52 protein-coding genes and 1 tRNA gene (1 of these 53 running past the window's edge) are annotated in these 57,671 nt (G+C 56.9%); 20 read left to right on the top strand and 33 right to left on the bottom strand.

Annotated elements, in window-relative coordinates:
- Positions 1-229, top strand: partial view of a universal stress protein gene (locus JOD69_RS18340; protein WP_133717387.1) — the 3' portion only. 623 nt of this gene lie to the left of the window's left edge; only the last 229 of its 852 coding nucleotides appear in the window; its start codon lies beyond the left edge, outside the window; its stop codon occupies positions 227-229.
- Positions 230-443: 214 nt separating this feature from the next.
- Here the strand turns inward: JOD69_RS18340 and JOD69_RS18335 are convergent, their stop codons facing one another.
- The 5 genes from JOD69_RS18335 to JOD69_RS18315 all read right to left on the bottom strand — a co-directional run bounded on the left by JOD69_RS18335 (position 444) and on the right by JOD69_RS18315 (position 6,399).
- Complete coding sequence (locus JOD69_RS18335) at positions 444-1,805, bottom strand: sigma 54-interacting transcriptional regulator (RefSeq protein ID WP_077729322.1); 1,362 nt, start codon at positions 1,803-1,805, stop codon at positions 444-446.
- A gap of 4 nt (positions 1,806-1,809) precedes the next feature.
- On the bottom strand, positions 1,810-2,382 hold the full coding sequence (locus JOD69_RS18330) for a hypothetical protein (RefSeq protein WP_077729321.1): 573 nt from the start codon (positions 2,380-2,382) through the stop codon (positions 1,810-1,812).
- A gap of 7 nt (positions 2,383-2,389) precedes the next feature.
- Entirely contained in the window at positions 2,390-3,847 is a 1,458-nt protein-coding gene (locus JOD69_RS18325) for a HAMP domain-containing sensor histidine kinase (RefSeq protein ID WP_210024139.1), read from the bottom strand.
- 72 nt (positions 3,848-3,919) lie between these two features.
- The gene (locus JOD69_RS18320) at positions 3,920-4,813 is read right to left on the bottom strand and encodes a ribose-phosphate diphosphokinase (protein ID WP_210024138.1); all 894 of its coding nucleotides are present in this window, start codon (positions 4,811-4,813) and stop codon (positions 3,920-3,922) included.
- A gap of 2 nt (positions 4,814-4,815) precedes the next feature.
- Positions 4,816-6,399 carry a thymidine phosphorylase family protein gene (locus JOD69_RS18315; RefSeq protein ID WP_086133112.1) on the bottom strand — a complete coding sequence of 528 codons (1,584 nt, stop codon included), beginning with the start codon at positions 6,397-6,399 and terminating at the stop codon, positions 4,816-4,818.
- Positions 6,400-6,538: 139 nt separating this feature from the next.
- Here JOD69_RS18315 and JOD69_RS18310 point away from each other — a divergent pair, with 139 nt between their 5' ends.
- The 3 genes from JOD69_RS18310 to JOD69_RS18300 all read left to right on the top strand — a co-directional run bounded on the left by JOD69_RS18310 (position 6,539) and on the right by JOD69_RS18300 (position 9,559).
- Positions 6,539-7,282 (top strand): ABC transporter permease, encoded by a 744-nt coding sequence (locus JOD69_RS18310; RefSeq protein ID WP_077729313.1) that lies wholly within the window; start codon positions 6,539-6,541, stop codon positions 7,280-7,282.
- Positions 7,279-8,016 (top strand): ABC transporter ATP-binding protein, encoded by a 738-nt coding sequence (locus tag JOD69_RS18305; protein WP_086133111.1) that lies wholly within the window; start codon positions 7,279-7,281, stop codon positions 8,014-8,016. The genes JOD69_RS18310 and JOD69_RS18305 overlap by 4 nt, the downstream gene beginning before the upstream one ends.
- A 526-nt stretch (positions 8,017-8,542) precedes the next feature.
- The gene (locus tag JOD69_RS18300; RefSeq protein WP_210024137.1) at positions 8,543-9,559 is read left to right on the top strand and encodes a hypothetical protein; all 1,017 of its coding nucleotides are present in this window, start codon (positions 8,543-8,545) and stop codon (positions 9,557-9,559) included.
- Between the two features lie 128 nt (positions 9,560-9,687).
- On the opposite strand, the gene JOD69_RS18295 is transcribed toward JOD69_RS18300, so the two are convergent.
- Both JOD69_RS18295 and ppsA read right to left on the bottom strand, forming a co-directional pair.
- Positions 9,688-9,778 (bottom strand) — tRNA-Ser (locus JOD69_RS18295).
- Between the two features lie 52 nt (positions 9,779-9,830).
- The gene (gene ppsA / locus JOD69_RS18290; protein WP_086133109.1) at positions 9,831-12,191 is read right to left on the bottom strand and encodes a phosphoenolpyruvate synthase; all 2,361 of its coding nucleotides are present in this window, start codon (positions 12,189-12,191) and stop codon (positions 9,831-9,833) included.
- 113 nt (positions 12,192-12,304) lie between these two features.
- Between ppsA and JOD69_RS18285 the strand changes: the two genes are divergently transcribed.
- The gene (locus tag JOD69_RS18285; protein WP_077729308.1) at positions 12,305-13,123 is read left to right on the top strand and encodes a pyruvate, water dikinase regulatory protein; all 819 of its coding nucleotides are present in this window, start codon (positions 12,305-12,307) and stop codon (positions 13,121-13,123) included.
- A 253-nt stretch (positions 13,124-13,376) separates the two neighbouring features.
- Here the strand turns inward: JOD69_RS18285 and JOD69_RS18280 are convergent, their stop codons facing one another.
- The 3 genes from JOD69_RS18280 to JOD69_RS18270 all read right to left on the bottom strand — a co-directional run bounded on the left by JOD69_RS18280 (position 13,377) and on the right by JOD69_RS18270 (position 15,233).
- Positions 13,377-13,628 carry a hypothetical protein gene (locus tag JOD69_RS18280; RefSeq protein WP_077729306.1) on the bottom strand — a complete coding sequence of 84 codons (252 nt, stop codon included), beginning with the start codon at positions 13,626-13,628 and terminating at the stop codon, positions 13,377-13,379.
- Positions 13,629-14,171: 543 nt separating this feature from the next.
- Positions 14,172-14,546, bottom strand: coding sequence for a HopJ type III effector protein (locus JOD69_RS18275; protein ID WP_086133108.1), 375 nt, complete (start codon positions 14,544-14,546; stop codon positions 14,172-14,174).
- Positions 14,547-14,630: 84 nt separating this feature from the next.
- Positions 14,631-15,233: an arylesterase gene (locus JOD69_RS18270; RefSeq protein ID WP_086133107.1), complete on the bottom strand. Its 603-nt coding sequence runs from the start codon at positions 15,231-15,233 to the stop codon at positions 14,631-14,633.
- Here JOD69_RS18270 and JOD69_RS18265 point away from each other — a divergent pair.
- The gene (locus JOD69_RS18265; protein WP_077729303.1) at positions 15,232-15,957 is read left to right on the top strand and encodes an ABC transporter ATP-binding protein; all 726 of its coding nucleotides are present in this window, start codon (positions 15,232-15,234) and stop codon (positions 15,955-15,957) included. The two genes, JOD69_RS18270 and JOD69_RS18265, sit on opposite strands and share 2 nt — an antisense overlap.
- Before the next feature lie 471 nt (positions 15,958-16,428).
- Here JOD69_RS18265 and JOD69_RS18260 read toward each other — a convergent pair whose 3' ends face one another.
- On the bottom strand, positions 16,429-18,255 hold the full coding sequence (locus JOD69_RS18260) for an ATP-binding protein (protein ID WP_086133106.1): 1,827 nt from the start codon (positions 18,253-18,255) through the stop codon (positions 16,429-16,431).
- 218 nt (positions 18,256-18,473) lie between these two features.
- Here JOD69_RS18260 and JOD69_RS18255 point away from each other — a divergent pair, with 218 nt between their 5' ends.
- From JOD69_RS18255 to JOD69_RS18225, 7 genes are all read left to right on the top strand, one after another.
- Entirely contained in the window at positions 18,474-19,202 is a 729-nt protein-coding gene (locus JOD69_RS18255) for a DUF5752 family protein (protein WP_245245669.1), read from the top strand.
- A complete protein-coding gene (locus JOD69_RS18250) occupies positions 19,195-20,460 on the top strand; it encodes a glycosyltransferase (RefSeq protein ID WP_077729301.1) in 1,266 nt (421 codons plus the stop codon). The genes JOD69_RS18255 and JOD69_RS18250 overlap by 8 nt, the downstream gene beginning before the upstream one ends.
- A gap of 826 nt (positions 20,461-21,286) precedes the next feature.
- Positions 21,287-23,452 (top strand): malto-oligosyltrehalose trehalohydrolase, encoded by a 2,166-nt coding sequence (gene treZ, locus JOD69_RS18245; RefSeq protein WP_086133105.1) that lies wholly within the window; start codon positions 21,287-21,289, stop codon positions 23,450-23,452.
- A 5-nt stretch (positions 23,453-23,457) separates the two neighbouring features.
- Positions 23,458-28,617 (top strand): malto-oligosyltrehalose synthase, encoded by a 5,160-nt coding sequence (gene treY / locus JOD69_RS18240; protein ID WP_086133104.1) that lies wholly within the window; start codon positions 23,458-23,460, stop codon positions 28,615-28,617.
- 85 nt (positions 28,618-28,702) lie between these two features.
- Positions 28,703-29,608 carry a VOC family protein gene (locus JOD69_RS18235; protein WP_077729298.1) on the top strand — a complete coding sequence of 302 codons (906 nt, stop codon included), beginning with the start codon at positions 28,703-28,705 and terminating at the stop codon, positions 29,606-29,608.
- A 16-nt stretch (positions 29,609-29,624) separates the two neighbouring features.
- Positions 29,625-29,801, top strand: a complete 177-nt coding sequence (locus tag JOD69_RS18230) for a hypothetical protein (RefSeq protein ID WP_208110108.1) — start codon at positions 29,625-29,627, stop codon at positions 29,799-29,801.
- Positions 29,802-29,879: 78 nt separating this feature from the next.
- Positions 29,880-30,569 carry a phospholipase gene (locus JOD69_RS18225; RefSeq protein ID WP_086133103.1) on the top strand — a complete coding sequence of 230 codons (690 nt, stop codon included), beginning with the start codon at positions 29,880-29,882 and terminating at the stop codon, positions 30,567-30,569.
- 20 nt (positions 30,570-30,589) lie between these two features.
- Here JOD69_RS18225 and JOD69_RS18220 read toward each other — a convergent pair whose 3' ends face one another.
- Complete coding sequence (locus tag JOD69_RS18220; protein ID WP_168183711.1) at positions 30,590-31,690, bottom strand: DUF1207 domain-containing protein; 1,101 nt, start codon at positions 31,688-31,690, stop codon at positions 30,590-30,592.
- Between the two features lie 218 nt (positions 31,691-31,908).
- Between JOD69_RS18220 and JOD69_RS18215 the strand changes: the two genes are divergently transcribed.
- From JOD69_RS18215 to JOD69_RS18205, 3 genes are all read left to right on the top strand, one after another.
- Complete coding sequence (locus tag JOD69_RS18215) at positions 31,909-32,352, top strand: Hsp20/alpha crystallin family protein (RefSeq protein ID WP_086133101.1); 444 nt, start codon at positions 31,909-31,911, stop codon at positions 32,350-32,352.
- 16 nt (positions 32,353-32,368) lie between these two features.
- A complete protein-coding gene (locus JOD69_RS18210; protein ID WP_077729294.1) occupies positions 32,369-32,761 on the top strand; it encodes an Hsp20/alpha crystallin family protein in 393 nt (130 codons plus the stop codon).
- A 163-nt stretch (positions 32,762-32,924) separates the two neighbouring features.
- The gene (locus tag JOD69_RS18205) at positions 32,925-33,602 is read left to right on the top strand and encodes a DUF1294 domain-containing protein (protein ID WP_086133100.1); all 678 of its coding nucleotides are present in this window, start codon (positions 32,925-32,927) and stop codon (positions 33,600-33,602) included.
- 31 nt (positions 33,603-33,633) lie between these two features.
- Here the strand turns inward: JOD69_RS18205 and JOD69_RS18200 are convergent, their stop codons facing one another.
- The gene (locus JOD69_RS18200; protein ID WP_086133099.1) at positions 33,634-34,983 is read right to left on the bottom strand and encodes a HAMP domain-containing sensor histidine kinase; all 1,350 of its coding nucleotides are present in this window, start codon (positions 34,981-34,983) and stop codon (positions 33,634-33,636) included.
- Positions 34,984-36,263: 1,280 nt separating this feature from the next.
- On the opposite strand from JOD69_RS18200, the gene JOD69_RS18195 reads away from it, so the two are divergent.
- From JOD69_RS18195 to JOD69_RS18185, 3 genes are all read left to right on the top strand, one after another.
- Positions 36,264-36,530 carry a PGPGW domain-containing protein gene (locus JOD69_RS18195; RefSeq protein ID WP_077729291.1) on the top strand — a complete coding sequence of 89 codons (267 nt, stop codon included), beginning with the start codon at positions 36,264-36,266 and terminating at the stop codon, positions 36,528-36,530.
- Between the two features lie 102 nt (positions 36,531-36,632).
- Entirely contained in the window at positions 36,633-37,151 is a 519-nt protein-coding gene (locus tag JOD69_RS18190; protein ID WP_139840988.1) for a DUF4398 domain-containing protein, read from the top strand.
- 13 nt (positions 37,152-37,164) lie between these two features.
- The gene (locus JOD69_RS18185; protein WP_086133098.1) at positions 37,165-37,929 is read left to right on the top strand and encodes an OmpA family protein; all 765 of its coding nucleotides are present in this window, start codon (positions 37,165-37,167) and stop codon (positions 37,927-37,929) included.
- Between the two features lie 62 nt (positions 37,930-37,991).
- On the opposite strand, the gene JOD69_RS18180 is transcribed toward JOD69_RS18185, so the two are convergent.
- The 13 genes from JOD69_RS18180 to JOD69_RS18120 all read right to left on the bottom strand — a co-directional run bounded on the left by JOD69_RS18180 (position 37,992) and on the right by JOD69_RS18120 (position 48,173).
- Positions 37,992-38,348, bottom strand: coding sequence for a PilZ domain-containing protein (locus JOD69_RS18180; RefSeq protein WP_077729288.1), 357 nt, complete (start codon positions 38,346-38,348; stop codon positions 37,992-37,994).
- Entirely contained in the window at positions 38,345-39,358 is a 1,014-nt protein-coding gene (locus JOD69_RS18175) for a DNA polymerase III subunit delta' (protein WP_168183710.1), read from the bottom strand. The genes JOD69_RS18180 and JOD69_RS18175 overlap by 4 nt, the downstream gene beginning before the upstream one ends.
- The gene (tmk, locus tag JOD69_RS18170; protein ID WP_086133096.1) at positions 39,358-39,978 is read right to left on the bottom strand and encodes a dTMP kinase; all 621 of its coding nucleotides are present in this window, start codon (positions 39,976-39,978) and stop codon (positions 39,358-39,360) included. Before tmk ends, JOD69_RS18175 begins: the two co-directional genes overlap by 1 nt.
- The gene (gene mltG / locus JOD69_RS18165) at positions 39,971-41,008 is read right to left on the bottom strand and encodes an endolytic transglycosylase MltG (RefSeq protein ID WP_086133095.1); all 1,038 of its coding nucleotides are present in this window, start codon (positions 41,006-41,008) and stop codon (positions 39,971-39,973) included. Before mltG ends, tmk begins: the two co-directional genes overlap by 8 nt.
- Positions 40,924-41,799, bottom strand: coding sequence for an aminodeoxychorismate lyase (gene pabC, locus JOD69_RS18160; protein WP_077729284.1), 876 nt, complete (start codon positions 41,797-41,799; stop codon positions 40,924-40,926). The genes mltG and pabC overlap by 85 nt, the downstream gene beginning before the upstream one ends.
- A gap of 144 nt (positions 41,800-41,943) precedes the next feature.
- Positions 41,944-43,185, bottom strand: a complete 1,242-nt coding sequence (gene fabF / locus JOD69_RS18155) for a beta-ketoacyl-ACP synthase II (protein ID WP_086133094.1) — start codon at positions 43,183-43,185, stop codon at positions 41,944-41,946.
- Positions 43,186-43,268: 83 nt separating this feature from the next.
- Positions 43,269-43,499, bottom strand: coding sequence for an acyl carrier protein (gene acpP / locus JOD69_RS18150; protein ID WP_026609307.1), 231 nt, complete (start codon positions 43,497-43,499; stop codon positions 43,269-43,271).
- A gap of 147 nt (positions 43,500-43,646) precedes the next feature.
- Positions 43,647-44,384: a 3-oxoacyl-ACP reductase FabG gene (gene fabG, locus JOD69_RS18145; protein WP_086133093.1), complete on the bottom strand. Its 738-nt coding sequence runs from the start codon at positions 44,382-44,384 to the stop codon at positions 43,647-43,649.
- Complete coding sequence (gene fabD, locus JOD69_RS18140; protein WP_086133092.1) at positions 44,381-45,337, bottom strand: ACP S-malonyltransferase; 957 nt, start codon at positions 45,335-45,337, stop codon at positions 44,381-44,383. Before fabD ends, fabG begins: the two co-directional genes overlap by 4 nt.
- An 8-nt stretch (positions 45,338-45,345) precedes the next feature.
- Complete coding sequence (locus JOD69_RS18135; protein ID WP_077729280.1) at positions 45,346-46,311, bottom strand: beta-ketoacyl-ACP synthase III; 966 nt, start codon at positions 46,309-46,311, stop codon at positions 45,346-45,348.
- A complete protein-coding gene (gene plsX / locus JOD69_RS18130) occupies positions 46,308-47,336 on the bottom strand; it encodes a phosphate acyltransferase PlsX (protein ID WP_086133091.1) in 1,029 nt (342 codons plus the stop codon). Before plsX ends, JOD69_RS18135 begins: the two co-directional genes overlap by 4 nt.
- Before the next feature lie 95 nt (positions 47,337-47,431).
- Positions 47,432-47,623 carry a 50S ribosomal protein L32 gene (gene rpmF / locus JOD69_RS18125; RefSeq protein ID WP_077729278.1) on the bottom strand — a complete coding sequence of 64 codons (192 nt, stop codon included), beginning with the start codon at positions 47,621-47,623 and terminating at the stop codon, positions 47,432-47,434.
- A gap of 13 nt (positions 47,624-47,636) precedes the next feature.
- Positions 47,637-48,173 carry a YceD family protein gene (locus tag JOD69_RS18120; protein ID WP_240506772.1) on the bottom strand — a complete coding sequence of 179 codons (537 nt, stop codon included), beginning with the start codon at positions 48,171-48,173 and terminating at the stop codon, positions 47,637-47,639.
- A gap of 54 nt (positions 48,174-48,227) precedes the next feature.
- On the opposite strand from JOD69_RS18120, the gene JOD69_RS18115 reads away from it, so the two are divergent.
- A complete protein-coding gene (locus JOD69_RS18115; RefSeq protein WP_077729276.1) occupies positions 48,228-48,806 on the top strand; it encodes a Maf family protein in 579 nt (192 codons plus the stop codon).
- Position 48,807: 1 nt separating this feature from the next.
- Here JOD69_RS18115 and JOD69_RS18110 read toward each other — a convergent pair whose 3' ends face one another.
- The 7 genes from JOD69_RS18110 to JOD69_RS25125 all read right to left on the bottom strand — a co-directional run bounded on the left by JOD69_RS18110 (position 48,808) and on the right by JOD69_RS25125 (position 57,453).
- Positions 48,808-49,677: an HDOD domain-containing protein gene (locus JOD69_RS18110; RefSeq protein ID WP_086133089.1), complete on the bottom strand. Its 870-nt coding sequence runs from the start codon at positions 49,675-49,677 to the stop codon at positions 48,808-48,810.
- Positions 49,677-50,291, bottom strand: a complete 615-nt coding sequence (locus tag JOD69_RS18105; protein ID WP_077729274.1) for a lytic transglycosylase domain-containing protein — start codon at positions 50,289-50,291, stop codon at positions 49,677-49,679. The genes JOD69_RS18110 and JOD69_RS18105 overlap by 1 nt, the downstream gene beginning before the upstream one ends.
- A 145-nt stretch (positions 50,292-50,436) precedes the next feature.
- Positions 50,437-51,633, bottom strand: coding sequence for a formate-dependent phosphoribosylglycinamide formyltransferase (gene purT / locus JOD69_RS18100; protein ID WP_077729465.1), 1,197 nt, complete (start codon positions 51,631-51,633; stop codon positions 50,437-50,439).
- A gap of 173 nt (positions 51,634-51,806) precedes the next feature.
- Complete coding sequence (gene hrpA, locus JOD69_RS18095) at positions 51,807-55,709, bottom strand: ATP-dependent RNA helicase HrpA (RefSeq protein WP_086133088.1); 3,903 nt, start codon at positions 55,707-55,709, stop codon at positions 51,807-51,809.
- A gap of 472 nt (positions 55,710-56,181) precedes the next feature.
- On the bottom strand, positions 56,182-56,856 hold the full coding sequence (locus tag JOD69_RS24805; RefSeq protein ID WP_240506770.1) for a hypothetical protein: 675 nt from the start codon (positions 56,854-56,856) through the stop codon (positions 56,182-56,184).
- Positions 56,817-57,020, bottom strand: a complete 204-nt coding sequence (locus JOD69_RS25130; RefSeq protein WP_280859774.1) for an ATP-binding cassette domain-containing protein — start codon at positions 57,018-57,020, stop codon at positions 56,817-56,819. Before JOD69_RS25130 ends, JOD69_RS24805 begins: the two co-directional genes overlap by 40 nt.
- The gene (locus JOD69_RS25125; RefSeq protein ID WP_280859772.1) at positions 56,959-57,453 is read right to left on the bottom strand and encodes an ATP-binding cassette domain-containing protein; all 495 of its coding nucleotides are present in this window, start codon (positions 57,451-57,453) and stop codon (positions 56,959-56,961) included. Before JOD69_RS25125 ends, JOD69_RS25130 begins: the two co-directional genes overlap by 62 nt.
- Between the last annotated feature and the right edge of the window lie 218 nt (positions 57,454-57,671).

The raw sequence follows: 57,671 nt of genomic DNA, 5'->3' as shown, positions 1-57,671 counted from the left end.
GCACCTCGACTGGGCCAGAGCCACATTGGCGCGGGCCGGCTTGGACGTGACGGCCGAAATCCGCGAGGGCGACGTCATCAACGTTTCCGAGCGGTACCGGCAAGAGCATGGCATCGACCTGTTGATCATGGGCGCCTACGGCCACTCCAGGATACGCGAGTTCCTGGTGGGCAGCACGACGACGAGCATGCTCACCAATGCCTCGCTTCCCGTGCTGGTGCTGCGATAACGAAAAATCGAAAAGGTAAGCGATGGAACCGGCAGGAAGAAAAATAAGGCTATTTTTTCTTAGTTTTTTTCTCGTTCGCAAACTCCTGTTTGGGAACCCGCACGAAGAAGCTTCCGCTTCTCGGGCGACCCGGGGCAGACCTTTCCGGCCTGCCTGCTTGCCCTGCCGGTTCGCGATCGATGGGTTTCGCTATCGCTCTACCCATCCTACTGCCCTAAGGCGCTACGTCGGAACTCTTGAACAACGACGGATTCATGCCGTACCGGCTGAGCAAGCGGTAGAACTCGGTCCGGTTGCGCTTGGCCAGCTTGGCGGCTTGAGTTACGTTGCCGTTGGTCATCTGCAACAGCCGGATCAGATAGTTTCGCTCGAACTGTTCCCTGGCTTCCTGCAGGGACAGGAACGACGCCGGTTCGTCCCGCAACGCCCGTTGCACCAGCGTCACCGGGATGAGTGGCGTCGAGGACAGCGCGACGCACTGCTCCACGACGTTACGGAGTTGCCGCACGTTTCCGGGCCATTCGAAATTCACGAAACATTCCATGGCCTCCGGCGAAAATCCCTTGACCCGATTGCCGTAGGTTTCCGCGAGATCCCTCAGGAAATGCATCGCCAACAAAGGAATATCCTCGGGCCGCTTGGATAGGGGCGGAAGCATCAAGGTGACGACATTGAGCCGGTAATAAAGGTCTTCGCGGAAGTTCCCTTCCGCCATGGCCTTATCCAAATCCGCGTGAGTTGCGGAAATGATGCGCACGTCGACCGGCTCGTCATCGGTGGCGCCCACCGGGCGCACCTTCATCTCCTGGAGCGCGCGCAACAGCTTGGCCTGAAAAGACTTGGGCATGTCGCCGATTTCGTCCAGAAACAGAGTGCCGCCGTCCGCGGCACGGAAGAGCCCTTTGTGATCGCGGGTGGCGCCTGTGAACGCGCCCCTGCGATGCCCGAAAAGTTCGGATTCGAAGAGATTTTCCGGAATCGCGCTGCAATTGACCGCCACGAACGGCCCGTCCGCCCGCGTACTGGCCTCGTGAATCGCGCGCGCGAGCAACTCCTTGCCAGTGCCGCTCTCGCCGCCGATAAATATGCTCGCCTTGCTCTGTGCGACGCGATTGGCCTGGCTCAGCAACTCCTCCATGAGAGGGCTCTGTGTGACGATGTGTTGTCTCCAAGCGTCCTGATCCACCGTGACGCCGCTGGTCAGTCCGATCCGCATGGCCTGGTTGACCAGCTTGACCAGTTCGTTCTTGTCCACAGGTTTGGACACGAAGCCGAACACGCCCCGCTTGGTCGCGCTGACGGCATCGCTGATCGTGCCGTGGGCCGTCATGATGATGAAGGGCAGCGTCGGATATTGCTCATGGAGAAAGTCGAACAACGCCAGGCCGTCCATGCCCTCCATACGCAGATCCGTCACGACGACATGGGGGCGAAACACGGAGACCCTCGAAATGGCCGCCGGTCCGCTGTTCACGGTTTCCAGTTCAAATCCCGCTGAGGTGAGACGCAGGGCCACCAGGCGCAACAGATCCGGATCATCGTCCACCAATAGGACACGTTTACGTGCAGTGTTCATAGGATTATTGTCCGCTGTCTGGCTCGTCTAAACGCTGCTCGATAGCTTTGAGCGCATCCAGCTTCTCTTGAAGCTCTTTCAGCTCGCTCTCTTGCGTTTTCAGCCGCCGGTGCACTTTCTTTTCTTTCGATACGGTGTGAGAGACCTGACGCTCCGAGTGTTTTCGCCGCTCGATTTCGTTGTCGAGACGGCTCAAAATTTCTTTCTGATAAATCAACAAGGCTTTAAGCCGTTCGTCCTGAAGTTCGGCCAAAGAGGCGTCCACGATCACGGAGGCATTCCTGATGTCGCCACAGGCCTCGGTCGCCGCCTGGGCAAAGAAAAAATGCAGACGTACGCCTAAGCTGCGATCGGCCTGGTAACGCTGCAACAGTTGCTGACATTCGGATAGCCGCTCGGCCGGAGGCAGGCGGGCAATCTCGGCGGCAAAACTGAGGAGATCCTCGAACGCATAGCTGGCGTATTTCTGCTCGGACGCTTTGGGTGCAGTATCAGCACTCTCCTTGCTTCTGAATCCTGCGCAACCCGTGATAGCAAACAGCACGATCAGAGCTGTAGCGCGGGAGGGGAATTTCATGTATCGCTTAATCTAGCCGTAAAGGTATTTGCACCCGAATACGGGCGCCTTTTTTGTTCGGGCGGGGCTCCAAGGCTTCGACCTTGCCATGATGACCGGAAACGCATTCGCTGACAATAGCCAATCCCATGCCCGTCCCCGCGATGCCGTCCTCTCGGGCAGCTTTTCCCTGAAAGAACGGCTCGAAAACGTGTTTACGCTCGTCGGGCTCTATGCCCGGGCCGTCATCTTCTACTTCCAACTCCATATGGCCGCCGTTTTGGCGGAGCGTCACGCAGATCTCGCCGCCGACGGGCGAGTATTTAACTGCATTTGACAGCAGGTTATCAACAACGGTACGCAATTGATCCGGGTTGCCGTCGAGTTCGACCGGCCGCAACTGCTCGGTCAGCTCGATGGATTTGGTGCGCAAGCGAATCTGGTAATCGTCGATCAATTCTGAGACGAGCCTCGCCATATTGACCGTTTCCCGAAGCATGGCTCCGGGACGAGCGTTGACTTGGCTGTAATTGATCAACTCGGCGATCAAGGTATCCAGCTTTTGCGTATTGCTGACCACGATCTGCGCGATCTCTCTTTGCTCGGTATTGAGTTCCCCGACCACTTCGTCCGCCAACAGTTCGGTGCCTTCGTGGATAGTCGCCAACGGAGTCTTGATCTCGTGGGACACATGGCGGATGAATTGCTGTTTCGCCTCCTCGAGACCTCGCAGCCGGCTGCGCAGCCAATCCAGCCGTTCGCCCAGGTATTCCAAATCCTTGGGTCCGGTCACCTGGATCGGCCGAATGAAATCGCCGGCCCCGAGCTTGCGTATCGCATGGTCCATCTGGCGCACCGAGCGGATGATGAAAAACGTAACAAACGAAATTAAGACCACCGAAATAGGCAGCAGAACCGACGACTCCTGCAACATCCGGCGCTGAACCGCGGAGGACCTGCTCTCCAGATTGTCGACCTCGGAATCCACGATCCCCGAGAAACCGCGAGCGAGTTCCTTAGCCTTCAGATTGAGCGTCGAAAACATTTCATCTGTCTTTTCCATGCGCGCCTTTCTAGGCCGGTCACGCTGCTCGCGCGTCGCGCCGGAACGGCGGGTGTCGACTTTTTCGGGCTTTGCCGTCGGCTCGATCGCCATGTTCGAAACATGCTGAAAGATGCCTCCCTCTTCTACCGAAAACCGCTGGAGCTGGGCGACCAACGCCGGCTCTTCGGTCAAGCTCAACAAATTGCTGATTACCTCGCCGAGGTCACGGTGAACCGTTTCGAGAGCGACGCGGCTCTCCGCGTCTTCTAAAATCAAGTACCGCTTGGCCTTGCGCTCGAAATCGGTGAGCCTCTCGCGCAACAACTCCTTTTTTTGGCTGATTTGAGCCACCCGATAAGCCGTTTTTTGAGAGGAAACCGCCAATTCCTTGACCGCCGTGACAGCGAACACCAAGGCGAGCACCAAGGGCAGTATCGCCATCGTAAAACCGACAAGAATCAGCTTCCTGAGCGATATCCTTCGCAGAATATTAAAGAAGATCAGCATGGAGTCTTAGCTGGAATTCCGATTGTAGTCGAGTGCGTTTCTTAAGGTTTCCGCCAGGATCGGGGCCAAAAACACGACATTCGTGGAGTGAAGAATACTGTCGCTGCTGCCGATCTCGGAAACACCGCTACGTCGCAGCTTATCGACGGCATTCTCGACGAATAACGGGTGAGTCACCAGCACATCGACCTTCTCGGCCCCCAGTGCGCGCAGCTTGGCAACGGCTTCGGTCAAGGTCGTGCCGGTGCTGGCCACGTCGTCAACCAGGACTACGCTTCGCCCCCTCACCTGAAAATCAGTCGTCTCGACCGACACTGCCCTGTCACCGAAACGTTGCTTGAAAGCGACGACAAAAGGAAGCCCGCAGCCTTTCGCGATGGCGCTTACCCATTGTTCCGATTCGGCATCCGGCCCCACCAGCAACGGCTTGTCTGACCGGTTCGCGAGATAACGCGCGAACAGCGGAGCCGCCGGTACGACAATCGGATTTCTCGCCGGAACCGCCTCTTCGAGCCGGCTGATACGGTGCAAATGAGGATCGACGGTCACGACATCATCAAACAAGCCGGCAAGAAACTCCCCGATTATTTTTTGACTGACGATCTCACCCGGTTGAAAGGCACAATCCTGCCGCATATAACATAAATAGGGCGCTATCAAAGACAGTCTGTTGACGCCTTGGTTCCGCAGAGCGCGAGCGACCAGGAGCAGCTCGACCAATTTGTCGTTGGGATCCTGGAGACTGCGAAATACGACGACATGCTCGTCCTTTATCTCCGGCAAGGTCACCTTGCTTTCCCCGTCCGGAAAACGGTGGATGCCGACCTCGCCGTATCGGGCATCCAGAGCCTCCACCACTGCCATGGCCTGAACGCGAGAATCGGAGAATCCTAAAATCATGGTCAAAATTCCACGTAACCTTTAGGTATTTTATCGAACTCGCCCAACTCGTACCCCGTACGCTGACGGACGAAATCGCAAGCGAAATCGTAATTCGACGGAAACTCGGCATGAATCCGGTACAGCGCTTCGCCTTTTTCCACCTTGTCTCCCAGCTTCTTCAGCACGTCGACGCCAGCCCCTTTCGACATCGGCGCTCCGGCCAGTCGCGCGATACGAGCGAGAAAAAAGTTGTCGATATGAGTCACCGACCCCGCGCGTTCGGCGCAGACTTCATACGTTAGCTTGCCCAGCTCGAATTTTTGTTCTTGCACACCTTGTGCCACAACAATACGGTTCATCTTTTCCAAGGCTCGCCCCGACTCCAAAATTTCCCGAGCGATGGCATATCCCTGACCGCCGCGCACATCCGGGTCGAATTCGATAATACGCCCGGCCAATCGCAGGGACTTTTCCCTTAAATCGGTCGGAGCACGCGGGTCGTTCTCCAGCACCTGCATCACGTCGCGCACCTCCAGAACCGGCCCGATACCGTGGCCGACCGGTTGCCGGCCGTCGGTGATCATGACCTCCAAATAAAGTCCCAAGCGGTCGCCGACGTACTCGAAAAGTTTTCGCAATTGCATCGCATCGCGCATGTGCCGAACTTTGGCTGTCGGCCCGACCGGGATATCCAGCAACAGATGCGTCGCGCCGGCCGCGAGCTTCTTGGACAAAATCGAAGCCACCATCTGGCCTTGCGAATCGATGCCCAGCGGGCGCTCAACCGAAATCAGCATGTCGTCCACAGGCGCCAGGCGCGTCGTTCCACCCCAGACCAGGCAGCCTCGCTCGATTCGAACCAACTTGTCCAAGGTCTCCGGCAAGAGATCGACTCGCGCCAAGACCTCCATGGTATCCGCCGTACCGGCCGGCGACGTGATGGCACGGCTCGAGGTTTTCGGAATCAAGGTGCCGTGCGCCGCCACTATGGGCACGACCAGCATGGATGTCCGGTTGCCGGGAATGCCGCCGATGCAATGCTTATCGGCCACCAAAGGCTCGTTCCAGTCGATCCGGCTTCCGGTCGACAGCATGGCCTTGGTCAAAAGAAGCACTTCATCCCGATCCAGTCCGTTTTGTCCGGTCGCCACCAGAAAGGCCGCCATTTCCATTTTCGAATAACGGCGATTCGCGATGTCGCGGGTGATGGAAATGTAATCGTCGTAACTCAGCCGCTCTCCGCCGATCTTGCGCCGAACCGCATCCATGGATGCGGGCGGTTCCGCCTGCGCGACCCGAACGTCGTGCCCCTCCTCCGCGCACAGTTGACTGAAGGCTTGCTCGGAAAGGCCCAGTTCGTCGGGATTGACGATCTGGTCGTCGTCCACCACATTCAGTACGGCTTCGATTCGCTCGTTGTTGCAATAGACCACGATCTTGGCGAGCGCCTGGAAGCCTTCCGCACGGTAAACCGAACACTCCCGGTGGAGATAGGCGACATTTTCCCGATAGGTATCGATGGCGATGCGGCGCAGCTTGAGCCGATAGCTGATGTGATCGTTGCGGAGATCGGATACTTCGGAATCGGATGTTGTTTCGGTCATGGTTCCGCAATCGTTTTCGAAAAAACTCTAATTTTCCTCAAAGAAGGCGGATTGTTTACCACTGACACCGCCGAACCCTTAAAATAACACGTCAGTTGTAATCAGTCGTTTCTCACGTCCATTTGCCGCTATTTCCGACATGCGCGCCGCTTTTTTCTACCCGATAACCTCGATCGCGGCGCTGGTCGCCTTTTGGCAAGCCGCGGCAATCGCCTTTGGAACGCCGCTGTTGCCGTCTCCCTTGGAGGTATCCGAAGTGCTTCTGTCCGAAGTCCGCTCCGGAGCGCTGCCCTACCATCTCGGCGTGACGCTGGCGCGGCTGGCCGTCAGTTTCGTCTTGGCCATGAGTATGGGGACTGCCTTGGGTATCCTGCTGGGCCGGCACGAAAAACTGGATCGTTTTTTCGACAGTTGGCTCGTGTTTTTTCTGAACATTCCGGCTCTGGTGATCATCATCCTGTGTTACGTCTGGTTCGGGCTGGTCGAGAGCGCCGCCATCGCCGCCGTGGTCATCAATAAGCTGCCCAATGTCGTCGTGACCGTGCGGGAAGGCGCACGGACGCTGGACCGAGATCTCCTGGAGATGGCCGAAGCGTATCGGTTCGGCCGGTACAAAACGCTGCGCCACATCGTCTGGCCGCAGTTGTACCCGTTCTTCATCGCCGCCTCGCGGACCGGGCTCGCGCTGATTTGGAAGATCATTCTGGTCGTGGAATTGCTCGGACGCAGCAACGGCATGGGTTTTCAACTGCACCTGTTCTTCCAGATGTTCAACGTCTCCGCCATCCTCGCCTACACCATCGCCTTCGTCGTCGTAATTCAACTGATCGAGATCGGCCTCCTCAAGCCTCTCGATCGCCATGCCCAACGGTGGCGCCGATGACCGCGGTTCAAATCGAGATAGTCAGAAAAACCTATCGGCCCAAAGGAGAAACGGGAGCACCCGCTATACTCCAGGATCTGTCCATCATACTCGGATCCGGCGAATTCGCCTGTCTCGTCGGCCCATCGGGCTGCGGCAAAACTACGCTACTAAATATAGCAGCCGGACTGGACCGGGATTATGAAGGCACGGTCCGAATCGGAACCGAAACCGGAAAACCGCACATCGGTTATGTCTTTCAAAATCCGCGCCTCATTCCGTGGCGGACGGTGCGGGAAAACATCGAGCTGGCCCTTCCCAAAGAGGCCGATCCCGCCTATATCGATCATCTTTTCGACGTAGTCGGACTCGCCAACGCGCAGGATGTATACCCGGAACGGCTCTCGCTGGGCATGAGCCGCCGTGTGGCCCTGGTGCGGGCCTTCGCCGTCAATCCGGATCTCTTGCTCATGGACGAACCGTTCGTATCGCTCGATCCGCCCACGGCCCGCCGTGTCCGCGAACTGGTCGTGGCACTTTGGCAAGAGCGTCCGCACACGGTCCTGTTCGTCACCCACGACTTGCGCGAAGCGATCGAACTGGCGGATCGGCTGATATTCCTGTCGTCGCGTCCGGCTTCGGTGATTGGCGACATTCCGGTAAACATCCCGCGCACCGAGCGAAGCGAGGCCGCGATCGAAACCTTTCGCCAGCGGCTTTACTCGGATTATCCGGTCATTCGGGAGCTGCTTTAACCGTTCTTGTAGATACTGCCCATGGCGGCACACGCGCCACGCTAGTGCATTTTCCGATGTGGTATAGCGCCTTAGGCTATTGTAGGTCGGGAATCCTTTCCCGACGTTAACGGGTCGGCAAACGGATTAGCTAATGGAAACCGTGCAGCACCGAAATAGCGACTCTTCGAGTAATAGACCAAGAGCTCAAACACTCGGATCAGGTAGAGACCGCCCCCTGGACCGTTTGTCGAAAATCTCCCATCATCTGCGGAAATCAACCGGCTGAAATATATTGGAATGCTGGACGCGTAGGGCGGCAAGCTCCCTGAATTCGGCGTCGCTCTATCCGAGCTTCCCGAAATAGGCTACACGTCATGGTCGGCGGGTCGGGGCTATTTGCGGCGACCGACCGTGGGCGAAGGAATCGACCGCCTGACAGACTCGTACAATGTAAATTTCACATCTAAACGATCGTCGTTCTGCCACGACCGTCATTACCCGGTGCGTTCCTGGCGGAGAAGGACATCGGCTGGGGGCCAAAGCCATGAGAAAGCGTTTTTTTCTTCCCGATGCTGCGACGAAGCAGGAGTTCGGATGTCTTCTTTTCGCCTTTGCCCCGGTCGGGGTTTTGCTGACGGCTATCGTAGTATTCGAATTGGGCGGGTTCGGACTGTCGACGATCCCCGGCAAGTTGGCCCGTCAGATTTCAGCGTTCGACCGCGGCATCGTTATGGAATTGTCCGAGCTACGTGCGCGAACGGTGTGGCTGACGGCTGTAATTGTCTATTACGCCATTGCAGTTGCCGTGATGATCGTCAGCATTCATACGATTCGCCTCAACCTGAGTCGTCAATGCTTCAGGTATTTCGGTGCAATCATAGGTCTCCTCGGAATCCTGTCCGTCGCCTACTTCGTTTTTGGTACTCTCCGCGAAAATGGTGTAACCGCGATTTTTCGACTGACCTACGGGGTACTTGAGGCGTCAGGCTATTTTTCACCCTTGCAGCTCGGAGTTATTCTCGGACTAGTAAGCGTGGTCAATCTGATCGCGACCGTGGTGCCTTTCGCGATCATTCTGGCCGGAAGCAGTTCCATGGCTCCGTTCGAGGAACTGCCTCCGGATGAAGTCCTGCATTTTATCGAAGCGCGTTTTAGCCACCTAAAAAACGCGGTCAATTTGGGTTCTGCGATGCTGTTGATCGGCGTCTTGCATATGCTCGCCTGGCTGCGGTGGCCGGTGGTCTTCTTGGGGCAGGGAAAACTGACCGAGGAATTCGTCAATTGGTCGCTGACTTTGAGCATGTACTGGGGTGCGGTTTTTTCCCTGATGGTCATCGCCTTGTATATCCCCTGCACTTTGGCCTTGTACGCGCGCGCCAAGCGCGAGTTCAATCGAAACTTTCCCACATCCGAACATCAGGAACTGTGGAGTTATCTCCAGACTTTCGGTATATCGCGGGAACCCATGCGTCAATTACCCCAGGTAATCGCTATGTTGGCACCGTTTATCGGCGGCTCCTTAGGGGCTTCACTGGCCAATTTGGGGGGAGTGTCGGGGTGACGGCCTCGCATGACAAGCGATTTGGTTCAAGCGTTCCCTGCCGAACGTCTCCGGACAACAAAAAACCCGCCAAGCCTTGTGACTCGCGGGTTTTCCGGATTTCACCGAACGCCTTCGGTTTCTATGATTGGCGGAGAGAGAGGGATTCGAACCCTCGATACGGTTTTGCCGTATACACGATTTCCAGTCGTGCGCCTTCGACCACTCGGCCATCTCTCCGAAAACGCGGCATTTTAATTGAAAATCCGGCGGTTGTCAGCCTCCTCGATACTCAACCGACGTTATTCCCGGCCAAAAACATCCAGGTCTCGACCACGGTGTCCGGGTTGAGGGACAAGCTCTCGATGCCTTCGTCCAGCAGCCAGCGAGCGAGGTCGGGATGATCGGACGGCCCCTGTCCGCAGATTCCGATGTACTTGCCATGCTTGCGGCAGGCCTGAATGGCCTGGCGGATGAGCGCCTTGACCGCCGGGTTACGCTCGTCGAAGCCCCCCGCGACCAGCCCGGAGTCGCGGTCTATGCCCAGGGTGAGCTGGGTCAGATCGTTGGAACCGATGGAGAAGCCGTCGAAGATTTGCAGGAACTCGTCGGCCAGCAAGGGATTCGAGGGAATTTCGCACATCATGATCCATTTGAGCCCGTTCACCCCGCGCGGCAAGCCGAAGCGCTGGAGCAGCTCGGCGACTCCGCGCGCCTCGTCCAAAGTGCGCACGAAGGGAATCATGACCCAGACGTTCTCCAGCCCCATGTCCTCGCGCACCTTTTTCAAGGCGCGGCATTCCAGCTCGAAGCAGTCACGGAATGAGTCGTCCACATAACGCGAGGCGCCGCGGAAACCGATCATGGGATTTTCTTCGTTCGGCTCGTAGGCTTTACCGCCCAGAAGATTGGCGTACTCGTTGGTCTTGAAGTCCGAGGTCCTGACGATCACGGGCTTGGGCGCGAAGGCGGCGGCGATCATGGCGATGCCTTCGGCCAGCTTGTCGACATAAAAACTCACCGGATCGCGATAACCGGCGATGCGCTCGCGGATCGCCTGCTGCAACTCGGCCGGCTGGCGCTCGTATTCGAGCAAGGCTTTCGGATGAACACCGATGGTCCGCGCGATGACGAATTCGAGCCGGGCCAGGCCGACGCCGTCGTTCGGCAGCGCGGAAAAGGCGAAAGCGCGCTCCGGGTTGGCCACGTTCATCATGAGCTTGACCGGCAGCTTGGGCATCTCGTCCAAGTTGACCTTGCTGACTTCGTAGGGCAGTTCGCCCTGATAGATGTAACCGGTATCGCCTTCGGCGCAAGAGACGGTGACCATGGTATCGCGCTGGATCTTGCGGGTGGCGTCGCCGCAGCCGACGACCGCGGGAATGCCGAGCTCGCGGGCGATGATCGCCGCGTGGCAGGTCCGCCCGCCGCGATTGGTGACGATGGCGCTGGCTCTTTTCATGATCGGCTCCCAATCGGGATCGGTCATGTCGGTCACCAGCACGTCGCCCGGCTGCACCAGATCCATCTGCGACACGCTGGCGATGACTTTGGCGAGCCCATTGCCGATGCGGTGCCCAACGCTGCGGCCTTCGGCCAGCACCTTACCCTTCTGCTTGAGCCGATAGCGCTCCATCTCGCGCGTGACGCGGCTTTGCACCGTCTCCGGCCGGGCCTGGAGAATATAGAGGCGGCCGTCGAGTCCGTCCTTGGCCCATTCGATGTCCATGGGCCTCTTGTAATGCTGTTCGATGCGCACCGAGAGCCGCGCCAACTCTTCCGCTTCCTGATCGGTGACGGAAAACCGCTGCCGGTCCTCTTCGCGCGTGTCGACGGTGACCACGGATTTGGCGGGGTCGTAAATCATCTTGACGGCTTTCTTGCCGAGGCTGCGGCGCAGCACTGCCGATTTTCCGGCCGCGAGAGACGGCTTGTAGACGTAGAACTCGTCAGGATCGACCGCGCCCTGCACCACCATTTCGCCGAGGCCATAGCTCGAAGTCACGAAAACGGCATCGCGGAAACCCGATTCGGTATCCAGGGTGAAAATCACGCCGCTCGCGGCGAGATCGCTGCGCACCATCCGCTGCACGCCGGCGGACAATAATACCTTGCGGTGCTCGAAGCCTTGGTGCACGCGATAGGCGATGGCCCGGTCGTTGAAAAGCGAGGCAAAAACCTGCTTGACCGCCCGGAGCACGCCGTCCAGGCCTTGCACGTTGAGGTAGGTTTCCTGCTGCCCGGCGAACGACGCCGTCGGAAGATCTTCCGCCGTGGCAGAGGAGCGCACGGCCACGGAAAACTCCTTCGGGGACTCGCCGGCCAGTTGGCGGTAAGCTTCCGTGATGGCTTTTTCCAGTTCGGGGGTAAAAGGTGTGTTCATGATCCACTGGCGGATGGTGTCGCCCGCGCGCGCCAGCGCCGTGACGTTATCAACGTCGAGCCGGTCCAGTTCCGCCCAGATGCGTCGGTCGAGGCCGTTCTGAGCGAGAAAATCCCGATACGCTTCGGCCGTGGTGGCGAAACCGTCGGGTACCGTGACGCCCGCCTCGGAAAGCCGGCTGATCATTTCGCCGAGCGAGGCATTCTTGCCGCCTACGCGCCCCACATCGTCCATTCCCAAAGCATCGAACCAAACCACGTATTCGTTCATCGGACACCCCGTAATAGTTGCCGAGAGCTTGCGATGCGCCGCGGCCCTTTCACAAGCTTCCTGCGTTCGAATTCAGTATTCTATGGGAATCCACCCGGCATGGTAAGAAAAGCATGAAACGCACCGTCTTCTTCGTATCCGATCACACGGCCATCACCGCCGAGACCTTCGGACGGAGTCTCTTGAGCCAGTTCGAGACCGTCACGTTCGAACGCGTCACCCAGCCTTTCGTCGATTGCGAAGCCAAGGCGATAGACACGTGCCGGCGCATCGCCGACGCATTTGCCCGGGACGGACAAGCGCCGCTGGTGTTCAGTACGCTGACCGACGATCATCTTCGTCAAATATTGGAACGCAGCGAAGCCGTGGTATTCGATCTTTTCGAAGCCTTTCTCGATCGCATGGAAACGGCGCTCGGACAGCCGTCCGCCCAAGCGATCGGACGGGCCCACGGCTTGGGCAATGCGGCTCTGGGCCGGGGGCGCGTGGAAGCTCTGAGATTTGCCATCGATTGCGACGATGGCATCGGCGTCGACGCTTACGACAAAGCCGACATCATTCTCGTCGGGGTTTCACGCTCGGGAAAAACCCCGGCCAGCCTGTTTCTCGCCCTGCACTACGGCATCAAGGCCGCCAACTATCCCTTGACCGAGGAGGACCTGAATCTTTCCGGGCTGCCATCCAATCTACGGAAGCACCGCGAGCGGCTGTTCGGTCTGACCATGAATCCGGAACGCCTACATCAGCTCAGAGAAGAACGAAGACCCGGAAGCCGCTACGCCTCTCTCGAACAATGTCGAAATGAAATCCGCGCTGCGGACGGGCTGTTCCAAGCAGCGGGAATTCCTTACTTAGATACTTCGACCATGTCGGTGGAAGAAATCGCCGCCAACATACTTCACCGTGCTGGTCTGCAACGAATGCGGTGGTAAACGGGGCCAGGTCGCGGACTTACCTCCGGCACCATAGCCTCGGATCAGCGCGGCGACAAGCCGCGCGAGCCCAAGCCTAAGCGTGTACCGGCCTGGGCGGCGGCCCGTAAATACCGGGAGGGTATTTACGGGCCTGATTAATAAACTGATCAGACCGAGTAACCATTCCGTGGCGGAAGCCGCAGTAAGCTATTTGGCTGCAAAGGAGGGCGAGAAACGATAACGGCACGGCACGATAACAGCTGCCGAACCCTCAACGCCCCAACTGCAAAGTATTCTGCTCGTCGACAGACCGCTCCGAATGCTGTACCGCCTGAGGAGCCTTCGGCTTCAAGGTCAGCTTGGCGATCCCGGTCCACGACGCCATGAACAGCAGCAAGCCCACCGAGGTGGCTATCAGACGATCCGGTTGCTTCATCCAGAATAGAATCCATTTCGGTTTGATCAGCCCGACGATAAAAATCAATATCGAGAGGGCCACTAGGCTCTTGAAAAAAATCAGCATAAAACTCTCCAACGATGTTTCGGTATGGCACCGGAATTTCCGGAAAAAATCTAGGGAAAACGGGCTTTTGACAGCGTTTGCGGGCAAAGCGTTCGGATTAAACAACAATTTATTCGATGAAACTAGACGACCGGATACGGCCGCAGGACAACGACCGCCGCCGAGGCGCACGCCGATATCGGGCGGTCGCCTCCCTCCCAGATCCATCAATGGCATCGAGCACGATCGTCGGCAAACGATTGCTGACCTACGACTTATTCCGGCCTACACTTTTCTTGGCCGGGAACGGCTTTCCAGCCCGCTCCGCCGTACCGTGGCGGAAAGTTCATAGGATTTGCTGAGGAACGAGGCGCCCTTCGGCTCGGCTCAGGACAGGCCCTTCGACCGGGCTCAGGACAGGCATCGATCGCGAACGATGGACTTCGCACACTCAGCCCATCCTATAAGTTCTACATTTCGGGCGTACGAGGCGGCTTCCCGATCCATACCACTACGCCGTGGTGAAAAGCGCGCCGGTGGGGACCCCGCTTTCGTCCCCTCTCATCACGCACTGCGATCCGGCGATCTTCGAACCAAAGCTTCGCCGTCGAAGGTGATTCCAGACCATCCGCACTGCATGAAGGTTCTGATGTTCTTGTGGCTTTCGCCGTTCGGGTTCGACAGCACTTCGACGTAATGCTCGCCGAACAGCGCCAGAGTCTCTTTCTCGGATAACCCGTGCAGCCGGCCGAAATAGAAAATCTTGCAGGAACCTTCGTTGCTCCCCGGTTCGTTGACCACCCGGTTATCAGCCAGACCGTTGGTAAAGCGGGTTGGCCGATAATCGTAATATTGCCCGATGACGTCGATGCTTTCTTTGAAGGCGACCGGCTGGCATTGCTTGATTTTGGCGATGAATGCTTCTAACGATGTAATCATGTCGGTGATAAAGAAAACGAACCTTATTGGATCACGTATGGAGGACCGTCGCGTAGAGACCGCAGACGGTCGCAAATTCAGAGCTTAACGGGCGAGCATCGGCTCCAGCTTGTCCCAAACCTGGCGAAACAGGATCGCCTGAGCCTCGCGATTGGGATGCAGGCCGTCCGCCTGCATCAAATGGTCTTGACCGCCGACGCCTTCCAGAAGAAACGGCACGAACGCCGTATCGTGGGTCTCGGTGACCCGGTGGAAGACATTCCGAAAAAGGTCGGCGTAACGCTTGCCATAGTTCGGCGGTATCTTCATGCCGAGCAGCAATACCTCGGCACCGGCGGCCTTGGAGCGGACGGTCATTTCGCTCAGGTTGGCTTCCAGCTGCTTGGGCGAAAGCCCGCGCAAACCGTCGTTGGCGCCGAGTTCGAGTATCACCACGGTCGGCCGGTGCCGACGAAGAAGCTCGTCGATCCGGGCAAGGCCGCCGGCGCTCGTCTCGCCGGAAATACTGGCGTTCACGACCTCGGCGCCAAGCGGCCGCGCCGCCTCCTGCAACATAGCCACCCAGCCGTGGTCTATCTTTTCCAAACCATACCCGGCACTGATACTATCGCCGAGAACAAGAACGGTTTTTGCCTGACACAATCCCGGCAACACGAGGAAAATGAAGGATAACAACAGTTTTCGCATGACACAGGAGCAGATCGGTGCGTTGGAGGATATCGACGCGGAATTCGTCATTCGAACGGAGAATCTCGGCAAACACGTCACGACGGCGGACGGTCGGCTAGATATATTGACAGCAGTCGACCTCTCGATCAAACCGAGAGAAACCTTGGCCATCGTCGGCGCTTCGGGATCGGGCAAATCGACCTTGCTCGGCCTTCTGGCCGGCCTCGATCTACCTTCTTCGGGCCGCATCTGGCTCGCGGGATCCTGCCTCACCGATATGGACGAAGACGGCCGGGCGCGGCTCCGCAGCGAGTATGTCGGTTTCGTATTCCAGTCGTTCCAGCTTCTTCCCAATCTGACCGCACTGGAGAACGTCATGCTCCCCATGGAACTGGCCGGTGCCGGCGACGAGGCCCGGCTCCGCAGCCTTGCCATGCTCGAACGGGTCGGCCTGAGCCACCGGTTCAAGCATTATCCGCGGCAGCTCTCGGGGGGCGAACAGCAGCGCGTCGCGCTGGCGCGGGCTTTCGTCACCGAACCGAAAATTCTGTTCGCAGACGAGCCTACCGGCAATCTGGACAGCAATACCGGCCGGACCGTTATCGAATTGCTGTTCGAGCTGAACCGCGAGAAAGGCACCACGCTGGTTCTGGTCACCCACGACGAAACCCTGGCTTCCCGCTGCGAACGCTTGATCCGCCTGGATAGCGGCCGCATCGTGGGATATTCGGCGGAGAGTTGACCTACCGCAGCGTATTCCGGCGTATTTGTGCCGCCGACCATGCGGCGCGATACGGGAGTACTCTATCAGCCCATGGTAGGGTGGGTTAGGTGCGCCCCGACAACCTGTACTTACTGTTCGTAACGAAAGTCAAACCACATCGTCACCCCGGCATGGAAGGGGCCGACTAAAGGCCCGTTTGCGATTGGGACTGCCGGGGTCCAGGTTACAAGGACGTAGAGGGCAGGCCATCCTTGGCCTCTGGATTCCGGCACTCCCTGCCGGAATGACGGGTAATACTGGCATTGTTTTCTTTACTCACTGTAACTCACCGATTCAGGCGCGCACCGTAACCCACCGAAGCGAACGGCAAGGACACGGGGCGTTGTTTTGGCGGGTTACGGCGCACGCAGAACGCGGTGTTCAACATCCAGCCTATGCCGGAGTGCGCCTAATCCACCCTACGAAATCTGTCGACAAAGGATTGTCGACCTACGGCTGCCTGCTGCCGAGCAAATCCAGCAAGACATCGATGTCCACCGGCTTGACCAGATGGTGGTCGAAGCCGGCTTCGCGCGAGCGCTGCCGGTCCTCTTCCTGGCCATAGCCGGAGATCGCGATCAAGCGCGTTCCCGTGAGCCGTGGATCTTCCCGCATGCGCCGAGCCACTTCATACCCGTCCATCTGCGGCATACCGATATCCAGCAGCACGACATCGGGCGCTCGCTCCCTGCCCCGGTCGAGCGCCTCCTTGCCGTCGTAGGCGACCTGAACCTGATACCCATACGCCTCGAGCAGGGTCGACAAGGAATCGGCCGATGACACATTGTCGTCGACCACCAGGACATATTGATCGGCCGCGGACAAACCTGAATCTTGGACCTTCTCGCTGTGTTTCCGGCTGGACGAATGCGTTTTCATCCACGGCAAGCGGACCGTGAACTCGCTGCCCTGACCGGGGCCTTGGCTGGCCACCTCCACCCGGCCGTGATGGAGCTCCACCAGTTTCTTGACCAGCGACAGACCGATTCCCAAGCCGCCGCGTGAACGGGCCAGCGAGCGGTCTTCCTGGGTGAACGGCTCGAAAATCCGGGGCAAGAGTTCGGTGGAAATGCCGGTGCCGTTGTCGCGAACCCGCACCACGGCATCGTCGGCTTCGGTGTCGAGGACGACCTCGATCTCGCCTTCCACCTCGGTGAATTTGGCGGCGTTGTGAATCAGATTGCCGACGATCTGGACGCAACGCGTGCTATCGCCCTGCACCCAAACTGGCTCGGGCGGAACACGCACGTTCAGGCGATGCCGGCGATCCTCGAGCAGGGCCCGATTGGCTTCGACCGCTTGGGACACGACGGTCCTCAGATCGATTGTCGCCTGGTCCAATACGATCTTTCCCTGCGTGACCCGCGCCACGTCCAGCAGGTCGTCCAGAAGGTGGGCGAGATGCGCGGTCTGATCTTTGATCACCCGGCAGGCCCAGTCATACAGGTGCTGATGGCCCGAAGGCTTGCGTCGCATCAACTCGGTCGCATTGACGATGGCCGCCAGGGGATTGCGCAGTTCGTGCGCCAGCATGGCCATGAACTCGTCCTTGTGCCGGTCCGCATCGGCCAGTTCTTGCATGCGTTGCCGCAACTCGGCTTCCAGCCGCTTCCGTTCGGCGACCTCGGCCTCCAGTTGCCGATTCTCTTGCAGAGCGGCCGTCCGTTCCGAAACATTCTGTTCGAGCTGCCGGCGCGACTGATCCAAGGCCGTTCGCACCAGCAAGCGTTCGCTGATGTCGGTCAGCACCGTGCGGTAAAACACATAGTGTCGGCTATCCCGCATCGATGAGGTATGCATTTCCACCGGAAGATGCCAACCGCCCTTTCCGACTAGACGGAGCTCCGTGGTGAGGCTCCGCCGCTCGCATCGACTTTGCGAAAGGTGATTCGAAAACTTTTTTTGATCTGCCTTGGCGATAAAGCGAACGAACGGAAGCCCGATTAGGGCCGGGCGCTCCCGTGCCAGCATGCCGGCGGCGGTCAGATTGATCTCCTTGATCACGCCGTGTTCATCCAAGGTCAAATAACCCGCCGGAGCGAAATCGAAAAGGTTTGCGTAGTGGTCGCGGGACTCCTCCAGCGCCTCCAGCGCCTCCTTCAGCTTCCGGTTTTCGGCTTCCAATTCCAGCGCGCGGACTTGAAACTCGTGTAGCGATTGACGCTCCTGCTGCGGAGTTTGCTCATCGACGTCCGTAGGTGCGGCCGGTTCAAGCTTATTGTCGAGCTCGGCTTCGGCATTCTCTCTCAGCGTGGTCTTGTCCGTATTGTTCGACATCGTGTCGTCTCCCCAGCATGCGCTTAAACTCCCCGAACCAGGCCTTGTCAACGAACCGGTACGTAGGATTAAAACTGTAACACAGGGACAACGAACGGGCGTGTCAAATCCACTGCGTTATCCCGTCGCGCAGCGGGAAAAGGTGTTATTCCCGGCCTGCCGATGCTGAAAAGACATACCCCGACTTTCACGGATTTACAAATACCGCCAAGCTGGCTATGGTGCTCGAGAATTGTACGCAAACGATGGGCAAGCCAGAGATCGCCATGGAGAACGTCGCCAGCGGATCGATGCCTTTCATAGTCAATGATTGCGCCCTATTGGCTATCGCGACCGGTAAACGGGCACAGAACCTTAAGGAACTGCGCGATCAGCTATTGGCTATTCATCCCGGGAGCATTTATTTTCACTTCTGGGGCAATCTGCTCCATCCCCGCTTCGACGAGCCCGAATACAGCAACGACTTCGCCGCCTGGTCCAGGCATGCTTTGCACGACAAGGTGCTCGCCGAGCGCCTGAGTGTCGTCGATCCCAACAGCTATGACACGCTCGACGAATTGCGCCAGGAGCTGATCGAGATCATCGAGCAGCGGCTGGATGAACGCGAGGTTCTGGCATGGGCGCAACCGGATCAGCAGTTCGAGTTTATTCGGGCGCTCACCGTCGTTTTTCGCACCGATCTCCAGTTTTTCACCCCGGAGAAGCTTGCCGCCCGGATCGGACAAATGTCGGTAAGCAGCATTTTCTATCACTTCATCGACGCCAAGCGGCGCAACGAGAACCGGCTGGATGACTTTCGGAACTGGCTGGAGTCTTTCGACGGGCGCTATGAAAGCCTCTGTCAATGTCTGGCCAAGATCGATCCCTACTTTACCTCGCTGACCAGTCTCCGCGAAGAATTGGCGCGCGTGTTCTCCGGCTGCCTGTGCGAGGTGGGCCGTGGCTAATCTGTTGGAATCGTACGCCGAGGTCGTCGGTCAGGATGTCATCGATCAGCTGCATCAGCTCGCGGGAACGCTGCGGGACAAACGCGTGGTCCACGTCAACTCGACCCGGCTCGGCGGCGGCGTCGCGGAGATTCTGGAAAAACACGTGCCGCTGATGCGGGAGCTCGGAATCGAAACCCACTGGGAAGTGATCACCGGCAATGCGGTGTTTTATCAATGCACCAAGAGTTTTCACAATGGTCTCCAGGGCAAAATGGTGAACATGCCCAACGACTGGCTGCGGAACTTCGAAGAGACCAACGCCTTTAACGCCGAACAGCTGCGCCCGATTCTAAGCGATGCCGACATCGTTTTCATTCACGATCCGCAGCCCGCTCCGCTGCTGAGATATATTCCCGAGCGCAAGGGCAAATGGATCTGGCGCTGCCATATCGATATCAATCGGCCGAACCGCGTAATCTGGCGTTATCTCCGCGGCTTCGTCGCCGGCTATGACGCCAGCGTTTTCTCGCTCGCCGCGTTCGTGCAGCCCCTGCCCCACTCGCAATACCTGATTCCGCCCAGCATCGATCCCTTGAGCGACAAGAATGTCGATCTGCCGGACGACGAGATCGACAGCGTCTGCGAGCGCTTCGGTATCGACCGGACGCGCCCCATCATCGTTCAGGTCTCTCGCTTCGACCAGTTCAAGGACCCGGTAGGCGTAATTGAAGCATACCGAATCGCCAAGCATTTCCTGCGGGACATTCAGCTGGTTCTGGCCGGAGGTTCCGCTACCGACGATCCCGAAGGAGACGCCGTTTTGGCCGAAGCGCGGCAGGCGGCGAACGGCGACTCCGATGTACATGTCCTGCTCCTTCCGCCCGACGCCCACCGCACCATCAATGCATTGCAGCGGGCTGCCGATCTGGTGGTGCAGAAATCGCTTCGCGAGGGCTTCGGCCTGACGGTCACCGAAGCCTTATGGAAGGGCAAACCGGTCATCGGCGGAGATACCGGCGGTATTCGGCTCCAGGTGATCGACCATCACACCGGCTTTTTGGTCAATACCCCGGAAGGCGCGGCCCTGCGCATCCGTTACCTGCTCCACGACCGGCACAAAATCGAGGAAATGGGCCATAAAGCGCGGGAGTTCGTACGCGAAAACTTCCTGATCACCCGCCACCTTCGGGAATACCTGACCCTGATGGTGAGCGTGCTGCACGCCGCGGGAGAACGCATCGAGCTGGCGGGGGCGATTCGAGTTAGAGGGCAGTAATCGGTGGTGTTGGCCGGGAACGCAGAGCCCGGTTGAAGGACACAGCGTTCCCGACGGCTGAGTTCGCTGTAGCAACCGATTCGATGGTAAGGAGTCGCTGACGCGACGGTTGTTTTGAATGTGGGTTTCACTCGGCCTATCCTTAGGCCTCGCCCTATCGGGCGGCGAAGCCGTGCAAACCGGCTGTCCTGCCGGTTTGTCGGACCCACAGCTGAGGTCCTTTTCGTTGCTTGTCCAAAGAAAAGGACCCAAAAGAAAGGACACCCGGATGGCGCGCTGATCCTGCGCGTCGACGCCTTGAGCCGGGGGCAACAAAAGGCACTTCCATGTGCCTTTGTTGCCGCGCGGCATCGTGCCGCGCCCCTTCGGGCGGTTCCGGCTCAAGGCGTCGATGCTCGGGCGCACCATACGGGGCAAAAAACGCCCACAGTCAATTTTTAAATTACTCTAACTCCCGTTTGCCGCGCCGAGCACCGCAGCTTTCGGCGGGAATAACCCGGAGGGGCGATTCATGGATGAATCGCGGCGATCAAGGGACAGGAGTCCCTTTGATCGCCTCCCGACGAAAGCGAGAAGCGGAGGAGACAAGCGGCAATCGGGTGGCCTTTTCTTTGGATACTTTCTTTTGGCCAAGCAAAAGAAAGTATCCCGACCGTGGGTTCGGAAACCCACATTCAAAACAACCGTCGCGTCAGCGACTCCTTATCGACTCGGTTGGCCAAGACAACAACTCAGCCGTTTGCCGGGAACGCTGCCGCCTATCCCAGCCTATTACCGGATAACTCGAAGGGAAACATCCAAATCGACGATGATTCGAAAACACTCAATGCCATTCGGCACGGAAATCACGGAAGACGGCGTGCGCTTCAGATTCTGGGCGCCGCAAACGAAGAGCGTGGACTTGATCCTCGGAACGGACGAGAGGGAGCGACGTTTGACTATGCAGCAGCGAGCCGACGGCTGGTTCGAGGTCATGACAACTGAAGCGGCGGCCGGCAGCCGTTACCGGTTTCGGCTGGACGATGGCCTCGCCGTTCCGGATCCCGCCTCGCGTTTCAATCCTTCGGACGTGCACGGCGCCAGCCAGGTGATCGATCCGGCCGGCTTCCGCTGGACCGATGAGGAGTGGACCGGACGGCCTTGGGAAGAAGCCGTGATCTACGAACTGCACGTCGGCACCTTCACCCCGGAAGGAAGCTTTCGGGCACTGCAAGACAAGCTGGACTACCTGGCTTCGCTAGGCATCACGGCGATCGAGCTGATGCCGATCGCGGCTTTTCCCGGCCGCTGGAACTGGGGCTATGACGGCGTCCTACCGTTCGCGCCGGATGCCAGCTACGGAACGCCGGACGATCTGAAGGAGTTCGTCCAGGCCGCTCATCACAAGGGCCTCATGGTGTTCCTCGACGTGGTCTACAACCACTTCGGGCCGGAAGGCAATTACTTGTATGTCTATGGCAAGCCGTTCTTCAGCAACCGGCACCATACGCCCTGGGGCAGCGCGATCAACTACGACGGCGAGAACTGCCGCACCGTGCGCGATTTTTTCATTCACAACGCCTTGTACTGGCTGGAGGAATATCACCTGGACGGACTGCGGCTGGATGCGGTTCACGCCATCATCGACGATTCGCGTCCGGATATTCTGGACGAGTTGGCGGAGCGGGTTCGCGCCGGCCCCGGAAGCTGCCGGCACGTCCATCTGGTACTGGAAAACGACGACAACGCCGCGCATTATCTCGCGCGCGAGGCCGACGGTTCGCCCCGGCAGTACGACGCGCAGTGGAACGACGACCTGCATCATGCGTTGCACCTCTTGTTGACGGGCGAAACCGACGGCTATTACGCCGATTATGCCGACGCGCCCCTGAAACACTTGGGACGCGCCCTGACCGAAGGCTTCGCCTATCAAGGGGAAGCCTCGCCGTATCGCGACAACCGCCGGCGCGGCGAAATCAGCCGCGATCTTCCGCCCACCGCGTTCGTCCCCTTTCTGCAAAATCACGATCAGGTCGGCAACCGCGCATTCGGCGAGCGTCTCTCCGATCTGGTGGAAACCCGCCCACTCCGAGCGGCGGTGACGCTGTTGCTGTTGGCGCCTTCCCCGCCTTTGCTGTTCATGGGCGAGGAATTCGCCTGTCCGACGCCGTTCCAATATTTCTGCGACTTCGGACCGGAATTGGCCCAGGCGGTGACGGAAGGCCGACGCAACGAATTCGCCCGCTTCGGACGATTCGCCGCCCCGGAGCTCCGACAACGGATTCCCGATCCTTCCGCCCCCTCGACCTTCTTCAACTCGAAATTGGACTGGGCCGCACTGGAGATTCCGAAACATCGGGAATGGCAGTCGTTCTACCAATCCCTACTGGCGGTCCGCCGCGAGCAAATCGTCCCGATCCTGAAAAAAATACGCGTCGGCTGTTCACGCTTCGCGATCTTGGGCGGACGAGGGCTTTCGGTCGTCTGGAACTTGGATGACGGCGGCAGCTTGATCCTCTTATCCAATCTTGGGGAAGAACCGCTGTCGAACTTGGATCTTTCCTCGGATCCGGCATTAGCCGTCAGCGACCCGGACATTACCGACAGCTTGCCTTCGGGCCGGATACCCGCCTGGTCAACGGCCTGGTTTCTCATGCGACCGGAGAGCGCGCTCTCCCTCATCCAGCCCTTCGGGCCACTTTCTCCAAGCCCCTCACCCACCCCTCTCCCAAGGAGTAAAGGTATCGACGCAACTCGTCACCCCGGCAGGGAAGGGTGGCTTCGGTGCTCCCGAAGACACCGTTTGCGATTGGAGTGCCGGGGTCCAGACGCCAAGGACGGCAACGGCCTCTCACATCCGTGTGTTCTGGATTCCGGCATCCAATCGCAAACGGTTGCTTTAGTCGCAACCCTTCCCTGCCGGAATGACGGCTTTGGAGACTTGTGTAGATACCTCTGCCCGAAGGGAGAAGGAAATAAGGCGCGGCTCTTGGCCGCACAGATGATTAGGTAAGACTGATGCCCGTCGTTAAAGCGATCGACCAGCTGTGCGGCCTTTGCGGCATCGAGACGGAGTTCGTCGACTCACGGGGCGAAACGGTCCGCGTTTCCGCCGACACCAAGCGCGAACTCTTGGCGGCCATGGGCATCGATGCCTGCGACGAGGCACGGCTGCCGGCGATCATGGCCGAGCTGGAATATGAGCATTGGCTTCGAATCCTGCCGCCGGTCAAGGTCGTTCGCGAGGGCGAGGATTCCCGCGTCATCGTCTGTACATTGCCTCGTCAGCTCGATCATGTGCTCATGACGTGGATTCTGGAACTCGACGATGGAAAGCGATGGGACGGAGACTTCTGCCCGGCCGAGTTGGCGCTGGTCGGCGAGCTGGCGATTCAGGACCAGTGCTATCGGCGCTACGCCTTCACCCTGCCGGTTCAGCCTCCTCTGGGCTATCACCGACTGACGGTCGAGTACGCGGAGCGAAATCTCAAAGGCAGCATGAGCCTTATCGTGACGCCTGAGCGCTGCTATCTCCCGCCGGTTCTGCAAGAAAAACAAAAGGTCTGGGGATTATCGCTGGCTCTTCACGCCGTACGCTCGCAACGCAACTGGGGCATCGGCGATTTTACCGATCTCAAGGGCTTGGTCGATTATGCCGCCGAGCATGAAGCGGCGATGATCCGGGTGAGTCCGCTCCAAGCCCTGAAACCGGTGAAGCCGGAAATCGGCAATGCTTACGAGCCGTCCAACCGGCTTTTTTACAACGTGCTGTACCTCGACGTCGAAGCCATTCCCGACTTCGCCGAGTCCGAGGCCGTGCAGCAAGCCGTCGCGGATCCGGAATTCCAGGCGCAGCTACGCGCCCTGCGCGCCGAAGAGCTGATCGACTATACCGAAGTGGCGGCGGTAAAGCTCGGCATCCTGGAATCGCTCTTCGCTCATTTCCGCAACAAGCATTTGCGGAAGCTTTCCAAACGCGGAAAAGCCTTTCGCGCCTATCAGTCCGCGCGCGGGCCCGTTCTTTATCATCAGTCGCTGTTCGACGCGCTGTGCGAACGCTTTGCCCGCGAGGGCGCCGGATATTCGGCGTGGACCGATTGGCCGGCGCAATTCAGGGATCCGTCGTCTCCCGAGGTACAAAGCTTTGCGGCCGAAAATGCCGCCGGGCTCGACTACTATGCCTATCTCTACTGGCAGGCGGAACAGCAAATCCAGTCGGCCGGGGACCGCGCCGCGGAGCTCGGCTTGAGTATCGGCTTATGCCTGGAATTCGTATTCAGTGCCGCCGCGGGCGGTGCGGAAGTCTGGTCGCAGCAAACCTACCATGCGCCCGGCATCCGGCTCGGTTCGCCGCCGACCGAAACCTGCCCGGACGGCGGCGTCTCCACCATTTCGCCCTTTACACCACCGAGTCTGAGAGAAGCGGCCTACCGCCCTTTCACCGCCAGTCTGCGGCAGACGATGCGACATGTCGGCGCCGTGCTGGTGCACAAGGTGACCGACTTGGCCCGGCAGTACTGGATTCCGGCCGGCGGGAGCTCCGAGGACGGCAGCTATGTCGCCTTTCCCTTCGAGGACCTCCTGGGGATCCTTGCCCTGGAAAGCCAGCGCAATCGCTGTCTGGTGCTGGCGACCGACGGCGAAACCGTTCCGGCGGACATCATGGAACGGCTGAAACACGCGGGCGTGCTGCCTTGCGAATCGCTGTTCTCCCACTGGAAGACCGAAAAATTCCTGCCTACACGGGAATATGCGCCGGAATCGGCCATCGTCACGTCCGGGATCGACGAGCCACCCCTCAGAGGATTCTGGCTCGGGCGCGATCTGGACGAACGCACGGCATTGAAGCTCTTTGCCTCCGAAGATGCCCGCCACGACGCCGTCGTGGCCCGGGCAGTCGCCCGCGCTCGCCTGCTCGTCACGCTGGAACAGGAAGACTTGCTGCCGGCCGACATCAATATCCATCCGATTTCCGTGCCCGATATGATGCCCGACATGGTGCGCGCGGTTTATCTTCTGCTGTCCCGAACCGCGGCCGACATCGTGCTGCTGCGGCTGGAGGATGCCCTCGGGCAGGCCGACCAGCTCGTGATCCCCGGCGCGCCCGACGATTTTCCGAACTGGCGGCGAAAACTGCCGCTGGAATTCGAACAGTGGCGCAAGGAAGATACCGTCACCGCCTTGCTGCACGCCTTGGCCGAAAGGCGCAGCGGAATTCCGAAAACCCAGATCAAAAGCAAGACGGCGATAGCCGGGGGCGTCAGCTTTTCCATTCCGCGCGCCACTTATCGGTTGCAGTTCAACCGCGATTTCACCTTTCGCCAGGCGACGGAAATCCTGCCTTATCTTCAGGACCTAGGCATCAGCCATTGTTATGCGTCTCCGTATCTGAAAGCGCGGCCGGGCAGCACCCATGGCTACGATATCGTCGATCATGGCGAACTGAATCCCGAAATCGGCAGCCAGGAAGATTTCGACCGATTCGTGTCCGAGCTCGCACGGCGCGGCATGGGCCAGATTCTGGATATGGTGCCCAACCATATGGGCGTCATGGGCAGCGACAACATCTGGTGGCTGGACGTGCTCGAAAATGGACCGGCTTCGGATCATGCCGATTTTTTCGATATCGACTGGTCGCCGGTCAAAGACTATCTGCGCGGCAAAGTCCTGCTGCCCACCTTGGGGTCGCCGTACGGAACCGCATTGGAAAGCGGAGAGCTGGAACTCGCTTTCGACGCCGAGGAGGGTTCCTTCTCCGTTTACTACGGGCCCCACCGGTTCCCGATCGATCCCAAGGAATATCCGCGCATTCTGGCTTACCGGCTGGATCAGCTGAAAACCGCGCTCAGTCCGGATGATTCCCACCTCGCGGAATTTCAGAGCCTGATAACGGCTTTCAGCCACCTGCCCGGCCGCTGGCAGACCGGCAAGGACAAGCGCAACGAACGCAACCGGGACAAAGAAATCCACAAGCAGCATCTGGCGCGGCTGTGCGCAGCCAGCCGGGACATCTCGCAGTTCATCGCCAAGAATGTCAGCGAGTTCAACGGCATGCCCGGCGTTCCGGCAAGTTTCGACCGGCTCCACGAGCTTCTCGAATATCAAGCCTACCGGCTGGCTTATTGGCGGGTTGCGGCGGACGAGATCAACTATCGCCGATTCTTCGATACCAACGATCTGGCCGCCTTGTCCATCGAAAACGAGGATGTCTTCGAGGCCACCCACCGGTTCGTCCTGGACCTCATCGCCCTGGGAAAGATACAGGGACTCAGGATCGACCATCCGGACGGACTTTACAATCCGGGAGCCTACTGCCGGGCGCTGCAAGATCGCGTGCTGGCGTTGACCCGGACGGAAACCGCGGAATCCGAGGACCAGGCCGCCGCCACATCGGAAGCTCGGGCGTTCTACGTCGTGGTCGAAAAGATCCTCGCTCTGGACGAGAGCCTTCCCAGCCAATGGCCGGTCCATGGCACGACCGGCTACGACTTCGCCAACCTGGTCAACGGCCTCTTCATCTGGCCGGGGGCCGAGCAGGCGCTGGATGCCTTCTACCGGTCCTTCTGCAGTTTTCCCGTCGATTTCGACGAATTGCTTTACCAATCAAAGCGCTTGATTCTTAGGGTCGCCCTTTCCAGCGAACTCACGGTGCTCGCCAACCGGCTGAGCCGGATCGCGGAAAGCGACCGCCGCACCCGCGATTACAGCCTGAACAGCCTGCGGGATGCACTGCGGGAAATCATCGCTTGTTTTCCGGTCTACCGAACCTACGTAACCGGCCGGGGGATATCCGAAACCGATCGGAACTACATCGAGCTCGCGGTCGAGCACGCGAAAAAACGAAGCCTGGTGGGAGACCTTACGATCTTCGATTTCGTCCGGGACGAACTGCTGACGATTCTGGCGGAGGGCAAGAGCGACCGGTATCGGGAACAGGTCGTCTCGTTCGCGATGAAATTTCAGCAGCTGACCGGCCCGGCCATGGCGAAAGGCATGGAAGACACGGCTTTCTACCGCTACAACCGTTTCGTGTCTTTGAACGAAGTCGGTGGCGATCCCAGATATTTCGGCGTTTCGCTCGCCGATTTTCATCGCCGTAACGAAGAACGCAGCCAATTCTGGCCCCATTCCCTATTGAGCACCTCGACCCACGATACCAAGCGTTCCGAGGATGTGAGGGCCCGCATCGACGTGTTGTCGGAGCTTCCCGATGAATGGATAGCGCGCGTCCGTAACTGGAGCGAGCTCAACCGGAAGAAGAAAAGCATGGTCGACGGCGATCCGGCCCCGTCGAGAAACGATGAATACCTGATTTATCAGACTTTGGTCGGAACCTGGCCGCTGGGAGAGCTGAACCCGGAAAGCGCGGGGAACTACGTGCAGAGATTGGAAGCCTACATGGTCAAGGCGATGAGAGAAGCCAAGCTGTTCAGCAGTTGGCTGAATCCGAATTTACCCTACGAACGGGCAGTCTCGGATTTTCTGCGGAAACTCGTAACTCCCGGAGAGCAGGACGAATTTCTCCGCGACTTTCGCGATTTTCTGTCGGGCATCACCCGCGCAGGTTTGCACAACAGCCTGGCTCAAGTCCTGCTTAAGCTCACCGTTCCCGGCGTGCCGGACGTTTATCAGGGAAACGAGCTGTGGGATTTCAGCCTGGTCGACCCGGACAACCGTCGGCCGGTGGATTATGAGCGGCGACAGCTTTTATTGAACGAGATCAAGGCATGGGATGGACTGACTGCGCCGGAGCTCGCACCGAAACTCGGTGAGATGCAAAGCGATATGAGCGACGGGCGAATCAAGCTGTATGTCACACGGGAAACGCTGCGAGTGCGGCAACAGGATCCGGATTTGTTCCGCCGCGGCGGCTATCATCCGCTGGAAGCCGAGGGGAAAAAAGCCGAACACCTGTGCGCGTTTCTCCGCCGCTTCGGCTCGCGCACGGTGCTGGTGGCGGTGCCCCGCTGGATATTGCGCCTCGGCAACGGCGCCTTATCGCCGCTGGGCGATGGGACGGTTTGGGACGATACCCGCCTGACGCTGCCGCCTGCCGTCGCCGGCACTTATGCGCACTGCCTCACGCGGGAACAGGTAACGCTTGGCGGCGCGGCCCCGCTGATGGCAACGGAATTGTTTTCGGGCTTTCCGCTGGCGTTGTTGGTCAAGGTGGATTAGTGGGTTTTCACATCCGATAGAAGAAGCCGCCGTAGGCAGCACCTTGAATCCGAAAGCACCATAGGTCGTTTGGCAGGAGTTTGTGATGCGTCGTATCAGATACAAACCTTTCAAACACACTTGTAGAAGCATTATCCCGGTCCTGCTGATCGTCTCGCTCGGACTTTTTTCGGCCTGTGCCGACCGTGTGGTCGAGTTGCCCGCAATCTCGCCCACCGAGACGCGGCTCCACCAACCCGGCCGTTTTGTCTGGCACGATCTCGTGACCGACGATCTACCCGCCGCCAAGCGTTTTTACGGAAGCCTGTTCGGCTGGCGGTTTACCGACTCCACTCAAGGTGATTTCGACTATTCGATTGCCTGGAACCACGGACGTCCGATTTCCGGTCTCGTGGCTAAGGATACCGAACCGCCGCACCCCGCGAATCAGTGGCTTAGCTTGCTTTCGGTCGAGAATGTCGATCGCGCGGTGCAGCTGGCCGAGCGATCCGGCGGAACCGTGCCGCTGACGCCGGTGAACGCGCCGGAACGGGGACGTTTCGCCGTTATCCGCGATCCGGACGGTGCTCCGCTGACGGTAATCCGTACCCGATGGGGCGATCCCGAGCCCATCGAACCCGAGGAAAACGACTGGTTTTGGGACGAATTGTGGGCCGAGGACCTCGACAAGGCGACACGGTTCTACCATGAGCTTGCGGGATATCAAGTCGACTCGTGGCCGCGCGAGAGCGGCAAGCAACCGTATCTCATCTTCAAGCGCGAAGGGACTCCGAGGGCCGGACTCGCAAGACAGCCCCTGGCCGGGGGACAAGCGGCCTGGCTGCCGTACATTCGAGTCTCGGATCTCGCCGGAACTGTTGCCGGCGCGGAAAGTCTCGGAGGTAAGGTGCTCATCGCTCCGCACCCCGACATCCGCTCGGGAACGGTCGCCGTGATGACCGATCCGTCGGGAGCGATGTTCGGCATTCAGCAAATACCGCCTTCACGATGAAGCAAGAGGTCCGATCATGAAAGCAGCCAAAAGGCCGATCATCCTGATCATAGGGCTGATCCTCGTTGCGCCATTACTTAGCGCTTGTAGCAGCGTGAGGCCGTACGCCGGTATCGGCATTTCCGGGCCAGGTGTCCGATACGGTCCGGTTCATATGCGTACCGGCGTGAGCATCGGATTTCCGCTGAGATGAATCCGACCGGCTGGAGCTCACAAAAGGACCCGAGCGTCACTCGAACCTTGGAATCTTCATTCAAGGAAAAGTATCGCAATGAGCAAAATAGGACATCTTTCGGCGCGTCCGGAGCGGATAAAGATCAAGAAGTCCGCCCCAACCGGCCTGCTACCGCTCAGACTCGAAGAATCCAAACGTAGCGGGCATCTCTATATTCCAGAGAGCTATCGGGGAGGCCGCGCTCTTCCGCTGGTGTTGTTGTTTCATGGAGCCGGGGGCAATTCCCAGCACGGTTTGGCCCCTCTCTTGAAGTTGGCCGATCCTTGCGGATTGATCCTGGCGGCGCCCGCATCGCACGAATTCACCTGGGATGTGATCATCGAAGAGTATGGGGTAGACCTCACCCAGGTCGATCGGGTCTTGAGCCATGTGTTTACCCACTATGCGGTCGATCCGTCGCGAATCGCGATCGGCGGCTTTTCGGACGGCGCGTCTTATGCGCTCTCGCTGGGCGTCATGAACGGTGACTTGTTCAGCCATATCCTCGCGTTTTCGCCGGGCTTCATGATATCCACCGTACAGCGCGGAAATCCGCAGGTTTTCATTTCCCATGGCACGGACGATACCGTGTTGCCTATCGACAAATGCAGCCGCCGCATCGTGCCGCAGCTGAAGCGGGCCGGCTATGAGGTTGTCTACCGGGAATTCGAGGGCGGCCATAGCGTTCCCTCGGATATAGCGCAGGAGGCTGCCCGTTGGTTTGCCGGAAAAACGGGGCTGCATTGATCCCAGCGGGTCTCTCCTGTTCAGAAATAGAAATGGAGACCGGTCCCGAAATACTCGATGTGCCTTTCGAAAAACTGGCCGTTCGGCGAGCGCCCGTTGAAATATTCGAACAGCCACTGCAAGCGCCGACCCTCCAGCCAGGCGCTGCGAAACTCGATGCCGGCACGCGCCGAATAGCTGGCGTCCCAATCGCCTCCTTCGGCAGCCTGAATGTCCAGTGCCGCGACCGGATACAAGAGTTCGGTAAATACTGGATAGGGGCTCGTCAACTCGAATCCGCCTTGCACAAACCATGGTTCGAGATCGCTCGGATCGGTTCGGAACAGCCCTCCTCCACCGCCGTAGAGGCGCAAGAAATCGCCGAAATTCCAGGAGAGCAAGAGATCGGCGCCCTCGAAGGAAAGATTGATGCGATCGACCCGATTGCGCAGCAGGTACTCGTCGCCCAAATGCGAACTTTGGTGGAAAACGCGCGCCTGGGCCGAGAACGGGCCGGTTCTGACGCTCACCGGCAGCGCCACGAAGAAATCGGAGTTCACCAGATCGGTAGAACTCGCGTTCAGATTGAAAATCGAAAATACGCCGGCCTGGAGTCCGACTTGCCAACTGGCGCCCAATCCTTCCCATCCGTAAAACGGAAGCGTCGCACCGAAGTTTGCGGAACCGACCGTGTTCAGTTCTTCATCGCTCTGGTAAAACTGGACGGATGCGGAGAAACGCGGCCATTTCGGATCGGCGATCAGCGACTCGAAAGCCTTGGCCGGCGGAAGCCAGCCCGTATAGCGCGTCAGTTTTTCGGAAGATGACGCCGGCTGGGTTTCGGGGATCGGCTCGCTAACCGCAATCGACGCGCTGCCGGGTCTTCCCACTTCGACCTGCAACCCCTCTATGCCACGCAGAGCGTCAGCGACCGTTTGCGGGTTTCGTCCTTTGAGTTGATCCGGATCGAGCACCAGCCGACCGTTTTTCACGCTGGGTTTCGCATCGCTCAGCCCGAAACGCATGTCGAGCACGGCCGAAGCGTAGCCTTCGAGGAAACGATCGTCTCTCGGACCGGCCGGCTGAGCCGCAGAAGGAATGAAAAAAACGAGGGAAAGTACCCATCCATAGTGCGAGCGCATGGAATAACTCCTGAAATCCATTCGGGGTGCAGCGTGATCTTAGTCCGTAGGCAAGTTCCAGGCAATGCCGGAAACCCGCGAGCCCTTGCGCCGATCAGGCCAAACGAAGAAAGGCTTGGCGTATGCCGCTCGCTCCGAATCTCTTGAAAATCGCGGCCGAGACCCCATTGTTCTTTCAGCCGGCAAGAGTTTGAACCGCTTAAAAGGAGGTATGACCTATGTTCAACAGACCCACGCCATTCGAGAGCAGCTTATTCGACGAGTTCCAACGCCTGGAGCGGGAGATGGACGATCTATTCGGCCGTTGGTCTTGGCCGATTGGAATCAGATCCGCCACTCGCGGCAGTTTCCCCCCGGTGAATGTGGGCGCCACATCCGACGAGGTGGACGTTTACTTGTTTACCCCGGGTGTCGATCCCAAGACACTGGACATCTCCATTCAGCAGAACGTGCTGTCCGTCTCCGGCGAGCGGAAATTGCCGAAAAAAGAGGATGCCAACTACTATCGCCAGGAGCGTTTCGACGGCGAGTTCCGGCGCGCGATCACGCTACCGGAAGATGTGGATCCCGATCGAGTCCAAGCCCGCTGCGAGAACGGCATTCTGCACATCAGGGTACAACGGCGCGAGGCGGCCAAGCCTCGGCAGATCGAAGTGAAATGAGCAAAAGGAGAACATCATGGCTGAGACACAAGATGTTGCAACAAGGCAGTCCGCCGACGTCCAAAAACCCGAGCGTCAGGTGGTGTTGAACCCGCCGGTCGATATCTGCGAAGATGCGGAGGGCATCACGCTGGTAGCCGACATGCCGGGGGTATCGAGAGATCGACTTAATATAGAAGTCGATAAGAACAGTCTGCTTATCGAGGGTGATGCACATTTCGACATGCCGGAGGGCATCCAGGCGCTATATGCGGACATCCGTTCGACGCGATACCGCCGGAGTTTCTCGCTCAGTCCGGAACTGGAACCGAACAACATCGACGCCACACTCAAGGACGGCGTGCTCACTCTGAAAATTCCCAAGCGGGCCGAATTGCGTCCGCGCAAGATTGAGGTGCGCGTGGATTAGCCGGAGCCAGCCTTTTGGATTCTGCGATGTCGAGGCCCGGTGTTCGGAAGCGCCGGGCCTTGCCATATCCGCGAATCGGATTTGAGCCGGCAGATGTAAAATCGATTACAAATGACACAGGTAACAATAAGGCGTATGCCAAAGTTCTACAAGGCAAATTGAATTGACCTCGGCCCCCTTCAATAAACGAAAGACGACCGGCCGCAAGCGGCGGGTCGTCGCCGACGATTCCCGCTTGCAGGAAGGCGTCCTTGTCCTTTGGAACGATGACAAAGGCTTCGGATTCGTGCGTCCATCCATGGGCGGCGACGACTATTTCGTCCATATCAGCGTACTCGAGGAGGGTACGAGCCGGCGCCCGCAGGTCGGAGACATCATTTTCTACAACGTGGCAAGCGACGTTCCCGGCAGGAGACGCCTTTCCTACGCCGCGATCAAAGGCGTCGATATCACGGTGAAAAAGCCGACCGAGGGTATTCTAGCCACCCCGCGTTCGCCATTTCTCTGGGTCTTGATCGGGTTGCCCATCCTCTTGTCGTGCTATCTGATCTGGCGGACATACAATCCGATTCCGTTCTTTTCTTACGTTTTCCTGAGCGTCCTGGCCATCATGCTTTATGGACTGGATAAGAAACACGCGATAACCGGCCAATGGCGCATACCGGAATTTTACATGCACATGATAGAGTTGATGGGAGGCTGGCCGGGGGCGCTCCTTGCGCAGCACGATTTCCGCCATAAAATACGGAAAACCCGCTACAGGATAATCCTGTGGGGCATTATTGTCTGCCACGGACTGGCGTGGGCAGCGTTTCTCGCGGTCGATTTTCTTGGGCCCTAACCCTCATCGAGTTCGGGCGGAAACCGGCCGATCATGAATGAACGCTTTTCAACGTAGCGGACGGGGATTCTCCGCTAGCGCCGACTTCCACAAGTTCTTCGGAAACCGGCAACCTGATGACGAACTCGCTGCCTCTTCCGGGACCCTCGCTGCTGGCTTCGACCCGGCCCCCGTGTAACTCCACGAGTTTTTGGACGATCGTCAGACCGATACCGAGACCGCCTTGCGAGCGGTCGATGGTACGCTCGGCTTGAGTGAACAGATCAAAGAGCCTCGGCAACAGATGGGCCGGTATGCCCTCACCCGTATCACGTACACGAATGACCGCCTGGGCGGATTCACGCGCCACCGTCAGCCTGATTTTGCCGCCAGAAGGCGTGTACTTGGCCGCATTATTGAGTATGTTCGAGAGAACCTGCGCCAAACGCACCGGATCCCCATAAATCTGCACCGGTTTTTCCGGTAACGAGACCGCGAGTTCGTGATGACGAGCATCGATTAACGGCTTGCTGGTTTCGAGAGCCTGTTCGATAACCGTGGCAACCGTTATGGCGCGCTTGTGCAGCGTAATCTTGCCCCTGATGATGCGTGAAACATCCAGCAGGTCGTCCACCAACCGGGTGAGATGGCCGGCTTGACGATCAACAACATCGCGCGCCCAAGCCAATTTGGGATCGGCCACACCGATCTTGCGCATGACCTGCACGGCGTTTCGAATCGGAGCCAAGGGATTTCTGAGCTCATGACCCAACATGGCCAGGAACTCGTCCTTGCGGCTATCGGCATCGCGAAGACTGTCTTCGACCCGCTTGCGTTCCTGAATCTCCAATTTAAGCTGGCGGTTAAGCTGCATTAACTCTTGCGTGCGTTGCGCAACCCTCTCTTCCAGATTAGCGTTCAGTTGCCGAATCTTCTCCTCGGCCGCCTTGCGTTCCTGTATTTCCTTGATCAATCGCCGGTTAGTCTGTTCCAGTTCCTCCGGGCTGGGCATGGCGAGAGCCTGGGGGATCAACGGCCATAGCACAACGGCAGCGACGACCGAAATCAGGGCAGTAAACAGCTTGACAATACCTTCCACCTCATAGATCGGCTGCCAGACCGTCCAGGCTTCCAACAAATGAGTCGTACCGCAGGCGAGAATGAAGGCGCCGAAGAGCAAGAAAATATTGCGAAAGCGAAGATTGCGGCGGCGCAGGACGAAGTAGATCAAAGCGCCTGGAATGGAATAGTAGGCCAGCGCCGTCATGACGTCCGAAAAAACATGCAGATAAAGCAAGGAAGGACGCCATAGCAGGCAATATCCGTGAGGCATGAGCCCGTCAGCTGAAATTAATGTTTGAAGACTATCCCACATGGTTTGTATCTCTATGAATCTACTCATACCTCGATTCCGCAGGCGATCAGAAATCCGGCAATGATCGGGACTGATAGCCAACGGGGATAGGCCTTAAGTGGGGAAGCTTAAATCGAGTCGATCTGTTGCACACCTCCAATCGACCAATCAATCGGATTGCTACATTGCTACAGAGCGCCGGCTAAGCCCTCCCCTTGTAGATGGGCGCCGAAAAGGAGGCAATCACCGAGCGTCTATAGATGCTCAAATGGCGTCTAAGTTCCCGCGCTATCTTGCTTTATCTCCCGATCCGCCGCGGAAGACCGCCCTCTTTCGTGACCGGCATGGTTTAAACGGGGAAACCAAGATCGGCAACCAGCGCCGGGCATTCAACAAAATCAAGGATGCAAAATAATAACAGGTCGATTGATAGCGGTTGTCCGGTTTCAGCAGGCTTCATTTTATATATCCCTCCAGAATCTACTCGAAAGCCTACCGATCGCCATAAGCAAAGGCAGTAGAAACACGACTCTATAAGGGGTTGCCGAGCGTAACCGATGTGCTTCACAAAAACATACGACACAACCAATGAGCTGGTCACTTTATGAAACATATCGTACCTCCCAAGAGATATGCTGCCGATAGGCGATTCCACTTTCGCGGCATTTGTCACAGTTAAGAGATAAGTATATTCACGGAGTTTTACATTTTTTTGCGATAGATTAGCAAGCTCGCCATCTAATAGGTAAGGCTTCTTTTTTGCATGCCCCACGTAGACCGCGGAGCCAACAAAGGCGCCGGTGCGCGCCGGGGCTCATATCCCCGGAAGGCCGGTTCGACTCCGGCAAGCCCTTTCCCGCGGATGGACAGGTACCGAATCCATGCTCAGTAAAACTGGGACTTATTTTTAGGTCGGCTTAATGAGTATTGATATATATTGGTCAGCCGATCTTAAAACCGAATTGAATGCCTATTCAATCATGATTTGCCTTTCACACTAAGAGGCCTTTCCGTAATGATTAAACGTAATGTTCAATCAAGAATATTATTTTCTGGAGATCAGAGATAATTCTAGCGACGTCACTTGACCATCCGTCTTTGTGCTGCTTTTCGTCACGATTTATCTATGTGATCGAGATGCTTTTTAACGATCTAAAAAACGGCTCTTTGAGGGCAATCGGATAATCCTAAATGCCTACTGCCTTGCTAAGCGAACGACAAGATCGTTCAGTCATACGGCTCGCCTTCAGAAACTGAACCACCGCCGACCGGTCAAAACCTTGAAAAGTTTCAGCAAAACCTCGGCTCATCAATGAAAAAGAGGACTTATGTCACGCACGAGCCTCGTCAAAACGTATAAGGTGGCGCGGCGCGTGGTCATCGGAGTGGTCGGATCTACCGTAGTGTTGATCGGGATCGCTTTAATCGTATTGCCGGGTCCAGCTTTTCTACTCATCCCTTTAGGCCTGGCAATTCTGGGCATCGAATTCGCCTGGGCGCGACACTGGTTACGTGTCGTCAAACGACGAGCCAAAGATCTCAAGCAAAGTGCCGACGATATCAAACGGAAAGCTAGCAATCTGATCGGGAAATGAACCGGTAATACTGTGAGCAAAATAAAGAGCCCGTTACCCGATGACACACTTCCGATAACTTGCCGGCTGCGAAGCGATTTTTTCTCGCATTTGATCGAGCCTATGGCCGATGCGCCCGACTATCGTATCGGCGAGCACTTAACGCTTGGCTTATCGACAGGGAATAAGAGTAGTTCTGAAAGTCGCAACTCTCATGTTACAGGAGGTTTTCTCATGAGAATCTACAAGGCATTTTCAAAACCTCGGCCAGGTATTTCTATCGTCTGTTTGAGTGCTATGGGATTATTCGGTTGTGCATCCGAAACTCCGCCCATCAATACGATTTCGACAGCGGATACGGCTCTCAACCAAGCCATGATGGTAAAAGCGTCGGAATATGCCCCGGCGGAAATACAACGTGCCATGGATAAATTGGGACGCGCCAAGAAGGCTTTGGCTGACGAGAAATACGAGGATGCGCGCCGTCTGGCCGAGCAGGCCCAGATCGACGCCCAGTTGGCCGAGGCTAAAGCCCAGTCGGAAAATGCCCGCCAAATGGCGCAGCAAGCCCAGCAAACCATCGAAGAGCTGCGCCGCGAGGCGGAAACCAGAGGTCGGCGCACTGACGACGTGAATCTCTAAAGGAGGCAACGCTATGTCAAGGACGGACAATAATCTCCGTTATTCACTCGCGATTCGCTGCTTTTCGCTAGGCATAATCACCCTATGCGCAGGCTGCGCCACGCAGAACGAATCCTTGGAAAAGGCTCGCCTGTCGTATTCGCAAGCCCAGCAAGACGTCGAGATCGCACAAAATGCTCCAGTCGCGCTCGCGGAGGCGGGTGAAACCCTGCGGCAGGCCGAAAACGCTGACGATGAAGACGAAACCACCCATCTCGCCTACATCGCCCAGAGGAAAGTCGAGATCGCACGGGCCATAGCCGAAACCCGAAAAGCCGAGTCCGAGACCCAGCAAATCCTCGACGAACGCGAGAGGCTGCTTCTACAACAGGAGCTTTCTGCGCTTAAGGCCCAGCAGACCGAGCGTGGTCTTATGGTTACCTTGGGCAGTGTGCTATTCGAATACGATAAAGCCAACCTCAAACCGGGCGCTCAGCAAGAGCTTTATCAGTTAGTGAATACGCTTAAACAGCACCCGGATCGCAACGTCCTCATCGAAGGGCATACCGACAGCCGCGGATCGGAGTCCTATAATGAGGAGCTGTCTCTGCGCCGCGCACAAGCCGTGCAGGATTTCTTGCTTAGAAACGGCGTCAGCCCGGACCGTATCGTGACCCGCGGATACGGCGAGGCTTATCCAGTGGCTTCGAACGATACGAACGCCGGACGGTTACAGAACCGTCGCGTAGAAATATATTTGTCGGAACCGGGCAAACCAGTCGCCGAACGAGGTAGATGATATCAACCGAAGTCGGAACTCAAAGTGAAGCCAGGCGTCATATAACCGTCGTTCGTCAGCAGTTACATCGTATGTGTCGGCCGCTGCGACTCGAGGCTGCCGGCCAGGTAGTTTTCGATTCGGGCACGGGTAGCCCCGCCGTCCTCGTCGCTGAATTGCACGCCGATACCCGCGGCGCGAGAACCCTCCGCACCGTTAGGGGTAATCCAGATAATCTTTCCGGCTACCGGAATCCGTTCGGGTTCATCCATAAGATTCAGCAACATGAATACTTCTTCGCCCAGACTGTAGCTGCGGTTCGTCGGAATGAACAGCCCACCGTTCTTGACGAACGGCATATAGGCGGAGTACAGAACATTTTTATCCCGAATCGTTAGAGACAGAATGCCTTGGCGTACCTTGTTTTCGCTTGCACTCATGATAGATACCAGTCCGCTTGCGGCGACTGTCCGAGTTGCGCCCAATGAATCAAAAGCTCCTCCAAAAGCAACTGGCGGTTGACTTGACCGTTCAGCGCGCGTTTTGCTTGCAGCAATAAGTCGAGGAATCCGAACAAGCTCTTCAAGTGTAGTCGACGGACCAAGGCCTGCAAGCCCTGACGCAAATCCGGGTTATCCAAACGCGGAGAGTCCGGCACGCTGCGGAGACGGATTAAGTCGATAGTCCATGAAACCATCCAGTCGACCAAATCCTCATAAGCCAAGGTCGACCACCGTTCCGCGAGAGTTATTGGCTCTTGACGTCGCAAAGCCACGTCGACGTACTCCGAAAACGCCGTCCTCCGGCGCTCCACGACATCCGACTCGGCCAACGCCAACGCCTTTAATGGAGCATGCCTCGCAGCGGCCAGCAACACGGCTGTAGCTTCGCCGGTTCCTTGCTCCTCCAGCCATCGAGCGGCGACCGCATCGTCCGGAAGCGCGATCGGCAAACGCTGACAACGACTGAAAATAGTCGCCGGCAGGGCGGAAGGCATATCGGTCAGCAATAGCATTACCGTATTTTCACCCGGTTCCTCCAAGGTTTTCAGGAGGGCATTGGCTGCACTGATGTTCAATTGATGCGCCGCGCAAAACACGACTATGCGGTAGCCGCCGTACTGCGGCTTGAGCGAAAGGTTCGCGATCAAGTGCCGAACCGTGTCCACAGCGATAGGCTTTCCCCGCTCTGCAGGCTCTATCCTCAGGAAGTCCGGGTGGGTTCCGGCTAGAAACAACCGGCACCCGGCACAATCGCCGCAGGCAAAGATTTCCGGGTGCTTGCAAAGCAGCTTTTGGGCGAAAATCTCGGCCAGATACGTTTTCCCGATCCCGTCAACACCGTGAATCAAGAGAGCCTGTGGCAGCCTCTGAGAGGCCAGATAAGCGTTCAGCTTTTGCCATGGCTCATCGAGCCAAGGATAGAGAATGCCGCTGGACGCCGTTCCCATCAGGTCTGACGCAAAGAATCCAAATGCCTTGCGATTTCCGCCTGCACGTCCTCGAGCGGCTGAGTCGCGTCGAGTAGCTTGATGCGGTGAGGCCATTGTCTGGCCAAATCGCAATACGTTTCCCTGACCCGGGAAAAGAAAGCCGGCAGTTCGGTTTCGAAACGGTCCAGTTGGCCTCTGCCTTTAGCCCGTTGGAGGCCGACTTCCACGGGAGCGTCGAACAAAAGGGTGAGATCGGGTTCCAGCCCTTTCTGCAACCATTCTTGAAGAAATCGAATGACCGCGTTATCGATGCCGCGCCCACCGCCCTGGTACGCATAACTAGCATCGGTGAACCGATCGCAAACGATCCAGATGCCTTTGGCCAAAGCGGGCTCGATGACTTCTTCGATGTGCTGGGCGCGGGCGGCGAACATCAGCAAGAGTTCAGTCCGAGCCGACATCCCTTGAGAATCGATCACCAGCCGGCGGATGGCTTCACCTATAGGGGTGCCGCCAGGTTCGCGGGTGACGAGAAATCTAATTCCGCGCCTTTGCAAATAATCTCGGATGAACTCCAGATTGGTGGTTTTGCCTACGCCCTCCCCGCCTTCGAGGGTGATGAATTTTCCTCTAGTCATGTCGCCGCATTTGGAATTGTTCGACCGCGCGCCGATGTTCTTCCAGACTATCGGAAAAAACGTGAGTGCCGTCTCCGCGGGCGACGAAATACAAACTCTCCCCCGCAGCGGGATGCAAGGCCGCGCGGATCGAATCGCGCCCCGGATTGGCGATGGGGGTCGGCGGCAATCCCGAACGAACATAGGTGTTGTAAGGCGTATCTTTCAGCAAGTCTTCCTTCCGGATATTTCCAGTAAAGCTGTCGCCCAGACCATAAATGATCGTCGGATCCGTTTGCAGCAACATACCCTTGGCCAGACGTCGAGTGAATACGCCGGCAATAAGAGGACGCTCATCCGAACGGGCCGTTTCCTTCTCCACAATCGAAGCCACGATCAATGATTCGTAGGGCGTACCATAGGTAGTCCCTTCGGCACGATTGGCCCATTCTTCGTTCAGTACTCCCTGCATTTTTCGATAAGCCCGCTTGAGAACCTCGATATCCGAGGTGCCCTTGGTCACGAAATAAGTGTCCGGATAGAAACGTCCCTCCGGATGCTCATCGGGCGCCCCGATGATTTGCATGATCTCTTGCGGAGATTTACCCGTTGCAAGTTTCTTTAGGGGGGGACTTTGATCCAATGCGCTCAAAATCTGCCGGAATGTCCAGCCTTCCACAAGCGTAATCGGGTACTGGCGGACCTTGCCTGAGACGAACAGCGCCAGTAGCTCCCGAAGCGTCGTCCCCGGCGGGATTTCGTACTCGCCATACTTCAAATGTCTGGCCGAACCGTCCAGATAGGCCCGAAATCTGAACCATACCGGGCTAGATACAATTCCCTGCTCTTTAAGTCTGGCTGTTATGCGGGCCAGGCTGTCGCCCTTAGCAATCTCGAAATAAGCTGGACTCTCGAGTCCTAGCGGCCTATCCAGCGCTGCTCGATAGTCCATCCACAACCATCCGATCAGGAAACTGGCAGCGATGACGATAATCCCGATCGCCCGTTGCACGCTGCGGCCAACTCGCTTTCCGCCTTCGTCCTTAGCCATCGATCAATCTCTTCTGTAATCGGCCCAATACCATATGTTCGATGCTCGCATCGGCGAACGGGCCATAGTCCAATTACGCAGTTTGTTAAAAATACCTCGTCGGCAGCGTAAAGTTCCTCAAGCGTAACCCGTGACTCTACGAAGTCGACCCCGTTCTCCTGAGCCGTCGCGATCGTTATGCCACGCATGACCCCGGCGACGCCGCAGCGGTCGATTTTCGGCGTGTGCAGAGTGCCGTCCTTAACCAGAAAAACATTGCTCATCGTGCCTTCGGTGACATAGCCCTCGGCATCCAGCATGATGCCTTCCCGAATCTCGTCGGCAGCCCACTCCGCACGAGCAAGGATTTGTTCCAGACGATTCATGTGTTTGATGCCGGCCAGCCGGGGGTTGATACCCAACCGGCTCCCGCAAACCCGTATCTCGACACCGACTTTCCATAATTCGGGCGGATATTCGGGCAGGGGGTGCATGCTCAGGACCCGAGTCACCCGCTGCGGTTGCGGCAGTCGGTAACCGCGGCCTCCGATACCTCGGCTGATTTGTATCTTCAACACCCCTTCCAGCTGCGTCATGCAGAGTGTCCGTACATCGGGCTCTAAACATTCGCTCCCGGGAAAAGAAATGAGAAGTCTTTGGCAGTCGCGCTCCAGACGAGCCAGATGCAAAGCCCAAAACAAAGGGACTCCTTGACGGACGGCAATCGTGGTGAATGTCCCGTCTCCGTATTGGAAGCCACGGTCTGCCAAATCCACACAACGTGTCGGTTGGCCGTTCACTAGAGCCGTCATACACGCCGAACCCACATCATCATCTTAATCGGCCAACCCAAAAAAACCTGGTCTTAAGATAACAAAAAGCACGCTGATGCGTGCCTATATGAACGTCCAACTCTAAGCCTTTATTGACGAAGAGTTGGAGCTATCAAACGGAAATTAGTTGTACTTCTTGAAAATCAAAGTGCCGTTCGTTCCACCGAAGCCGAAAGAGTTGGACATGACGATGTCCAACCTTGCCTCACGCGCGGTGTGGGGAACATAATCGAGATCGCATTCCGGGTCCGGATTGTCTAGATTGATGGTTGGAGGAATGACTTGATCTCTGAGCGCCAGTACCGAGAATATCGCCTCGATGCCACCGGCAGCACCCAGCATATGGCCGGTCATGGATTTCGTCGAGCTGATCGGAGTACTGTAGGCATGATTTCCAAGCACGGTCTTGATCGCTCTGGTTTCCGCGATATCCCCGGCTGGCGTCGATGTTCCATGAGCATTGATGTAATCGACTTGATCGGCGTTGATGCCGGCGTCCCTCAGCGCGTTTCGCATGCAACGTGCCGCCCCCTCGCCACCTTCCGGCGGCTGAGTCATGTGATAGGCATCGGCGCTCATGCCGTAACCGATCAGTTCGGCATAAATCCTGGCACCACGCCGCTTGGCGTGTTCCAATTCCTCCAACACCAAGACCCCCGCACCGTCGCTCAATACGAAGCCATCCCGGTCTTTGTCCCAAGGACGACTGGCGTGCACCGGATCGTCATTGCGGCGGGACAAGGCCCGTGCTGACGCAAATCCTCCCAAGGAAGTCGGCGAAGTCGCCATTTCGGCACCGCCGGCAATCATGACATCAGCATCGCCGTATTGAATCACGCGGGCGGCCTCACCGATATTATGAGTGCCTGTCGTACATGCGGTAACGATAGCGAAGTTGGGGCCTTTCAATCCGTACTTGATGGATACATTGCCCGATATCATGTTGATGATGTTGCTGGGCACAAAGAACGGTGAAATTTTCCGCGGTCCGCCTCTCAAAAAGGCGCTATGTCCGCTCTCGATTCCCGTGATACCGCCGATGCCGGAACCGATGGCCACGCCGATACGTTCAGAATTTTCTTCGGCTACGTCCAGTCCAGAGTCTTCGAACGCATCGCAGCCTGCCGCAAGCCCGTAATGGATGAAAACATCCATTTTTTTGGCTTCTTTTTCGGAAATATATCGGGTGATATCGAATCCCCTGACACTCCCGCCAAAGCGGGTCGAGAAATCGGAAACGTCGAAATGCTCGATGGGCGCGATGCCGCTTTTGCCGTCAAGCACGTTTCCCCAGGAATCAGTCACCGTTAACCCGACCGGCGATACTGCGCCCAATCCGGTAACGACCACGCGCCTTCTACTCAATCTTTATTCCTTAGCGGGGTGTAAATTGACAAAGACAATCCTGCCCCGCCAAGCCGAAAACCTTGCGGGGCGGCAGGATCAAATCAGATGTGGCTTTCGATGTAGTCTATCGCTTGCTGGACAGTGGTGATCTTCTCCGCGTCTTCGTCGGGAATCTCACACTCAAATTCTTCTTCCAGGGCCATCACCAGTTCGACCGTGTCCAAGGAATCGGCGCCGAGGTCGTCGACGAAAGAAGCTTCATTGGAGACTTCTTCTTTCACGCCCAATTGCTCAGCCACGATCTTCTTAACACGCTCTGCTACATCACTCATCGTTTTATATCCTCAGCTGTTTTCTCTGGTTTTAGTGAGTCGGGAAATTTTAATTTGAAACCGGGTGAATACAAGACTTTTCTCTAAAAAGAAAACGTCGGTCGCTCAATTCATTAGCGAAAGCACGCGTCCCGGAAATGCATGAGATCATGCCATGTGCATGCCGCCGTTGACATGTATGGTTTCGCCCGTGATGTAAGCAGCGTCATCCGAACATAGAAAGGCCACCACGCCTGCCACCTCATCCGCAGATCCTAATCGCGCTAAGGGGATGTTATCCAGCAACGCTTTACGGCTTTCCTCAGGCAGCGCGCGCGTCATGTCGGTATCGATGAATCCCGGCGCTACGGCGTTGACGGTGATATTCCGTGACCCAACTTCTCTCGCGAGCGATTTGGTAAAACCGATGATACCGGCCTTGGCGGCCGCATAATTGGTTTGCCCTGCATTTCCCATCGCTCCGACGACGGAGGTAATGTTGATCATGCGTCCCTCTCGGGCTTTCATCATTCCACGCAAACCGGCTTTACACATACGGTAAACGGATGACAAATTGGTCCGGATGATGTCATCCCATTCCTCGTCTTTCATCCGCATCAGCAGGTTGTCTCGCGTTATTCCGGCGTTATTGACCAAAATGAGCGGGGCGCCGAACTCTTCGTTCACAGAGTTGAAGAATCGCTCAACCGAATCGGCCTCGGCCACGTCCAGTACCATGCCCTTGCCGCGAAATCCGCCTTCGGCCAAAGCCGCCGAGATGGCGTTGGCCCCCGACTCGGTGGTCGCCGTACCTATGACGGTATGACCATCCTTCGCCAGACGCAGAGCTATAGCACGCCCGATCCCGCGACTGGCCCCGGTTACAACAGCGACTTTAGACATCATTGAACAAGCTCCAACGCTCTAATTAAGGAATCCGGATCAAAAACCGCTTCGGTTCTGCACGCCGGGACGATTCGCTTGTTCAAACCGGTCAGAACTCGACCGGGACCACATTCGACAAACCGGCTGACGCCCTGCTGAGACATGAACAGAATGGAATCGGTCCAACGAACCGGGCTGTACAGTTGCTTTTCCAAGACGGCCCGAATCACGTCGGGAGCCGAATGGGAGGCAACGTCGACGTTATGCAGCACTCCAATCGGAGGGATTTTTACCGCTATGCCGGACAGCATTTCCCGAAATTTCTCAGCGGCGCTTCTCATTAACGGACAATGGGACGGCACGCTGACCGGCAAGAGAACGGCCCGCTTGGCGCCCTCCGCTTTGCCTAGTTCAACTGCCCGCTCCACGGCAACCTTATGACCGGCAATCACGATTTGCCCAGGAGCGTTGAAATTGGCCGGTTTGACAATCTCCGTTTCGGTCGATGCTCTGCTGCAAACCTCAACGACCTGGGTGTCGTTCAATCCCAAAATAGCTGCCATCGCCCCGGTTTCGGGAGGCACCGCTTCCTGCATCAATCGTCCGCGCTCGGCCACAAGCCGAACCGCATCCTCGAAAATCAAAGCGCCGGAACACACCAATGCCGCATATTCGCCCAAGCTATGGCCGGCCATCCAGCCCGGTCTTACCGAAGTCCGTTTGGACCAAACTCGCCAGGCAGCAACATCGGCGGCCAGCATGGCCGGCTGGGTACACTGCGTCAGATTAAGTCTTTCTTCGGGACCGTTCCGCACTAAATCCCAGAGATCGTAGCCAAGCACTTCTGAAGCGGCCTGAAAGGTCGACGCAACTTCGGTATGGACCTCGGCTAGCTTCGACAACATCCCAACGGACTGGGAGCCTTGCCCCGGGAAAAGAAACGCCAAACCTTCGTCGACGAGATTCGTAGACATAAACTCCCCTAGTACCGGATGAGGGCCGAGCCCCAAGCGAAACCGCCACCGAAAGCTTCCATCAAAACCATCTGGCCTCGCTGAATTCGACCGTCGCGAATTGCTTCGTTCAAAGCGAGCGGCACCGAAGCCGCGGATGTATTGCCTTGTTTTTCGATGGTCATCACCACGCGGTCCATGGGCATATGCAGTTTTTTTGCCGTAGCGGCGATGATGCGTATATTGGCTTGATGGGGGACTAACCAGTGGATATCCGATTTCTGCAGATTGTTGGCGGCCAAGGTCTCGTCCACGATGCGTCCCAGAGTATTGACGGCGATCTTGAATACCTCGTTACCCTGCATCTTCAAGAATCGCTCGTCGCCTTCACCGCTCCCCGCACCGTTAGGGTTGGGGACGTACAGCAAATCCTGATATTGCCCATCGGAATGAATATGTGTGCTCAGGATTCCAGGCTCATCCGCCGCTTCCAGCACGACAGCCCCGGCACCGTCGCCGAAAAGAATGCAGGTTGCACGATCCGACCAGTCGACGATCCGCGAGGTTACCTCGCTGCCTACGACGAGAACCCGACGGGCGGCTCCTGCCCTGACATACTGGTCAGCGATACTGAGCGCGTAGATAAAACCAGAGCATGCTGCCTGAACGTCGAATGCAGCGCAATCCCGGATATTTAACCTCTGTTGCAACAGGCAAGCGGTACTGGGAAAAACTCGATCCGGCGTACAAGTTGCAACGATGATGAGATCGATCGTTCCCGGTTCGATTTCTGCCGACTCCAGAGCCTGACGCGCAGCGCGCTCCGCCATGCTGGAGGCTGTTTCATGTTTTCCTGCGATGCGGCGCTCGCGAATACCGGTCCGTTCGATGATCCAAGCATCCGATGTATCGACGGTTTGAGCGATCTGTTCGTTGGTGAGAATGGTTTCGGGGAGATAGCCACCGGTTCCGAGAATCCGAGCGTACCGTCTCACGCGGTCTTCCTCTCAGCGAAAATCTCCGCTATGCGCTCGCCGATACGAGTCGGAACAGCCTTTTCAATCTCCTTCACCGCAATGCCGATGGCATTCGCGAAAGCCAAACGGTCGGCGTTACCATGACTCTTGATTACGATGCCGCGCAACCCCAAGAGGGAGGCTCCATTGTAGCGCCGATGATCGAATTGCTTCTTAAAGGAATGGAGCACCGGCATAGCCGCTAATCCGGCCAATTTGGTGAAAAAATTCCTGCCGAATGCCTGTTTGATTGAATGATTGATCATTTTGGCGAGACCCTCGCTGGTTTTGAGCGCCACGTTGCCGACAAAGCCGTCGGTGACGACGATATCCACGTTACCCGAGTAGAGATCGTTCCCTTCGACGTAGCCGATAAAATTGATGTGGGCACCAGCCAATAGTTTTGCGGCCTCCTTAACCTGCTCGTTGCCCTTGATTTCTTCTTCGCCGATATTCAGCAACCCCACCCGCGGATGATCTTTATCCTCGACCGCGCGCACGAGCTCGTAGCCCATTACGGCGAATTGATAGAGGTGCTCGGCCGAACAATCCACATTCGCCCCGAGATCCAGTACATGGGTATGTCCTCCCATGGAGGGAACAGCAGAGATGATGGCCGGACGATCGATCCCAGGTATCGTCTTGAGAACAAATTTCGCGATCGCCATCAACGCACCGGTATTTCCGGCACTGACGCAAGCATCGGCAACGCCTTCCTTGACCAGGTCAACGGCAACTCGCATGGATGAATCCTTCTTGCCGCGGAGAGCCTTCGCCGGGGACTCATGCATTTCCACCGTTTCAGACGCGTGATGAATGCGAATTCGGTCACTGAGACGTGCTAACGCTGATCCCAGATGATGGCGCAATACGGCTTCATCACCTACAAGAATCAAATTTAAGTGAGGATTGCTTTCGGCACTGTCCAGAGCCGCCGGAACGATCACGGCGGGACCGTGATCGCCGCCCATGGCATCCAAAGCGATGGTCGGCTTCTTAATCATAGTTCTTGTTTAGTCAATCGAGCGGCAAACTCAGCAGAAACAACGATAAGGAGCCGCATCGATTCCGGCTCCCGAAGTCAATCCAAATATCAAAGCTACTCTTCGCTAGATTCTTCTTTGCTCGCAATCACCTTACGCCCGCGATAATACCCATCCGGGCTGACGTGATGCCGAAGATGCGTTTCACCCGTGGTAGGCTCGATGGAAAGCGCATTTGCTTTCAAAGCATCGTGCGAACGACGCATACCCCGCTTGGAACGTGTCTTACGATTTTGCTGTACGGCCATTTAAAAGCTCCTATTATCGAATAGTTTTCAGTTGCGCCAACACGGCGAAAGGATTCTCGCGGGAATCCACACTAGTAGTTTCTGTCTTAGGCGAAGCACAATGGGAATGCTGGGGAATTGCAGGAATAGCCAGCAGCAATTCATCCGCCACTATATCCGCCAGATCAATCACACCCGTTTCGTCAAGAAGCAAGGGCTCAAGCGTTTCGGGCAGTAGATTCCCCTCATCAATGGAGCTGACGACGCCGAGGTGTACTTCGCTGTGCACCGGCCAGTCCAGAGGCCCCAGGCAACATTGGCACTCCAGCTTAAGATCGGCCTCCACCCAACCAGAAACGATTGCACGACGGCCTTCTTTCTTAAATTCAAGATCGACTTTCGCCTCAGCTTCACCATTCAGCACCATATCCTGTATACGAGAAATGGTGTTCAAAGGCATCGATCCGACGATCCGTCGCTTCTTTTCCGCGAACTCTAATGGATCTATCAAATCCGGCAAACGGTCAAGCATAATCGTGCAATGATATCGAGAAATGTCAAAAGCTGTCAAAATCGCTTCTTTAACTCTTTTTGACCCATTAAGTCTTCACTCAAATCCGACCTCATGACAAAAATTGTTCTGGCATCCAGCTCGACCTATCGCCAAGACCTATTCAAAAAGCTGGGACTTGAGTTTGATTCGATCTCTCCAGGGATTAGCGAAACGCCCAAAGTCAACGAAAAGCCGGATTGCCAAGCACTGCGGCTAGCGCAGGAAAAAGCCGCTGCCGCGGCGCCCGGTTTTCCCGACGCCCTGATAATCGGCTCCGATCAAGTAGCCGTTCTATGCGGAAAACAGTTGGTCAAACCTATGACTCGTGATAACGCCATCCGGCAACTTCGTGCGGCTTCCGGCCGATGCGTTGTGTTTTACACCGCTGTATGCGTCCTAAACACCGCCACGGGAGATATGAAAGCCGAAATCGACCGCTGCTTGGTTCACTTTCGAGAACTGAGTGACAAGGAAATCGAACGTTATGTAGATCGAGAACAGCCTTTCGATTGTGCTGGAGGATTCAAGTCCGAAGGCTTGGGCATCGTGCTGTTTGAAAGGTTCGAAGGCGAAGACCCCAACGCACTGGTTGGGCTTCCACTGATCAGGCTAGCCCGCCTACTGGAAAGCTTCGGGGTTCAGGTAATCTGAATCAATGGCGCACGTAAACATCAGGCATGAACACGGCAGCGGTATCGCTGAGTTTCTCGGTTGCCTTGGACATCACATTTATTATTTGGGTCTCGTCCAAACGTATAGCAGAGGCGACTTCATCAGGAATCGCCCTAAGCACATCTTGGATCGGAAAGCCGAGTAATGACACAGTTTTCAGTTGATTGGCGAGGTATAACAGGCTGGCCTCCAAACGATAGTCCTCGGCCCGTTCGGGCTCCAAATGCCAACGAATCCCTTCCCGCAAGGCCGATGGCATTTTCCACGCCTTGGCTAATGCCGCACCGATCTCGGCGTAGGTAAACCCGAGCAGCTCCTTTTCCAACCCCGGGATCAACCGATCGTCACCTGCCGCAACCAAAAGAATTTCCCTCGCCTTATCCGGCAAGCGCATGTAGATAATCAGCGCACCGATACGATGCAACAGCCCGGCAACAAACAAGCGCTCGCTATGCAAAACGGAAGCTTCCTTGGCCAACAGACGCGCAATCACGCCACAATAGAGGCTGTTCAACCAAAAATCGTTCATGTTGACTAGACAAGCGGGGATGTTGCGAAATCCATGAATGACAGAGGTTGTCAGCGCCAAATCATACAGTGCGTCGGCACCGACCATTCCAACCGCACGAGTAATGGTCTCGATACGCCCCGACAATCCGTAGTAAGAGCTATTGACGATTTTCAGCAACCGCGCCGCAAGTGCGGGATCCTGACCAATCGCTTCGGCGACCTCTCCGATCGTGAAGTCTTCACGTTCGAGAACGGTCGAAATCCGCGCCACCGCGACTGGCGGGGATACCAATTGAGGTGCCCCCATGACGAGGGCTTCCGGCGTTTCGGCTGCAAACATCAATTCAATCGGTTGTAATAATTGAGGACTCGGGTCACATACGCCTGAGTTTCTTGAAAGGGAGGCACCTTATTTCCATATTTGATGACGTTGTTTTCCCCGGCATTGTAAGCCGCAACGGCGAGTCTAACGTCGGATTGAAACATGTCGATCAGCTCGCTTAGGTACCTTGCACCTCCTTCTATGTTTTCGCTCGGATCATAGCGATCACGAACACCGTAGCGAGCGGCCGTTTCGGGCATGAGCTGCATCAGACCGACAGCGCCTTTGCTGGATATTGCTCCGGGGTTATAGGAAGACTCGGCACGGATAACGGCATGCAGCAATGCCGGATCAAGGCTGTACTTGCTGGCTGCCGCATCGATCAATGACGCAAATTGTCTACGATTTTTATCGGAGAATCTGGAGCCGGTCGGCCATTTTTTCGAGGTCCGAGAGAGCGAAAATGCGGCAGGCGACTTGATGATCAGCTGATAGCCCGAGTGTTTCGGATTGTCCGTATAAAAAACATGTCCGGCGCTATCCACATATTTGTAAACATCCGCAGCGGCCGAACCCGAACAAAGAAAGAAAAAAAGTGCCAACGAGCGTCTTATTTTTGATGGTCTAATCATCGTTCTTCCGCCTGTTGATCGTCACCCTATCGACAGACGAAAGTTTTGCACGAATCTGTTTTTTTGCAACTCGGCAAGGCCATTGCCCCTACCGCGTCAAAACGTCAGGGCGGTAAACCTGCGAGCCGCTTCGCTCCGCAAGACATCAACCCGGCAAGGGCTTGATCAATCCTGCCGCTTTTTTTGCTCGTTCTCGGGCTTCTTCGATGGAGTTACCTGCGGCTAAAGCCACGCCAACTCGGCGGCGCGGATATGAAATCGGCTTGCCGAACAGCCGGATTTCGGTTTCGGGAACGGAAAGCGCATCGCCGACTCCCTCAAACGCGATCCCCTCGCCTTCGATCTGGCCGTAAATCACAGCGCTGGCCCCCGGATTGCGGAGACCGGTCGAAACGGGAAATCCCAGTATGGCTCGGGCATGCAGCTCGAATTCGCTCTGCGCCTGGGTGATCATGGTAACCATGCCCGTGTCATGAGGCCTCGGACTGACTTCGCTGAACCAAACCCGATCGCCTTTGACGAACAATTCCACACCGAAAAGACCACGCCCACCGAGACGCCCCGTCACCGCCGTGGCGATGCGTTTAGCCTCCGTCAAAGCGACTGCGCTCATGGGCTGTGGCTGCCAACTCTCTACGTAGTCGCCAAGTTCCTGCCGGTGACCGATAGGCTCGCAGAAATAAGTCTCCTCTACACCGTGGCCATCGCTGGCTCGCACCGTAAGCAAGGTAATTTCGTAATCGAATTCAATTTTGCCTTCTACGATGACTCTGGCATCCTTGACTCGCCCTCCTGATTGCGCGTATTCCCAAGCCTTTTCCACATCGACCTCGCTGCACAGCAGCGATTGCCCTTTACCCGAAGAGGACATCACGGGCTTGACAAAGCAGGGATAGCCGATCGTTTGAACGGCTGTCCTCAGCGAATCTAAAGAATCGGCAAAAGCATAGGGCGAGGTGGGCAAACCGAGCTCTTCCGCAGCAAGGCGGCGAATCCCCTCACGATTCATGGTCAAGCAGACCGCGCGTGCCGTAGGAATCACGGCCGCCGCACCGGCCTGCTCAATCTCGGCCAAGGCGTCCGTGGCGATCGCCTCGATTTCCGGCACGATGATGTCCGGTCTTTCCATTTCCACTAGTCGCTTTATAGCTTCTCCATCAGTCATGTCTATCATGTGGGCACAATGCGCCACGTGCTGGGCGGGCGCATTGGGATAACGATCCACGGCCACGACTTCGACGCCGTAGCGTTGCAGAGCGATCGCGACCTCCTTGCCGAGTTCGCCGCTACCCAGAAGCATGACGCGCGTGGCGCTACGTGTCAGTGCGGTACCTATTTTCATGACTGGCTCCTTTCGATGGATCGGCTGCATATGCGTTTATTCATTAAGACCGTTCTCCGGCATTCAAATCACAGCCTCTTACCTGCACCGTATCCACCTTGCCTGGATATGCAGCATGTCCGGCGAAGAGGCTGATAGTCCAGTCCAACGCGAACGACTTCGGGTCTAAGGTCTCACGTCCGAGGCCCGAGCTGTTTCCATGCCTCGTCCAATCGTTTCGCGGACACGGGATACGGCGTCTTTAACATCTGAGCGAAGAGCGAAACGCGGAACTCTTCCAAGCTCCAGCGATAGGCGTCGCGCTCAGGAAGCAAACGCCCTTTGGCCGCCTTGATGACGTTCCAATAGCGCGCCCAAAGGGGCGCAAGCTCATTGTACTGCTTCTGGTCGCGAACAGAGTCTTGCGCAGATTTCTCCAGACGATGCAATATCGCCTTGAGGTAACGAGGCATTTCCTTGATCTGCGCATATGGAGTCGTAACCAAGAATCCCGCGTAAACAAGCAATCCCACTTGTTCCTGCATATCCTGCGTGGCTGCATTGGCCGGCCTAGTCTTCAGTTTGGCCTGCACCTCGCCATATAGTTGAAGCACGGTCTGAGCTATGCGCGCCATTTCGTCCGCCTTTAGGACCAGCTCAGTTTTCTGATCTCTAAGCCGCTTCTCGAATTGATCGGCGCTACGGATATCTGGCTGCCCTTCCAAGAACAACGTCCCCATGAGCCGGTCCAAAAGATCCTCGCGCAGCTCGCGCCCGGTTTTCAATTCGGAATAGAGGAACGGATGCGCAGGCACTTGCCGGTATAAGAACTCCGCTTGCGCATTGACTGCAAGATTCTTTTTTAAATACTTGAGCTCCTTGGCCAAAGCGCAGCGGAACAGGCGTGCCAGTCCCAGTTCCTGCTGCCGCGCTGCTTCTTCCGGAGTATCGAATACCCTAACGCCCACGTTCTCCCCTTCGTCGACCACCGCTGGAAAGCCATAGATCGTCTGGCCATCGTGTTGGCCGTCGAAACATTGAGGCAGTTCACCGAAACTCCAACTTTTGCAGCCGGTATGCAGGTAGGCCTGCCGAGCCAGTTGCTGAAAGTTCTTGCCGGCGTCGGCGGAGTGGCGGATCTTGAGTTCCTTGAGATCGCGGGAACGATCAACGACGGCATTGAATTCATCCACTACGGCGAAATTCATGCGAAGGTGCGCCGGCAGCACGTCTTCTCGGAAGGAATCGGGCGACACGGCGATACCGCCGGTCTTTTTCAATGCCGACGAAAGCTGGGCGCAGAACGAACCATGACCGTAATCCAGCATAGGCAAAGCCCGGTCGGCGTAGTCCGGTGCGGGCACGAAATGGATACGCAAAGTCTTGGGCAGGGACTTGATGAGAGCAATGGTCTTCTCCCGGAGCAGCCCCGGAACCAACCAGCGGAACGGCTCGGGATCGAGCTGGTTCAGGAGATGCAACGGCACGATGGCCGTGACGCCGTCGTCCTCGTGTCCCGGTTCGAATCGGTACTGCAACTGAAACCGCAACGGCCCTACCTGAAAGTGATCGGGGAAATTCCTGGCATCCAGCGAACTGTCTTCCTTCGCGGTAATGTCGTCTCGGCTGAGTTTGAGAATATCGGGTTTGCCCGCCTCCGCTGCCTTGCGCCAACGTTCGAAGGTGACGCCGTTAACCACGTCCTGCGGAATCCGCTCGTCAAACCAGCGGAACAGCCAATCCTCGTCCACCAGCAAATCCGCGCGCCGGCCCTTGTGCTGGAGATAATCAGCCTCTTCCAAAAGTTTCAGATTGTGCAGGAAAAACGGGGCCTTGCTGTCGTAATCCATGTGCACCAGGGCGTGGCGGACGAACATCTCGCGGGCCGCCTGTGGATTGATCCTCTCGTACGGAATCTTGCGTCCCGCCTGAATGACGAGTCCGAACAGCGTGGTACGCTCATGCACCGCCGCGCGTGCCGCCTTGCGTTCCCAGTGCGGATCGTAGTGTTGTTGCTTGACGAGATGGGCGCCGACCTTCTCGATCCACTCCGGCTCGATCTTGGCCACGGTGCGGGCGTAAACTTTTGTGGTCTCCACCTGCTCGGCCGACATGATCCATTTGGGTTTGGCCTTGAACAGAAAAGAGCCGGGATGGATGAACAGCTTGGTACCCCTCGTCGCGACATATTCGTTCTGCTCCTGCTTGAGACAGACATTGGACAGCAGACCCGAAAGCAGTGCCCTATGAATTTCGCCGTATTCGCCCGGCGCCTGGTTCAATTTCAAGTCCAGCTCGCCCTTCACCACCTCCATGATTTGCGCGTGGATATCGTGCCATTCCGTCATTCGCACGTAAGACAGAAAGTTGTCCCGACACCATTGGCGTAGCTTGGATTTCGACAAATGCTTTTTCTGTTCCTCGAACTCGTTCCATAGCTTCAAGAAGGACAGGAAATCCGACGCATCATCCCGGAACTTGGCGTGCTTCTGATCGGCATTCGAAGCCTGGTCGGCGGGGCGCTCGCGGGGATCCGGCACGCTCAGGGCAGCGACGATGATTGCGATCTCGCTCAGGCAATGCTCGTCCGCCCCGGCCAACAGCATCCGCCCGAGTTTGGGATCCACGGGCAGCTTCGCGAGCTTGCGGCCGATATCCGTGATCTGCCCGCGCTCGTCCAGCGCGTTGACCTCTTGCAAGGTTCGAAGACCGTCGCGAATCAACCGCGAATCGGGCGGTTCTACAAACGGGAACTTGGATATATCTCCCAGCTTGAGGGCATGCATTTGCAGAATGACTGCCGCCAGGTTGGTACGGAGGATTTCCGGATCGGTGAATTCGGGCCGGTTGAGAAAATCCTGTTCGGAATACAACCGAATCGCTGTCCCCGGACCGACCCGTCCGCAGCGGCCGGATCGCTGGTTGGCCGAAGCACGGGAGACTTTCTCGATCGGCAGTCGCTGCAGCTTGCTGCGGTGACTGTACCGACTGATGCGCGCGTAGCCCGTATCGATAACCGAGCGGATGCCGGGCACGGTGAGCGAAGTTTCCGCCACATTCGTCGCCAGCACGATGCGACGCGTACCCGAAGGCTTGAACACCCGCTCCTGCTCGGACTGGGACAGACGCGAGTACAGCGGCAGGATTTCACATTTTGACGGGTGATGTTTGCGCAGCGACTCGGCGGTTTCGCGAATTTCGCGCTCGCCGCTCAGGAAGATGAGAATATCCCCGGGCTGCTCCCGCCACAGCTCGTCCACGGCGTTGAGTATAGCCGTCTGCTCGGCGCGGTCGGTCTCGTCGCCCTCCTCGACTTCTACCGGCCGATAACGGATGTCTACCGGATAAGTTCGGCCAGAGACGTTGATGATGGGCGCATGACCAAAATGCTGTGAGAAGCGTTCTGGATCGATGGTGGCGGAAGTGATGATGAGTTTCAGGTCCGGACGTTTGGGCAGCAGCCACTTGAGATAGCCCAGCAGAAAATCGATATTGAGGCTCCGCTCGTGCGCCTCGTCCACGATCAAGGTGTCGTACTGATCGAGAAAGCGATCGTGCTGAGTCTCGGCCAGAAGGATGCCGTCGGTCATCAGCTTGATCAAGCTTTCCGGCCGGGTGTGATCTTGGAATCGAACCTTATAGCCGACTGCCTGCCCCAAGGGCTGTTTTAGCTCCTCGGCAATCCGCGCGGCAACGGTACGGGCCGCGATGCGGCGAGGCTGGGTGTGACCGATGTAACCGGAAACGCCTCGGCCGGCCTCAAGACAGATCTTCGGCAATTGGGTCGTTTTGCCCGACCCCGTTTCTCCGCAAACGACGACGACCTGATGATTACGAACGCTTTCGAGAATCTCGGCTTTTCGTTCGACAACCGGAAGTTCGTGCGGATAATCAAGTACCGGAATGGCGTCTGCTCGAAGCCGCCTTTGTGCTACGGACTGGTTAATCGAGTACTGAAGTGCCTGTAACTGATCCGTAGCGGCTTGGTCTTGGTGTATATCCGCCTGCAAACGTGAAAGCCTCTTTCCGAGGCGGTAGCGATCCTTGCGAAGGCAAAGTTCGAGGTTCCGTTCGAGTTGTTTGAAGATTTCCTGCATCGAGGGATTGATGAATACGCTTGATTCCACGGTGGTTAAGAGCCGACTATTTTAATCAATGCGGCAAGAGCCGCCGCAATCGCCACATCGCATAGCTTATTGCCAACCCGGCATAAGCAGCCGGAATAAGCAAGTGTTTCAAAATGTCTGGAGAAATTCGCCCGGATAGCAGCGATCGTATAATCTCAACAACGTGTTGAAGGGGAAGCCAGGCACTCGCGAGTTGAACCGGTTCCGGCAGCATGGCGAAAGGAAAAAAAACCCACTCAAGAGCACCATCAGAGTAATGCCCAAGATGATGTAATACACGAAAAAGTCATAACTCCGAGCAAAGGATGTAATCACCAGCGCGATTGCGCCAAAATATATCCCTGTCAAAAAGGCCACCGGTAGTACCAATAAAGCCCACCAGTTCTGTGTCAAACCAAATATGAACTTAACTATCAATATCAAGGCCGAACTGATCAGGCTTTTAGTGCCCATCCATAACACCGCCCCCGATTACGACATCCTCAATGCCGAGCGGGGCCGCCAGCATGCCATCCCACGTTAGCAAAACTTCCATACGCGTGTAGGCAAGGTAAAGTCCTTCAAACATGGCGGCATTCATGGCACTGGTAGAAAGAATTCCTGCATTAAGAAACGCCAAGTATGATAATCCTTCGATTTCCCCGATAAAGGCCCCGAGCCCATATCCTAACGCAAACAGATAAAATATCGGCTCGGCGAATCCTCCCAAGAGTGCCGTACGTATCGACTTGCGCCATACCAGAGCGTTGCGCCGCCATACTGCAACCCAGCGGCATAACGCATCAATCATCTCGTAACTCCCCCCTGTCAGCTTCAGAAACACATCTTCCAAATTTGATGGGCGATAGGAATAGCGTATGCCTACTCTTTCGTCCAAAGAGCGAACCAAACGCTCCAGATTTTCGCCGTAGCAGAAAAAAGTCTCCCCGACTTGCTCGAAACGGATGCCCTCCTGCAACGGCTGGCTGCGATGCCACGAGAAAACATCGTCTCCATAAACTTCCAACATCCTTGGTTCGATGCATTCCTGAATGAGGCGATCCGGCGTTTGGTCGGTCAGAATCTGACCGTGATCCATCAAGATAATGCGGCTACAGAGACGCTCCGCCTCGTCCATATAATGTGTCGTGAGTACGTCGTCAGCCCGTCTTTCTGAAGCTGTCTCAACATTTGCCAGATATTCTGGCGGATCTGAGGATCAAGTCCGGTGGTGGGCTCATCAAGAATTAGAAGTTCCGGCTGATTGATCAGCGCCCGAGCAATGGATAGGCGCCGCCTCATCCCCCCAAAGTTGGTTGATTCGGTAATGTGTCTTGTCTTCAAGTGCAGCCAAGGACAGGAGAAACGGTATCCGCGCATTAATTTCGGCACGCTTCAGACCGAAATGTTGACCGTACACCTTCAAGTTCTCGATCACTGTAAAATCCGGATCGAGGTTATCCTCTTGCGGCACAACACCAATCCTGAGCCGCATTTGCCGGGCACGAGCTGGAATTGAAAACCCCAAGACCCGCAGCCGTCCGGCGGTCGGAGGAACATTACCCACTAGCATATTGGGAGTCGTCGTTTTTCCGGCGCCGTTAGGCCCTAGAATTCCACAGAGCTCTCCGCGAGGGATCAAAAAGGAAACATAGTCGACTACACTCATCCCTCCATAGGACTTTGTCAGCTGACTGGCGAAAATAACGGCATCGGACATATGCATCACGGTCATGCAGCCAATTATCCGGAAAGTATTTCTGAGCTGGACAAGACCGGGAGGCAGTAATTGCCGAATTATACCGGACTAAACACTTGGATCGCGCTCGAGGTTGCTATTGGCAGGTCGGGACAAAATAAAGCCCCGTTGCCATTTAGGCGACGGGGCTTTGGGTAAGAGGTGCCTGGCGGTGACCTACTTTCGCACAGGGATCTGCACTATCATCGGCGCTG

Origin of the sequence: Methylocaldum sp. RMAD-M, from assembly GCF_017832375.1 — a bacterium.
In the GTDB taxonomy this organism is placed as follows: Bacteria; Pseudomonadota; Gammaproteobacteria; order Methylococcales; family Methylococcaceae; genus Methylocaldum.
This window is presented reverse-complemented; position numbering and strand designations above follow the sequence as displayed.

Excerpts from the sequence above, each read along its gene's own strand:
- JOD69_RS18315 (WP_086133112.1), bottom strand. The coding sequence starts at position 6,399 with ATGACCGAAACAACATCCGATTCCGAAGTATCCGATCTCCGCAACGAT.
- fabD (WP_086133092.1), bottom strand. The coding sequence starts at position 45,337 with ATGTCTACGAATCTCGTCGACGAAGGTTTGGCGTTTCTTTTCCCGGGG.
- JOD69_RS18280 (WP_077729306.1), bottom strand. The coding sequence starts at position 13,628 with ATGCTGATTTTTTTCAAGAGCCTAGTGGCCCTCTCGATATTGATTTTT.
- JOD69_RS18270 (WP_086133107.1), bottom strand. The coding sequence starts at position 15,233 with ATGCGAAAACTGTTGTTATCCTTCATTTTCCTCGTGTTGCCGGGATTG.
- JOD69_RS18265 (WP_077729303.1), top strand. The coding sequence starts at position 15,232 with ATGACACAGGAGCAGATCGGTGCGTTGGAGGATATCGACGCGGAATTC.
- JOD69_RS18335 (WP_077729322.1), bottom strand. The coding sequence starts at position 1,805 with ATGAACACTGCACGTAAACGTGTCCTATTGGTGGACGATGATCCGGAT.
- JOD69_RS18195 (WP_077729291.1), top strand. The coding sequence starts at position 36,264 with ATGTCACGCACGAGCCTCGTCAAAACGTATAAGGTGGCGCGGCGCGTG.
- JOD69_RS18275 (WP_086133108.1), bottom strand. The coding sequence starts at position 14,546 with ATGATTACATCGTTAGAAGCATTCATCGCCAAAATCAAGCAATGCCAG.
- JOD69_RS18235 (WP_077729298.1), top strand. The coding sequence starts at position 28,703 with ATGCGTCGTATCAGATACAAACCTTTCAAACACACTTGTAGAAGCATT.
- JOD69_RS18200 (WP_086133099.1), bottom strand. The coding sequence starts at position 34,983 with ATGAGTAGATTCATAGAGATACAAACCATGTGGGATAGTCTTCAAACA.
- JOD69_RS18255 (WP_245245669.1), top strand. The coding sequence starts at position 18,474 with ATGGTGCTCGAGAATTGTACGCAAACGATGGGCAAGCCAGAGATCGCC.
- JOD69_RS18180 (WP_077729288.1), bottom strand. The coding sequence starts at position 38,348 with ATGAGTGCAAGCGAAAACAAGGTACGCCAAGGCATTCTGTCTCTAACG.
- acpP (WP_026609307.1), bottom strand. The coding sequence starts at position 43,499 with ATGAGTGATGTAGCAGAGCGTGTTAAGAAGATCGTGGCTGAGCAATTG.
- JOD69_RS18210 (WP_077729294.1), top strand. The coding sequence starts at position 32,369 with ATGGCTGAGACACAAGATGTTGCAACAAGGCAGTCCGCCGACGTCCAA.
- JOD69_RS18305 (WP_086133111.1), top strand. The coding sequence starts at position 7,279 with ATGACCGCGGTTCAAATCGAGATAGTCAGAAAAACCTATCGGCCCAAA.
- pabC (WP_077729284.1), bottom strand. The coding sequence starts at position 41,799 with ATGACGGCTCTAGTGAACGGCCAACCGACACGTTGTGTGGATTTGGCA.
- JOD69_RS25130 (WP_280859774.1), bottom strand. The coding sequence starts at position 57,020 with ATGAGGCGGCGCCTATCCATTGCTCGGGCGCTGATCAATCAGCCGGAA.
- mltG (WP_086133095.1), bottom strand. The coding sequence starts at position 41,008 with ATGGCTAAGGACGAAGGCGGAAAGCGAGTTGGCCGCAGCGTGCAACGG.
- treZ (WP_086133105.1), top strand. The coding sequence starts at position 21,287 with ATGCCATTCGGCACGGAAATCACGGAAGACGGCGTGCGCTTCAGATTC.
- JOD69_RS18215 (WP_086133101.1), top strand. The coding sequence starts at position 31,909 with ATGTTCAACAGACCCACGCCATTCGAGAGCAGCTTATTCGACGAGTTC.
- JOD69_RS18105 (WP_077729274.1), bottom strand. The coding sequence starts at position 50,291 with ATGATTAGACCATCAAAAATAAGACGCTCGTTGGCACTTTTTTTCTTT.
- ppsA (WP_086133109.1), bottom strand. The coding sequence starts at position 12,191 with ATGAACGAATACGTGGTTTGGTTCGATGCTTTGGGAATGGACGATGTG.
- JOD69_RS24805 (WP_240506770.1), bottom strand. The coding sequence starts at position 56,856 with ATGGACGAGGCGGAGCGTCTCTGTAGCCGCATTATCTTGATGGATCAC.
- treY (WP_086133104.1), top strand. The coding sequence starts at position 23,458 with ATGCCCGTCGTTAAAGCGATCGACCAGCTGTGCGGCCTTTGCGGCATC.
- JOD69_RS18325 (WP_210024139.1), bottom strand. The coding sequence starts at position 3,847 with ATGGCGATACTGCCCTTGGTGCTCGCCTTGGTGTTCGCTGTCACGGCG.
- JOD69_RS18330 (WP_077729321.1), bottom strand. The coding sequence starts at position 2,382 with ATGAAATTCCCCTCCCGCGCTACAGCTCTGATCGTGCTGTTTGCTATC.
- rpmF (WP_077729278.1), bottom strand. The coding sequence starts at position 47,623 with ATGGCCGTACAGCAAAATCGTAAGACACGTTCCAAGCGGGGTATGCGT.
- JOD69_RS18115 (WP_077729276.1), top strand. The coding sequence starts at position 48,228 with ATGACAAAAATTGTTCTGGCATCCAGCTCGACCTATCGCCAAGACCTA.
- JOD69_RS18220 (WP_168183711.1), bottom strand. The coding sequence starts at position 31,690 with ATGCGCTCGCACTATGGATGGGTACTTTCCCTCGTTTTTTTCATTCCT.
- JOD69_RS18110 (WP_086133089.1), bottom strand. The coding sequence starts at position 49,677 with ATGTTTGCAGCCGAAACGCCGGAAGCCCTCGTCATGGGGGCACCTCAA.
- JOD69_RS25125 (WP_280859772.1), bottom strand. The coding sequence starts at position 57,453 with ATGACCGTGATGCATATGTCCGATGCCGTTATTTTCGCCAGTCAGCTG.
- JOD69_RS18300 (WP_210024137.1), top strand. The coding sequence starts at position 8,543 with ATGAGAAAGCGTTTTTTTCTTCCCGATGCTGCGACGAAGCAGGAGTTC.
- purT (WP_077729465.1), bottom strand. The coding sequence starts at position 51,633 with ATGAAAATAGGTACCGCACTGACACGTAGCGCCACGCGCGTCATGCTT.
- tmk (WP_086133096.1), bottom strand. The coding sequence starts at position 39,978 with ATGACTAGAGGAAAATTCATCACCCTCGAAGGCGGGGAGGGCGTAGGC.
- JOD69_RS18260 (WP_086133106.1), bottom strand. The coding sequence starts at position 18,255 with ATGTCGAACAATACGGACAAGACCACGCTGAGAGAGAATGCCGAAGCC.
- JOD69_RS18310 (WP_077729313.1), top strand. The coding sequence starts at position 6,539 with ATGCGCGCCGCTTTTTTCTACCCGATAACCTCGATCGCGGCGCTGGTC.
- JOD69_RS18320 (WP_210024138.1), bottom strand. The coding sequence starts at position 4,813 with ATGATTTTAGGATTCTCCGATTCTCGCGTTCAGGCCATGGCAGTGGTG.
- JOD69_RS18185 (WP_086133098.1), top strand. The coding sequence starts at position 37,165 with ATGTCAAGGACGGACAATAATCTCCGTTATTCACTCGCGATTCGCTGC.
- JOD69_RS18230 (WP_208110108.1), top strand. The coding sequence starts at position 29,625 with ATGAAAGCAGCCAAAAGGCCGATCATCCTGATCATAGGGCTGATCCTC.
- plsX (WP_086133091.1), bottom strand. The coding sequence starts at position 47,336 with ATGATTAAGAAGCCGACCATCGCTTTGGATGCCATGGGCGGCGATCAC.
- JOD69_RS18175 (WP_168183710.1), bottom strand. The coding sequence starts at position 39,358 with ATGGGAACGGCGTCCAGCGGCATTCTCTATCCTTGGCTCGATGAGCCA.
- JOD69_RS18225 (WP_086133103.1), top strand. The coding sequence starts at position 29,880 with ATGAGCAAAATAGGACATCTTTCGGCGCGTCCGGAGCGGATAAAGATC.
- JOD69_RS18190 (WP_139840988.1), top strand. The coding sequence starts at position 36,633 with ATGGCCGATGCGCCCGACTATCGTATCGGCGAGCACTTAACGCTTGGC.
- hrpA (WP_086133088.1), bottom strand. The coding sequence starts at position 55,709 with ATGCAGGAAATCTTCAAACAACTCGAACGGAACCTCGAACTTTGCCTT.
- JOD69_RS18285 (WP_077729308.1), top strand. The coding sequence starts at position 12,305 with ATGAAACGCACCGTCTTCTTCGTATCCGATCACACGGCCATCACCGCC.
- fabG (WP_086133093.1), bottom strand. The coding sequence starts at position 44,384 with ATGATGTCTAAAGTCGCTGTTGTAACCGGGGCCAGTCGCGGGATCGGG.